The 53500-nt window shown below is 56.5% G+C and carries 57 protein-coding genes and 1 tRNA gene; 30 read left to right on the top strand and 28 right to left on the bottom strand.

Features of this window, described 5'->3' with window-relative positions; genetic code table 11:
• On the bottom strand, nt 1-1658 hold a 1658-nt coding region (locus tag LN415_03165), incomplete at its 3' end, for a PKD domain-containing protein (protein MCJ2556091.1).
• Nucleotides 1659-1872: 214 nt separating this feature from the next.
• On the bottom strand, nt 1873-2313 hold the full coding sequence (locus tag LN415_03160; protein MCJ2556090.1) for a GNAT family N-acetyltransferase: 441 nt from the start codon (nt 2311-2313) through the stop codon (nt 1873-1875).
• A gap of 169 nt (nt 2314-2482) precedes the next feature.
• On the opposite strand from LN415_03160, the gene LN415_03155 reads away from it, so the two are divergent.
• The 3 genes from LN415_03155 to LN415_03145 are packed head-to-tail and all read left to right on the top strand — an operon-like array spanning nt 2483 to nt 7364.
• Nucleotides 2483-4936 carry a tetratricopeptide repeat protein gene (locus LN415_03155; GenBank protein ID MCJ2556089.1) on the top strand — a complete coding sequence of 818 codons (2454 nt, stop codon included), beginning with the start codon at nt 2483-2485 and terminating at the stop codon, nt 4934-4936.
• On the top strand, nt 4933-6252 hold the full coding sequence (locus tag LN415_03150) for a tetratricopeptide repeat protein (GenBank protein ID MCJ2556088.1): 1320 nt from the start codon (nt 4933-4935) through the stop codon (nt 6250-6252). The genes LN415_03155 and LN415_03150 overlap by 4 nt, the downstream gene beginning before the upstream one ends.
• Complete coding sequence (locus LN415_03145) at nt 6249-7364, top strand: tetratricopeptide repeat protein (GenBank protein ID MCJ2556087.1); 1116 nt, start codon at nt 6249-6251, stop codon at nt 7362-7364. The genes LN415_03150 and LN415_03145 overlap by 4 nt, the downstream gene beginning before the upstream one ends.
• Here the strand turns inward: LN415_03145 and LN415_03140 are convergent.
• From LN415_03140 to LN415_03130, 3 genes are read right to left on the bottom strand one after another with little or no spacing between them, the layout of a single operon-like run.
• Complete coding sequence (locus tag LN415_03140; protein MCJ2556086.1) at nt 7361-7594, bottom strand: hypothetical protein; 234 nt, start codon at nt 7592-7594, stop codon at nt 7361-7363. The two genes, LN415_03145 and LN415_03140, sit on opposite strands and share 4 nt — an antisense overlap.
• 13 nt (nt 7595-7607) lie before the next feature.
• Complete coding sequence (locus LN415_03135; protein MCJ2556085.1) at nt 7608-7961, bottom strand: hypothetical protein; 354 nt, start codon at nt 7959-7961, stop codon at nt 7608-7610.
• Nucleotides 7962-7967: 6 nt separating this feature from the next.
• Nucleotides 7968-8405 carry an ArsR family transcriptional regulator gene (locus LN415_03130; protein MCJ2556084.1) on the bottom strand — a complete coding sequence of 146 codons (438 nt, stop codon included), beginning with the start codon at nt 8403-8405 and terminating at the stop codon, nt 7968-7970.
• A 242-nt stretch (nt 8406-8647) separates the two neighbouring features.
• Here LN415_03130 and LN415_03125 point away from each other — a divergent pair, with 242 nt between their 5' ends.
• From LN415_03125 to LN415_03115, 3 genes are all read left to right on the top strand, one after another.
• The gene (locus LN415_03125) at nt 8648-9310 is read left to right on the top strand and encodes a fibrillarin-like rRNA/tRNA 2'-O-methyltransferase (GenBank protein ID MCJ2556083.1); all 663 of its coding nucleotides are present in this window, start codon (nt 8648-8650) and stop codon (nt 9308-9310) included.
• 67 nt (nt 9311-9377) lie between these two features.
• Nucleotides 9378-9833 carry a 30S ribosomal protein S15 gene (locus tag LN415_03120; protein MCJ2556082.1) on the top strand — a complete coding sequence of 152 codons (456 nt, stop codon included), beginning with the start codon at nt 9378-9380 and terminating at the stop codon, nt 9831-9833.
• A gap of 4 nt (nt 9834-9837) precedes the next feature.
• The gene (locus tag LN415_03115) at nt 9838-11175 is read left to right on the top strand and encodes a DHH family phosphoesterase (GenBank protein ID MCJ2556081.1); all 1338 of its coding nucleotides are present in this window, start codon (nt 9838-9840) and stop codon (nt 11173-11175) included.
• Here the strand turns inward: LN415_03115 and LN415_03110 are convergent.
• The 4 genes from LN415_03110 to LN415_03095 all read right to left on the bottom strand — a co-directional run bounded on the left by LN415_03110 (nt 11172) and on the right by LN415_03095 (nt 14630).
• Nucleotides 11172-11834 carry an OB-fold nucleic acid binding domain-containing protein gene (locus tag LN415_03110; protein MCJ2556080.1) on the bottom strand — a complete coding sequence of 221 codons (663 nt, stop codon included), beginning with the start codon at nt 11832-11834 and terminating at the stop codon, nt 11172-11174. The genes LN415_03115 and LN415_03110 overlap by 4 nt on opposite strands.
• A gap of 60 nt (nt 11835-11894) precedes the next feature.
• On the bottom strand, nt 11895-12422 hold the full coding sequence (locus tag LN415_03105; GenBank protein MCJ2556079.1) for a DUF835 domain-containing protein: 528 nt from the start codon (nt 12420-12422) through the stop codon (nt 11895-11897).
• A gap of 1 nt (nt 12423) precedes the next feature.
• Complete coding sequence (locus tag LN415_03100; protein MCJ2556078.1) at nt 12424-13563, bottom strand: AAA family ATPase; 1140 nt, start codon at nt 13561-13563, stop codon at nt 12424-12426.
• Between the two features lie 113 nt (nt 13564-13676).
• Complete coding sequence (locus tag LN415_03095; GenBank protein ID MCJ2556077.1) at nt 13677-14630, bottom strand: NGG1p interacting factor NIF3; 954 nt, start codon at nt 14628-14630, stop codon at nt 13677-13679.
• Between the two features lie 73 nt (nt 14631-14703).
• Here LN415_03095 and LN415_03090 point away from each other — a divergent pair, with 73 nt between their 5' ends.
• Nucleotides 14704-15051 carry a hypothetical protein gene (locus tag LN415_03090; GenBank protein MCJ2556076.1) on the top strand — a complete coding sequence of 116 codons (348 nt, stop codon included), beginning with the start codon at nt 14704-14706 and terminating at the stop codon, nt 15049-15051.
• 93 nt (nt 15052-15144) lie between these two features.
• Complete coding sequence (locus LN415_03085; GenBank protein ID MCJ2556075.1) at nt 15145-16581, top strand: hypothetical protein; 1437 nt, start codon at nt 15145-15147, stop codon at nt 16579-16581.
• Here the strand turns inward: LN415_03085 and LN415_03080 are convergent, their stop codons facing one another.
• The gene (locus LN415_03080) at nt 16582-17055 is read right to left on the bottom strand and encodes a CBS domain-containing protein (GenBank protein MCJ2556074.1); all 474 of its coding nucleotides are present in this window, start codon (nt 17053-17055) and stop codon (nt 16582-16584) included.
• A gap of 76 nt (nt 17056-17131) precedes the next feature.
• Here LN415_03080 and LN415_03075 point away from each other — a divergent pair, with 76 nt between their 5' ends.
• The 4 genes from LN415_03075 (at nt 17132) to LN415_03060 (ending at nt 19587) form a co-directional block, all read left to right on the top strand.
• The gene (locus LN415_03075; protein ID MCJ2556073.1) at nt 17132-18088 is read left to right on the top strand and encodes a deoxyhypusine synthase; all 957 of its coding nucleotides are present in this window, start codon (nt 17132-17134) and stop codon (nt 18086-18088) included.
• An 89-nt stretch (nt 18089-18177) separates the two neighbouring features.
• Nucleotides 18178-18564, top strand: coding sequence for a hypothetical protein (locus LN415_03070; protein MCJ2556072.1), 387 nt, complete (start codon nt 18178-18180; stop codon nt 18562-18564).
• Between the two features lie 107 nt (nt 18565-18671).
• Nucleotides 18672-19289, top strand: coding sequence for a GTP-binding protein (locus tag LN415_03065; protein MCJ2556071.1), 618 nt, complete (start codon nt 18672-18674; stop codon nt 19287-19289).
• A 34-nt stretch (nt 19290-19323) separates the two neighbouring features.
• Nucleotides 19324-19587, top strand: coding sequence for a hypothetical protein (locus LN415_03060; GenBank protein ID MCJ2556070.1), 264 nt, complete (start codon nt 19324-19326; stop codon nt 19585-19587).
• Between the two features lie 54 nt (nt 19588-19641).
• Here the strand turns inward: LN415_03060 and LN415_03055 are convergent, their stop codons facing one another.
• On the bottom strand, nt 19642-20715 hold the full coding sequence (locus LN415_03055; protein ID MCJ2556069.1) for a reductive dehalogenase: 1074 nt from the start codon (nt 20713-20715) through the stop codon (nt 19642-19644).
• A gap of 228 nt (nt 20716-20943) precedes the next feature.
• On the opposite strand from LN415_03055, the gene LN415_03050 reads away from it, so the two are divergent.
• Both LN415_03050 and ftsZ read left to right on the top strand, forming a co-directional pair.
• Nucleotides 20944-21213: a ribbon-helix-helix domain-containing protein gene (locus LN415_03050; protein ID MCJ2556068.1), complete on the top strand. Its 270-nt coding sequence runs from the start codon at nt 20944-20946 to the stop codon at nt 21211-21213.
• 82 nt (nt 21214-21295) lie between these two features.
• Nucleotides 21296-22351 (top strand): cell division protein FtsZ, encoded by a 1056-nt coding sequence (ftsZ, locus tag LN415_03045; GenBank protein MCJ2556067.1) that lies wholly within the window; start codon nt 21296-21298, stop codon nt 22349-22351.
• Between the two features lie 62 nt (nt 22352-22413).
• Here the strand turns inward: ftsZ and LN415_03040 are convergent, their stop codons facing one another.
• Complete coding sequence (locus tag LN415_03040; protein ID MCJ2556066.1) at nt 22414-24255, bottom strand: threonine--tRNA ligase; 1842 nt, start codon at nt 24253-24255, stop codon at nt 22414-22416.
• 68 nt (nt 24256-24323) lie between these two features.
• Between LN415_03040 and folP the strand changes: the two genes are divergently transcribed.
• Complete coding sequence (gene folP, locus LN415_03035; protein ID MCJ2556065.1) at nt 24324-25523, top strand: dihydropteroate synthase; 1200 nt, start codon at nt 24324-24326, stop codon at nt 25521-25523.
• 21 nt (nt 25524-25544) lie between these two features.
• Here the strand turns inward: folP and LN415_03030 are convergent, their stop codons facing one another.
• Entirely contained in the window at nt 25545-26546 is a 1002-nt protein-coding gene (locus LN415_03030) for a class I SAM-dependent methyltransferase family protein (GenBank protein MCJ2556064.1), read from the bottom strand.
• Between the two features lie 75 nt (nt 26547-26621).
• Nucleotides 26622-26909 carry a hypothetical protein gene (locus LN415_03025; GenBank protein ID MCJ2556063.1) on the bottom strand — a complete coding sequence of 96 codons (288 nt, stop codon included), beginning with the start codon at nt 26907-26909 and terminating at the stop codon, nt 26622-26624.
• Nucleotides 26910-26947: 38 nt separating this feature from the next.
• On the opposite strand from LN415_03025, the gene dph5 reads away from it, so the two are divergent.
• On the top strand, nt 26948-27736 hold the full coding sequence (gene dph5 / locus LN415_03020; protein MCJ2556062.1) for a diphthine synthase: 789 nt from the start codon (nt 26948-26950) through the stop codon (nt 27734-27736).
• On the opposite strand, the gene LN415_03015 is transcribed toward dph5, so the two are convergent.
• Nucleotides 27733-28482, bottom strand: a complete 750-nt coding sequence (locus LN415_03015) for a class I SAM-dependent methyltransferase (protein MCJ2556061.1) — start codon at nt 28480-28482, stop codon at nt 27733-27735. The two genes, dph5 and LN415_03015, sit on opposite strands and share 4 nt — an antisense overlap.
• 145 nt (nt 28483-28627) lie before the next feature.
• Here LN415_03015 and radA point away from each other — a divergent pair, with 145 nt between their 5' ends.
• Genes radA through LN415_02990 form a run of 5 tightly spaced genes read left to right on the top strand, consistent with a single transcriptional unit; the run spans nt 28628 to nt 32124 of the window.
• The gene (gene radA, locus LN415_03010; protein ID MCJ2556060.1) at nt 28628-29569 is read left to right on the top strand and encodes a DNA repair and recombination protein RadA; all 942 of its coding nucleotides are present in this window, start codon (nt 28628-28630) and stop codon (nt 29567-29569) included.
• Between the two features lie 40 nt (nt 29570-29609).
• Nucleotides 29610-30263: an MBL fold metallo-hydrolase gene (locus LN415_03005; protein MCJ2556059.1), complete on the top strand. Its 654-nt coding sequence runs from the start codon at nt 29610-29612 to the stop codon at nt 30261-30263.
• 9 nt (nt 30264-30272) lie between these two features.
• Entirely contained in the window at nt 30273-30899 is a 627-nt protein-coding gene (locus tag LN415_03000) for a threonylcarbamoyl-AMP synthase (protein ID MCJ2556058.1), read from the top strand.
• Nucleotides 30892-31794, top strand: coding sequence for a type II methionyl aminopeptidase (map, locus tag LN415_02995; GenBank protein ID MCJ2556057.1), 903 nt, complete (start codon nt 30892-30894; stop codon nt 31792-31794). Before LN415_03000 ends, map begins: the two co-directional genes overlap by 8 nt.
• Nucleotides 31795-31833: 39 nt before the next feature.
• Entirely contained in the window at nt 31834-32124 is a 291-nt protein-coding gene (locus tag LN415_02990; GenBank protein ID MCJ2556056.1) for a DUF211 domain-containing protein, read from the top strand.
• Here the strand turns inward: LN415_02990 and LN415_02985 are convergent.
• The 6 genes from LN415_02985 to pyrG all read right to left on the bottom strand — a co-directional run bounded on the left by LN415_02985 (nt 32112) and on the right by pyrG (nt 36754).
• On the bottom strand, nt 32112-32399 hold the full coding sequence (locus LN415_02985; protein ID MCJ2556055.1) for a signal recognition particle protein Srp19: 288 nt from the start codon (nt 32397-32399) through the stop codon (nt 32112-32114). The two genes, LN415_02990 and LN415_02985, sit on opposite strands and share 13 nt — an antisense overlap.
• A 41-nt stretch (nt 32400-32440) precedes the next feature.
• Complete coding sequence (locus LN415_02980; GenBank protein ID MCJ2556054.1) at nt 32441-32821, bottom strand: 30S ribosomal protein S8e; 381 nt, start codon at nt 32819-32821, stop codon at nt 32441-32443.
• Between the two features lie 81 nt (nt 32822-32902).
• Nucleotides 32903-33526 (bottom strand): metallophosphoesterase family protein, encoded by a 624-nt coding sequence (locus LN415_02975; GenBank protein MCJ2556053.1) that lies wholly within the window; start codon nt 33524-33526, stop codon nt 32903-32905.
• Nucleotides 33527-33539: 13 nt separating this feature from the next.
• Complete coding sequence (locus LN415_02970) at nt 33540-34481, bottom strand: hypothetical protein (GenBank protein MCJ2556052.1); 942 nt, start codon at nt 34479-34481, stop codon at nt 33540-33542.
• A gap of 1 nt (nt 34482) precedes the next feature.
• The gene (locus LN415_02965; protein MCJ2556051.1) at nt 34483-35103 is read right to left on the bottom strand and encodes a translation initiation factor IF-2 subunit beta; all 621 of its coding nucleotides are present in this window, start codon (nt 35101-35103) and stop codon (nt 34483-34485) included.
• A gap of 49 nt (nt 35104-35152) precedes the next feature.
• Entirely contained in the window at nt 35153-36754 is a 1602-nt protein-coding gene (pyrG, locus tag LN415_02960) for a CTP synthase (glutamine hydrolyzing) (GenBank protein ID MCJ2556050.1), read from the bottom strand.
• A 169-nt stretch (nt 36755-36923) separates the two neighbouring features.
• On the opposite strand from pyrG, the gene LN415_02955 reads away from it, so the two are divergent.
• Nucleotides 36924-37130 carry a hypothetical protein gene (locus tag LN415_02955; protein ID MCJ2556049.1) on the top strand — a complete coding sequence of 69 codons (207 nt, stop codon included), beginning with the start codon at nt 36924-36926 and terminating at the stop codon, nt 37128-37130.
• On the opposite strand, the gene LN415_02950 is transcribed toward LN415_02955, so the two are convergent.
• Nucleotides 37113-37874 (bottom strand): phosphopantothenate/pantothenate synthetase, encoded by a 762-nt coding sequence (locus LN415_02950; GenBank protein ID MCJ2556048.1) that lies wholly within the window; start codon nt 37872-37874, stop codon nt 37113-37115. The two genes, LN415_02955 and LN415_02950, sit on opposite strands and share 18 nt — an antisense overlap.
• Nucleotides 37871-38926 carry a DUF1611 domain-containing protein gene (locus tag LN415_02945; GenBank protein MCJ2556047.1) on the bottom strand — a complete coding sequence of 352 codons (1056 nt, stop codon included), beginning with the start codon at nt 38924-38926 and terminating at the stop codon, nt 37871-37873. Before LN415_02945 ends, LN415_02950 begins: the two co-directional genes overlap by 4 nt.
• A gap of 103 nt (nt 38927-39029) precedes the next feature.
• On the opposite strand from LN415_02945, the gene LN415_02940 reads away from it, so the two are divergent.
• The 5 genes from LN415_02940 to LN415_02920 all read left to right on the top strand — a co-directional run bounded on the left by LN415_02940 (nt 39030) and on the right by LN415_02920 (nt 48124).
• Complete coding sequence (locus LN415_02940; GenBank protein MCJ2556046.1) at nt 39030-39728, top strand: tetratricopeptide repeat protein; 699 nt, start codon at nt 39030-39032, stop codon at nt 39726-39728.
• 5 nt (nt 39729-39733) lie between these two features.
• Nucleotides 39734-43801 carry a hypothetical protein gene (locus LN415_02935; protein MCJ2556045.1) on the top strand — a complete coding sequence of 1356 codons (4068 nt, stop codon included), beginning with the start codon at nt 39734-39736 and terminating at the stop codon, nt 43799-43801.
• A gap of 11 nt (nt 43802-43812) precedes the next feature.
• A complete protein-coding gene (locus tag LN415_02930; protein MCJ2556044.1) occupies nt 43813-45003 on the top strand; it encodes a redox-regulated ATPase YchF in 1191 nt (396 codons plus the stop codon).
• Between the two features lies 1 nt (nt 45004).
• Nucleotides 45005-47374 carry a DNA polymerase II gene (locus LN415_02925; GenBank protein MCJ2556043.1) on the top strand — a complete coding sequence of 790 codons (2370 nt, stop codon included), beginning with the start codon at nt 45005-45007 and terminating at the stop codon, nt 47372-47374.
• 171 nt (nt 47375-47545) lie between these two features.
• Nucleotides 47546-48124, top strand: coding sequence for a 50S ribosomal protein L15e (locus LN415_02920; protein ID MCJ2556042.1), 579 nt, complete (start codon nt 47546-47548; stop codon nt 48122-48124).
• 1 nt (nt 48125) lies between these two features.
• On the opposite strand, the gene LN415_02915 is transcribed toward LN415_02920, so the two are convergent.
• Nucleotides 48126-48977 (bottom strand): THUMP domain-containing protein, encoded by an 852-nt coding sequence (locus LN415_02915; protein ID MCJ2556041.1) that lies wholly within the window; start codon nt 48975-48977, stop codon nt 48126-48128.
• Between the two features lie 73 nt (nt 48978-49050).
• Here LN415_02915 and LN415_02910 point away from each other — a divergent pair, with 73 nt between their 5' ends.
• Complete coding sequence (locus tag LN415_02910) at nt 49051-49848, top strand: sulfite exporter TauE/SafE family protein (protein MCJ2556040.1); 798 nt, start codon at nt 49051-49053, stop codon at nt 49846-49848.
• A gap of 58 nt (nt 49849-49906) precedes the next feature.
• Nucleotides 49907-50476, top strand: coding sequence for a nitroreductase family protein (locus LN415_02905; protein ID MCJ2556039.1), 570 nt, complete (start codon nt 49907-49909; stop codon nt 50474-50476).
• A 2-nt stretch (nt 50477-50478) separates the two neighbouring features.
• Here LN415_02905 and LN415_02900 read toward each other — a convergent pair whose 3' ends face one another.
• The 4 genes from LN415_02900 to LN415_02885 form a co-directional block, all read right to left on the bottom strand.
• Entirely contained in the window at nt 50479-51255 is a 777-nt protein-coding gene (locus LN415_02900; protein MCJ2556038.1) for a tetratricopeptide repeat protein, read from the bottom strand.
• Nucleotides 51256-51312: 57 nt separating this feature from the next.
• The gene (locus LN415_02895; GenBank protein MCJ2556037.1) at nt 51313-51975 is read right to left on the bottom strand and encodes a hypothetical protein; all 663 of its coding nucleotides are present in this window, start codon (nt 51973-51975) and stop codon (nt 51313-51315) included.
• A 91-nt stretch (nt 51976-52066) separates the two neighbouring features.
• Nucleotides 52067-52151: transfer RNA gene (locus LN415_02890), tRNA-Leu, on the bottom strand.
• Nucleotides 52152-52213: 62 nt separating this feature from the next.
• Nucleotides 52214-52438 carry a hypothetical protein gene (locus tag LN415_02885; GenBank protein MCJ2556036.1) on the bottom strand — a complete coding sequence of 75 codons (225 nt, stop codon included), beginning with the start codon at nt 52436-52438 and terminating at the stop codon, nt 52214-52216.
• A 155-nt stretch (nt 52439-52593) separates the two neighbouring features.
• Between LN415_02885 and LN415_02880 the strand changes: the two genes are divergently transcribed.
• Nucleotides 52594-53500: phosphoglucosamine mutase (locus LN415_02880; protein ID MCJ2556035.1), on the top strand; the 907-nt coding region annotated here is incomplete at its 3' end.

Genomic DNA, 53500 nt, shown 5'->3' with positions numbered 1-53500 from the left:
TGGTTGTAGCTGCCCGTCAGGGATTGCAGGACGGTCTCGAGCGTCTCGTCGTCCTGCACCAGCGGTACGGATGCGATACGCTTCCCCGCTTCCATGAACCTCACGAACTTGCCCGCCTGTCCTTCCCAGTTGGTGTATCCGTCCGTGTCGTTCGCCTGCACGTAGAAGAAGTAGTCGGACCAGTCACCGTCTCCCCAGCCCGCCAGAGTCAGGGAAGTCGTTCCTGGCGGGAGCTCCGTGAGGAACTGATACTCCGCCCCGCCAGAATCATATGAGTCGCTCCAGTAGACAGCGTAGTTGATGACGTCGTCGAAGCCCGAGCCGTCGTCTGAGGACAGCGCCCACTCTATGAGCACGTCCTCGAGATCGGTTCCCGCCAAGATCGCTCTCATCAGGTCTGGCGGGTCCGGACGCGGGTCCAGGACCACAACGATTATCGTGTCCGTGCCCGTGAGATTGTCATCGTCCATGACCGTGAGCGTGGCGTAGAACTCTCCCGCTTCGAGGTACGTGTGGTTCACTATCACTCCGCCAGCGCTATCACCGTCACCGAAATCCCAGGAGTAGTCGACGATGAATCCGTCGGGGTCATACGAGTCGCTCCCGTCGAAGGTGACGACCTCCCACATGAATACGACCTTGTTGTCCCCAGCGTCGGCCACCGGCGGCAGCTTCATTGCTCTGCCCGTCTCCATGTCCATCGTGAAGTCGTACATGCAGTCGTTCGTGTCCGAGCCTGGGAGCGGGTATCGGTGAATCTCGTACCCCCCGGCAGGCGCGTACGCGTCGGGCATTATCGTGTTGTCCGGCTCGCCGTAGTGGGTCCCGTTCCAGCTGCCATTGAACTCGACCCTGTCCACGACAACGTCCCTTCCATCGAAGGGTGGGCCCGTTGCGTTGGAATTGTCCCAGACGAGCTTGACTTCATCGCCGTCTGGATCGAGATAATCCGCGGAGCCCAGATCAACGTACAGGTAGCCCGCAAGCGACGTCTCCCCTGTTAGGTCAATCCGTGTTCCCCCGTGGATCTGCCCGTCGTTCTTCTCCAGATAGAAGTCTCTCAGCGGCGTTCCGGGAGGCGCGTAGATGTACAGGTATTGACTCCCTTGGTCCGCCGGCATCGTGGTGATGTTGTTTATCTTCGGCAGTGCTGGCGGCTGGATCGGTGCGACGGTCAGGTCCATGTACTCGGCGACGAACGTCCGCCAGGTGGCGTTCTGTTCGAATATCCAGCTTGAGGCGTTCGATCCCGGCGAAGTGCCGAAGTCGGTCATATCCCCCCAGACGTACATGATGTCGTCAACGCCGTGATCACCGCCCTCTTTGATCCAAGGCGTGTCGGGATCGGCTGGAATCGTAATCTGGTTGCCGTTGGTGTCAATATCATACTTCCCGGACTGATTCCCGGGGTCCGGATCCATTGCGTCGAAGAAGGTCATGTTCCATCCGTACATGACGCCGTCGATCCACGCGGTCACCAGCTGACCGGAATCCAACAGCATGCCCTGCATGTCGTGCGCATGGCCGTACGTGTTGTGAGGAACGGGAATCGCCGCCCTCGAGTTCATCACCAGCGGATTCACTGACACGACTAGAAATGCGAAAACCACAAGCCCACATATCAGGATTCTGCCCACATACCTTCGGTTCTCCAGCATTAGGTTCCCTCCGGTGAATTCTCGATGAGGTTTCGACTACTTAGTTTTTTCCCGTCTGGATGGGGAACCGGGCCCGAGGTTAACCTTGTTCAAGGTTAACGGAGTCGCGGCCAGGTCCCGACGATTGCGACGCCGCTCGAGTTAACCATGGGCATGGTTAACTTTCCGTGGAGCTTCCTGGAATGTGCGGGAACCCCTCCTCGACTCTGACCGCTCACGGTTCGATTCTCTTTCCCAGGAAGCGCCTCTCCGATGTGAACCCCGCTTGCTCGTACAACTTCATGGCGATCGGATTATCGTCCGCAACCTCCAGTTTGATCGCCTCGAGACCTCTCAAGATGCAGAAGTCCTCCGCCGCTTTCAGAAGCATACTCGCCACTCCCGATCTTCGGAACTGCTCCTCCACGAAGACGTCATAGATGAAGCCGTGGCCCGCGGGGGAGAATATGTTCTTGGTCTCTCCGACGACGATGTATCCCGCAAAACCATCATTCTCATCCTCCGCCACGTAGATCTTGTTCGCCCTGTCCTTCAGCACAGGCTCGATGACCTGGACGGCGGTCTTTCTCCATTTGGTGTAGTCAACTCCCCTCCTCTCACCCTCGGGTATGTCCCGCCAGACCGTCTCAACGCTCCTCTCGAGAATATGCCTCATGTCGTCCGAAATGGCCTCACGAATTCTCAGGGAATCCCCGCAAGGAAATGGAAGCCGCCAATAAAAACTCCTGCCCCGCATGATTTCGCCATCCCCGAGACTCAAAAGTGATAATCACGGCACTACGTTGATATCCACCCCTCTCGTTGATAATGCACGGTGTCGAATAGTGATTTGCATATTCTGCGGTAGCGAAGGCCAAGACGCGGTATGCGCTACGTGCGGGGAATCCATTCATGAATCCTCCCCGGTCACATTCCTTCCCGCTCTTCCCACGAAGACGGGTATATCTGATCACTCCTGGAGGAGCGGAAGCCTTCTCGTTGTGCTGTCATCTCCCAAGAGCATGAGGACAGAGGCCTTTCCCCCGGCTGTTCTGGACGGGTCCTCGGGCGAAAAAAGAGCACACGACTCCCTGCTCAGAATCGTGGGGATGCCAGAAGCCTGCGGCCTTGGAACGTATCCTCTGCTGAGCAGCGAGGAACGGGAGAACCTCTCCCAGATCCTGCGCCTCAAACCCACGAGGGAGAAAGGCGATGAAACCCTCATGAGGATCGGCAGCCTTCACTATCTCCTTGCCATGGGCCTCGATGGACTCGGGGAATGGGCAGGCCCCAAGAAGGATGAGCATCTGAAGATTGCGAAGAGAGCCTTCTCACGCGCGAAGTCGAACATCCTGGCAAGGAGGAATCTCGCCCTCGTATACCTCGAATCCGGAGACGACAAGAAGGCCATGAAACATGTCGATGAAGCTCTCAAGGAACTGAGGAAGGATGCCGAGCTCTGGACGGCCAAAGGGGTCCTGCTCCACAGAACGGACCAGCTAGAGGAATCCTTGAAGTGCCTTGACCGGGCCTTGAATCTCAATGAGGACGATCCGCGAATCTGGACCGCCCGAGGAGCGCTTCTCGTAGACATGTCCGAGCTCGAACGGGCGGTGGAGTGCTTCGACGAAGCGATTGTGCGGGACAGGATGTTCATACGGGCATGGAGAGAGAAGATCGACGTCCTCCTCAGACTCGGAAGGGAGGGAGAGGCACTGGAGGTCTCAGAGGTCCTTCATGACATGGTCAGTACGGGAGAGTCCATCGAGCAACCGAGCGAAGCGCCCGAGCCGGTCGACCTCCCAGAGGACGAGTCCGCCCTGATTAATCCCCTTGAGGTTGCCGTGGCCCGCGAGGAGATCCTGGACATACTCCTCCAGGTTGACGGGATCGGGGAGAGCAAGGCAGAGACGCTCTTCGCTCACGGTATAGACTCGATCAACGGGCTCAGAAAAGCTTCGCTGGAAGACCTCGCGCAAGTGAAGGGAATAAGCCAGAAGATCGCTGAGAACATCAAGGAGATGATTAAGAGCGAGCCCACAGAAGGGCCACAGGGCCGTGATGAACGCACCGAGAAGACCATGGAAAGCGCGAGGGATTACCTGGAACAGGGAGACTACGAAAAAGCCCTCGCCGAATACGATTCCGTCCTCGAGTCGGATCCTCGGAACGAAGATGGGTGGTTCAACAAGGCAGAACTGTTGCAGGCCTTGGGGAAGAGCCGTGAAGCGGTGGAGGCCTTTGACACGGTCATATCGATCAACGAAAAGAACACGGGAGCGTGGATGGAGAAGGCGAACACCCTGCTGGAGATGGGAAAGCCACTCGATGCGGTGGAGTGCTACCGGAACATCCTTGAGATGGAATCCGATAACACAAGCTATCTCGTTGCCAGGGCGAAGATCCTCGCAGAGGATGGCAATCACGAAGCTGCGATTCTATGTTACGACATCGTCCTGGACAGGAGCCCGAAGAACACCGATGCCAATCTGGGGGTGATCTTCTCGCTCTTCGAACTGGGCGACCTGGACAGGGCCGAGCAAATCCTGGATCGTCTGGCAAGGCTGACGTCTCTCAACGAGAAGGTCTGGTGGGCGAGGGGATACCTCATGGATAAGAGGGGAAGGTGGGGAGCTGCGATTCAGTTCTATGACCGGGCGATATCATTGAAGTGGAACTACCCCGATCCTTGGACAGGAAAGGGCGACATCCTCCTGCGCCAGGGGAAGTACGAAGAGGCGAAGAGGTGCTTCGAGAAGGTTCTTGAGATGGACGGCGAGAACATCGACGCCTGGCTGGGAAAGGCAGAGGCTCTCGATTGGATGGGCCAAAGGATCCAGGCAATGGAGTGGCTGGACGACCTATTGGAGGTACATCCGGATCATGAGAAGGCTCTCGAGATGATGTCCAAGCTTCGATCCATCGAGCCAGGGGACCGCGAATCATACCTTCGAACGGCGAGAGCTCAGAGGCAGACGTCCGACTACGAGAACGCGGCGGACACCATCGTTAAGGCTATCAAGGAGAATCCCAATGAGGAGGATGTCTGGACGCTGCTCGGTGACATATTGCTCGACGTCGCGGATCCGATCAAGCTGCTGAACAAACTCGAAAGAGAGACATCCCGGATGCCGAACGATCCAGACATGCTCGTGAACAAGGGAGCCCTGCTACTGAGGCTGGGCATGTATGCGAATGCGCTCAAGTGCTTTGATAAGGCTCTCTCCATTGACGAGAACCATGAGAGGGCAGGAAGGTTGAGGGAGAGATGTATGGAGGAGACGGAGAAGGTAATATGATGGGTGAAGAGGGAAAAGTGGCGAAGGGGATCCTGAAGGCCATAGGCGAGATGGAGGACGAGGAGTTCCAGAGTCTCTGCCGCGAGCTGGCCGATCACATGGATGTCCAGATCGAGGAGATCGAGTCCTCTGGAGGGGAAACGAGGATAAGGGGCGAGATGAAGCGCGCGGGGAAGGATCCAGTCGCCCTCGTGTTGGCATTCAAGAAGGACACCGCGAAACCTGAGGATCTGCAGAGGATAGTCTCGCTGAACAAGGACGCGGTAGGTATATTCATCACTCCCTCGGGGTTCAGCTCGGACGCCAAGGCCTACGGAGACGAGTTCGAGATCAAGATGTTCGACGCCGACGGGTTCATCTCACTTCTCAGGCAGTATGACCTTGCGGACTCCCTGGAGAACAGGCTGCGAAAGAAGTTCATCGAGAAGGAGGGCGCGAGATTCCTGCCTAGCATCGACAGGTTGGAGGGATTCATGAAGCTGGCGAACGACCACTTCTCCATTAACAGTCACAAGAAGGCCCTTCAGTATGTGGAGCAGGCTCTCGAGCTGAAGCCCAATTACGATCGCGCCTGGTCGCTCAAGTCCAGAATATGCGAGGCCCTCGGGGAAATGGATATGGCGCTCGAGTGCGCCAAGAAGGCGGCGGAGTACAACATCGGCGACCCAGAGCTGTGGCTCGCTCTCGGCAATGTTCTGTCAAGGATGGGAACGACGAAGGAAGAGATAGCATGCTATGACAGGGCGATAGGCCTCAACAAGAAGTTCATTCAGGCATGGACCAACAAGGGAGTGGCCCTGCATTCGCTGGGCAGATACAAAGAGGCCGTGGAGTGCTACGACCGCGTGCTCGAGCTCGACGCCTCCAACACCCAGGCCCTGAACAACAGGGGAGCCGCGTTGAGGAAGCTGGGAGAGGAGAAGGAGGCTCTGAAGATGTACGAGAGGACGCTCGAGATTGATCCCGATTTCGTCGATGCGTGGATAAACAAAGCCGTCCTCCTCCAGCTCATAGGGGACGACGCGGAGGCCGTCAAAGCCTTCGACAAGATCCTCCAGGAAGTCAAGGACAATCCTAAGATCTGGTTCCAGAAGGGCATCTCGCACATGAACCTGCGGGAGGATGCGAACGCCAAGAAGTGCTTCGAGGAGGCCCTGGCACTCGACCCGAGCCTCATCGAGGCGAAGACGGCGAAGGAGAAGATGAAGTCCGGGGTCAGGAAGAAGGGATACCCCTGCTATGGAGACTACGATTCAAAGGATGAGGGATGCGCGGAATGCAAGGTCTCTGACGAATGTAAGGAGAAGAGCAAATGACACTGCCAACTGTTGATGAAGTGATTGATGCCGACAGACCGACCCTGAAGCACTACTGCAAGCTCTACGGTCTGCCCGAGAAGGGGAAGAACAGGTACCTGAGGGCGCGGCTGTTCGAGCTCATTCGACTGGGGAAGGAGAAAGCAAGTTCAGAGATCGAGATTGCGCCCCCGAGCGGCGGCCTGTCCCGCTTCAGGAGGGCTCTGCTGTTGGCCTCCAAGGGGGAGACCAAGCGGGCGATGGATGAGCTCGACAAGTGCCTGGAGGTCTGCCCGGAATCCGGTCTCTCACTGATTGCGAAGTCCCTTCTGCTTGATGTGGTGAACGAGGAGGGCTCGGTCGGCTACTCCGACGAGGCTGTTGCCGTTGACAATCGCGTGGAGGTGCTCCTGGGAAGGGCGCTGGTCCTTCTCAGTGCCGGGAGATGGAGCGATGCTGAGGACGTCGCCGACTCCCTTGTCGGCAGGCTGGACGGTCCCATTCCAATGCTGTTGCAGGCCCTCGCCACGATACCGGCGGGTCGATCCGGTCTTGCCGTTCAGTTCCTAGACGAGGCACTGGAGATTGACGATCAGATCCCTGAGCTCTGGAACATGAAGGGAGAGATCGTACTGCGCCTGGGCAACTACGGCAATTCGCTGCCTTGTTTCGACGAGGCGATAGGTCTGCGGCAGGACTACACAGGGGCGCACAACAACAAGGGCGTGGCGCTTCTTCATCTGGGTCACTACGACGACGCGCTCGAGTGTTTTGAAAGAGCGCTGGGCTCAAAGCCGGAACACCCAGAGGCTCTTGCGAACAAGGCAGTCGCGCTGCACATGCTCGGTAAGGGGGGCGACTCCCTGAAGTGGATCGACAAGGCGACCGAGATCCGCCCCACTGCTGAGCTGTGGAACAACAGAGGACAGATTCTTCTTTCGATGGACCGCTTTGCAGAGGCTCTGTCATCCTTCGGCAGGGCACTCGAGATGAACGAGGACTCCCTCGAAGCCCGGCAGGGAAGGGAGGTCGCCCTTGAGAGAATGGAGCAGAAGAGGAGGGAAGATGAACACCTCGCCCAACCTACGGACATGCGTGGGTTTCTGGAGGCGGGCGAGACCGGTCCCACTTAGCCCAGTCTCGCGAGATCCAGGATGGAGCCGCCCTTTCCGATGTTGCTGACGAGACTCCTCACGCTGCCCGCCGATTGGTAGCTCATCGTGAGGAGGTTCACGTGATCCTTCCCCATGTTCTGGGCGCGAAGCTCCTTCTTGAAGGCTCGGACGCCCCTCTTCCTACGCATCTCGTACCGCAGGAAGGCAAGGCCGAACTTGACCAGTAGCACGGGGATGTAGACCGCCACATCGAGTACGGGCTCACTCGTCCTCGAATTCCTTCTTGACCTTCTTCTTGATTTCTGCTTCGATCTCGCTTCCGATGTCATTCTCGTCGCCAACCTTGAACTTCATTTTCTTCTTCCCGCCCATGGCGTCGCCAATCATCCCAGCCAAGTTCAGATTCGACATATAGGTCTCCGTCAGCGCAAAGGCCTGGTCGTCCGTCATCCCGCTTTCCTTCAGCGCCTTGTAGAACCCCGCTACCGCCTGGGCGTATTTCATCGCCTGGTCCTTTCCGTAGAGGACATCGGTCAGGCTGTTCAGTAGTGCCGGGATCTTCTCTGAGACGACCTCGAGAATCTCCGCCACTTCTTCTGCATCTGTTTCCGGCATTTCGTATCACCTCTTGTCTTCATATGAATGACCTTCATATTTAGGCAAAGCGAGCACTTGTGACCACTTGTCGAGCAGCCTCTGAGAGATGCTGTACTTCTTGCTCTTCTGCGAACTCGTGCTCTTCACCGCTCCCTTCTCCTCCAGGATCTGAAGCCTCTCTCGGACTATCCTCCTAGATGCGGTCCCTCTCCTAGTCTTCAGCTCTCTCGTTATCTCGGATATGTTCCTCTCCTTTGCGTCGAAGAGTATCTTGATGATCTCGATTGAGATCGGGTCCTTGAGGCCTGGTAGGAGGACCTCTGGGGAAATGGCTCCGTATCTCTCGTAGAGCTCCAAGAGCCTGAAGTAGCCCTTTGATATGTCCTGGAACTTCTCGATATAGCTGAGGGCCTGGGAATAGGGCGCGGACATCTCCTTTATGGTGTTTTCCAACCTCTCCATCTTATCTGAGAGTTCCCTGATTTCCTTCCTCAAGTCCTTATCCGACATTCAATGACTGCAACTGAATTCCAATCTTTAATGTTATTGATGGCTGAATGAAACGGATCGCTCGCGGACGAATCTTGGCGTCTCCGAGGTTCGGCGGTTAACCTCGTTTGAGCGTGACTTTCCCAAGCGTGTGCGGTTCTCCCCGCCCCTCCACCCTAGAAAGAGTTTTCTACTCCTCGGCGGATGAGAGCGTCGTGCCAAGGATCCGATCGGCGGGAATGGAACATGTGTACACGGACGGGCCGGGCCTGTTCACTCGAAACCTCGTTCCGGGGGAAGCCGTCTACGGTGAGCGGCTGAAGACCCAGGACGAGACCGAGTACAGGTTCTGGAATCCCAGGAGGAGCAAGTTGGCGGCTCTCATCCTCAAAGGATGCGATGTCTTCCCCTTCGCAGCGGACTCGACCGTCCTGTACCTCGGCGCGGCAAGCGGGACGACCGCGAGCCACCTGTCGGACATCTGCTCCCGTGGCGTCATATATTGCGTTGAGTTATCACCTCGCCCGTTCAGGAAGCTTGTCTCGTTGAGCGAGTCCAGGAAGAACATGATGCCTATCCTCGCCGACGCGAACAAGCCCGAGAGCTACCAAGCGGCGATCGGAAGGGCCGACATAGTCTACCAGGACGTCGCCCAGAGGAACCAGGCTGGAATCCTGCTGAAGAATCTCGGATTGGTACGGGAGGGAGGGTACGCGTTCCTCATGATCAAGGCCAGGAGCGTGGATGTGACGAAGAGGCCCACGCGGGTCTACGATGCCGTGGAGGACGAGCTCTCGCGCTCGGGCGTCAATGTCCTGCAGAGGGTCAACCTGGACCCGTACGAGAAGGATCATGCCGCCCTCATAGCCCAGAAATGAGGCGACTGGCTGCCTGCACCAATCTTAAATAGTAGATGCATCATCTGTGGAATCTCCGAGGTTTCCAATGGCCAGAATGCATGCAAAGAAGAAGGGAAAGGCGTCCTCGACGAGGCCCTACCTGACAGAGAATCCGAAGTGGGTCAAGCCCAAACCGAGGGAGATCGAGGACCTCGTGGTAACGTACTCCAAGGAGGGCATGTCCAGCGCTCTGATAGGCCTTCGTTTGAGAGACCAGCACGGCGTACCCAACGTCCGCCTGGCCACTGGAAAGAGCATCACTCAGATACTTGGGGAGAACGAGATGACCCCCTCCCTACCGGAGGACCTGTCGAATCTCATGAGAAAGGCGGTGCAGCTGAACGCGCACCTCAAGACCAACCCCAAGGACCTGCACAACAAGAGAGGGCTCCATCTGATCGAAGCCAAGATCAGGAGGATCACCAAGTACTACATCCGGACCGGAGTGATGCCGAAGGACTGGAAGTATTCTATTCAAACGGCTGAGCTTCAAGTGAAGTGAAGCCATGTCTCTGGAACTGCCTGAGGATTTCTCACGGAAGCTCGAAGAAGCCGTGGACGTGCTCTCCTCGGCAACGAGAGTGAAGGTGGTCTCTCATTACGACGGGGACGGACTGTGCGCCGCGGGCATCTTGGCGAAGGCGCTCCATCGTGAAGGACTGAGCTTCCAGGTGAGGACCACCCGGTCGCTCGACGAGGCCTTCATCGAGACCCTTGAGGGGGACGAAGATGTGATACTCATGGCGGACATGGGCAGCAATAGCCTCCCAGCCCTCGAGAAGCTGTCCGCGGAAGTGATCGTCCTCGACCATCACGAACCCAGAGGGGACAGCGAGAAGATTGTGCACATAAACTCTCACCTTCACGGAATAGACGGGACGAAGGGGGCCTGTGCGGCCACCCTGTCCTTCACCCTCGCCACCGTTATGGACGAGGCGAATTGGGACCTGGCCGGCATTGCCTTGGCGGGAGCCGTGGCAGACAGACAGCACCCAGGCGGTCTCGAAGGCCTCAACCGCTCCATCGTCAAGGAGGCCTCAGAGAAGGCGGGAATGAGGATAGACAGAACGCACACATTCCTCGGTGACACCCTCGCGGAGGCCCTGTCCCTTTCCATCAATCCCTATGTGCTCGGCATATCCGGCAACGTGGGTGGTGCCGGTTCCTTCCTCACCGACCTAGGCATATCCCCCGACATGCGCGTCGAGGAGCTGGAGGGCGAGTCCAAGACCAAGCTCATCTCGGCCGTGTCACTAAAACTCCTCGAGCAGGGCGTCACAGCGGAGGACGTGAAGGAAGTGATCGAGGAAGGTTACTGGGACGTGTCCCGCGGAACCTATGCCAACTGGACCGCGGCCTACGTGAACGCCTGCGGAAGGCTCGGGAAGGACGGAATCGGGGTCGCGATATGTCTTGGCGACCTGTCCGCTCTGGAGGAGGGAAAGAGGCTCAGGAAGGAGTTCTTGGATCAGGTCCTCGTGGGACTCAAGAAGGTGGAGGACGAGGGAGCGTTCGAGAAGAACCATACGCAGTTCTTCTACGTCGAGAACCCCTCCTTTGCGGGAACCATCGGCGGGGTCGCCATGAGATACATGCTCAATCCAGACCTCGCGACCGTGGCTCTTTCCGTCCTGACCGAGAAAACACGGATCTCAGGAAGGGCGACGAAGGACTTAGTGGGAAAGGGAGTGAACCTGGCAGAGGCGTTCAAGGAATCGGCGGAAGTCCTGGGCGGGGCCGGTGGTGGCCACTCGATCGCCGCAGGCGCGTCCATACCAAAGGGGAAGGAGGAGAAGTTCCTCGAGCACGTGGACAACACAATCGAGGTCCAATTGGAGGACTAGACTCCGAAGCTTGGCTCGTCCGAGACGAGCTGCCACATCGCTTCCCTTGCGTAGTACTCCCAGGTCGCCTCGAAGACCGTGGTGCCTCCCTCAGTGATGCCCATTGGGTCAACCTCCCAGTCCCACCCGAAGACCATGCAGGAGATCTCATATCCATCCGCGCTGATGTCGAATACGGAGCCTATTGCCTGAAGGTTCTCATCTCTCAGAACGTGGATGTTCCGGACCGATCCATGAACGCGCAAGGTCTCTCCTGCGAAGACATCGGGCATCTCTGCGAGGACGCCTGGTGGTATGGAACCACTGGTCGACTCCTTCACTATCCTTATGCTCGTGGAGGAGGTCACGAATATCTCAAGCTCTCCTGCGTAGATCTGGACCTCGCCGCTCACCGACACAACCGTGCCTGGAATGAGACGTTCGTCCCCAGGCACGCTCTTCTCAGGGATGTACACATGGATGCAGTCCACCCCATCCGTCAGGATGATACTGAGGTCCCCTCTTGACGTCTTCCAGGCCGTCGCGACCACGCCATTCACGGACACGAGAGAGCCCACATCCTCCGTACCGATCTCCCCGATGCCCTTGTCAACTGGCTCCAGTGAGAGCGAATAGGCGAAGAGCCCCACGACTCCGACGAGTGACATTGTGACGAGCAACCGCAGTAGTCTGTTCCCCTCCACGATCGGAATAACTCATGCCCGCCAGATAAAGCTTGCTCAGTAGTTGTCGAGCAGTTTTATCAACTTGGTGGCTTCCAGTCCCCTCTCAACGGTCGGAGTCTCGATGACCTGCAGGTCTCTCTCAAGAAGCGCGAGCTCCTTCTCATCCAAGGTGTCTGGACAGACGGGCAAAATCACAATTGCCTTGTTCTGCATCACGAACTCATTCAGGTTCTCAACGAACAGGAGCGTCTGGAGGAAACCGTTGTTCATCATAAGATACTCGAATCCATCGAAAAGAACGACACACTCACCTTGGTCTTGGATGAACTTGCTTATCACCTTGAGGAGCGTCCCCAGCGCCGTCGGGTCGTGGTAGTCCTCCCCAGGGGTGTGGCACAACCATATTATCCTGACATCCCCGAGTCCGAAATCCTTTCTCGCTCTCTCCGGATGCAGGCGGGTGACGCAAAGCCCAGGAGCGCCATCCTCCATGATCATCTTGAATATCCTGAAGCTGATTTCCGGTTTCTTCTCCTTGACCAGATAGCACAGGCCGCCAGTCATGTTGTAGGGTCTTTTCATCTCAAAGCCTCAGCCCGCTCTCCAATCTCTCCTCCAGGACCTTCGCGGGAATCTCTGGAAGGGATATCATGGTAGTCTTCCCTACCATCCCCTCTCTGGACACCCTCGTGTCTATGAGGCCCAGAGCATCCAGTTCTTTGAGGTACTTCCAGAACTGTGTGTGTCCTCGCTTTCTCTCTCCGAACTCCTCGCATGCGATTGCGTATCCATCCTCGGCCTCTCCAGTGGTTATGTACGCCTCCCGCTTCATCCTCCTCGCTATCCCCAGCAGGACGAGCTTCTTATGCGGGTCCAGCTCGCCGATCTTGGTCTCCGTGATAGTTGAATACGTCTCGGCCTTGGCGGCCCGCACGTTCTCCGGGGTCACCTCCTTGGAGCTCTCCTCGTCCGCCAGCATCCCCGCCTTCTCGAGGAGCTCGATCGCATACCTGGCGTCCCCCCACTCCGATGCTATGTCAGCTATTAGGCTCACCGACTGATCCTCAACCATCCCGGGATGAAAGGCGAGCTCCACCCTGTCACCTACTATGTCTCTGAGCTCGTCCGTCGGATATTTCCCGAACTCGATGATGTTCGTCCTCTTGAACGTTGAAAGGGAGGGGACATCCATTATGTCCAGGACGTACTTTTGGGAGATCAGAATCATGGAGACCGACGATTTCTGTCCCACGGACTCCTCATCGAAACGCGAAAGACTGTAGATCAGGTCCGAACCGCTCTTCTTCAGGAGGACGTCCGCCTCGTCGAGGACCACAAGGAGATGGGCCTTTCTCTTCTGGATGTGCTTTCGCAGGATCTGAAGCATCTCGGTTATGCTGAACCCCCTGTCCGGGAACCGCTCATCGAAATGCGTCAGGATTCTCAGGAGAACGGCGGAGTCCGTGTTCCTCTGCCTGCAGTTCACTATCACGTATTCGAGGTTCTTCCCCTTCGAGTTGGCAAACCTCTGGAAATCTATACAGAACCTCTTGGTGAGGTGGGTCTTCCCTGTCCCGACGCTTCCCATGAGGAAGGCGTTCTGCGTCACGTTCGACTCGATGACCGGCCTGAAGAGGGTCGTCAGCCGCTTCGCCTGCTTCTCTCTATGAACGAGTCTTTCTGGCAGATACTCGAAGGAGAGCTTGCTCATGTCCTTGAACACGCTACCCCCTCTCTCTGGGAACATCATCAATAATAATGGCATTGCGATTTAATAAAGCCTTTTGCCAGAGACCACTTCTCCTCTTGTGTCATCACCGAGCGCGGCCCGACGGTCTACTTCCTCTTGTTCCTGATGAAGCCAGAGCAAGGTATCACCTCGATCCCCTTCTCCTCGAGCTTGTCGACCAGCAGGTTGAGCCCGATGGAGTCGGAGGCCATGTGCCCCGCGACCACGAATTTCATGTGGTGTTTCTTTACTTCCTCCAGATGGTCCTCGGGTATGTGCATCCCGACCATGGTTCCCACGCCTGCATGGGACATCTCCTTGTACACCACCTTGCCCGGCATCGTGCCTCCGGTGAACTTGACGATGACCTTGCCCGCCTTGTCATCCTTCGCGCCGATGATTATCTTGGGCCCTGCAGCGTTCTTGACAGCTTCCTTGTACTCTGGAACCTTCTTCAACTCCTTCATCACATCCCCCAGGGTCTCAGGCTTCTTCCTGTTCATCAGTCCCTGGACGAACTTGTATCCCATGTTGTCGCAGGGCGTGTGAACGGTCATGAACGGGATGTCGAATATCCGGCTGGCATCCACCGGCTGAGAGTGATTCGCAGGCATGACCCGCCTCTGCACCTCCATTATCCTCTCCCGCATGACCCCCTCCGCCACGTTTATGGGAACGCCCAGGCTCCTCATCCACTCCTCCTGAAGGTGCATTACATCGTGGAGCTCTGCCAGAGCGCGGCCCCTAGGGTGGTGTCCTAGGATGAGATCGATCTTCTTCCCCTTGTCCTCGAGACGATCGGCCATGACGACCTCACCTGAGGTCATGTCGATACCCACCAGCATTCTCTTGACCTTCCTGTCGCCATCACCGTAGAGCATCCTGGTGTCGGAATAGGGGTTCTTCAGCTTCTCCAGATCGAAATCCTCTTTCTTCTCATCGTTCATCTTCTCGAACTTCTTCTTGGTCTTCCTCAGCTCACCCTGAACGAACTTCTTGCCCCTGGGATCCGCTTCCATACCCATCCTGATCGCCAGGCCGTAGATCTCCTTCATCTTCATGTTTCTGGCCAAGCGAGGAGGGTATTTAACTTGTACGGAAAGGATTTTAGCGTAAGAGGAGATAGGGAGCAGCATGGTAGAGGAGAGCATCGTGGAACCTTTCATCAAAGCCTCCGGGGGCGTGCTTAGATCAGAGGACATCCTCATCGAGGCCGTCAGGGACCTCATAAAGGACGAGATAAAGCTGTACATGAGGGCAAAGCTCGAGTCGAATCCAGAGCTTAAGCAAGAGGTGAAGGAGGCCGTCACCGATTTCATAGAGGCGAAGGTGAAGGAAGGATACGCTCTCTTGAAGATTGCGAAGTGCGGGGCGAAACTGGGTATGGAGCTCGTTCCCGAGAAACTGAAGGACGAGTTGGCCAAAGAACTCGTCTCCATGTTCGAGAAGGAGATCGGTGCCGTCATAGACAGGACGGGATGATCCATCTGTCTCTCCAGCATCCAAGCGGCGAGAGACGTCGAAACTTTTATTACCGCACGATTTGATTAGCGCATAGCTTCCTGGGGAGCATTCATGCCGCTTGCAGTAGAGGACACACTGTCCAAGATGAAGGTCAAGGAGCTCAGAGAGTTCGCTAGGGAGCATTCGATTTCTTTGAAGGGTCTGAAGAAGAAGGTCGACATCGTGTCGGCGATCGCCGCGGTCGAGGACATCGATAATCTCCTCCTGGAGGATGAGGTCGAGGAGCTCAAGAAGGACGAAGAGGAAACGGCCGAGATTGGCGAGGACGTGCAGGAGATTGTGGAAGAGGCCGAGAAACTCCCGCCGCTAGAGGACGAGGAGGCGGACCCCGTCATCATAGAGGGCAAGAACGTCGACGTGGATTTTCGAAGAGTCGAGGAGCTGGTCGACCGCGCCCGCATGAGATATGAGGAGGGCAGCTACGCGAAGGCCCTGTCCCTGACTCAGGAAGCGCTGGCAGACATAGATGACCTGCTCAGGAACTTCCACAGGTACACGTACAGCTACGCGCTGCTCTCGGCGGAGGGTCTTGTAAGGGAAAGCGGGAAGACAGATGCGAAAGTCGACAAGGCAATCTCCGTGATCATGAGGGCGAAGAAGGCCTATGCGGACGGCTCGATATTCGAGGACAAGAAAGTCATCAAGAGCATCGACAAGGCCACGAAGAAGCTGTATGCGGCGGACGTCCAGAAGTCAAAGGAGACCTTCCTCTCGACCCGACGTTTCGTCTTCGACGTCGCTGACCTGGGTGCCGACATCTCCAAGGCGAGGGACATCATCCGGCGGGCCGAGGAGGCCATGGAGAGCGGTAACTACACCGCCAGTCTCAAGCATCTGGCGAGAGCCGAGAAGCTTGCCAAGAAGGCGAAGGAGACCCGGATTGAGGAGATAAAGCAGGCCATACCGGCCACGTCGGTCATAGTCGAAGAAGCAGAGCACGTAGGAGCCGACATCGTGGAAGCCGAGAAGTTCCTCAAACAGGCGAAGATCGCACTGAGAAACAAGGACTACATCCTCTGCAACGAGCTGACCAAGAGAGCGGAGCACGCTGCAATGCAGTCCCAGCACAAGCAGATTCAGAAGGCGATGGAGCTGAGGCGGAGGCAGGTGGAGAACGCCCAGAGGATAATCATGAAGGTCGAACCGCTTATCTTCGAGGCCGAGGAGTATCGGATTGACGTCACCGAGGTCAAGACAGTTCTCGAGAAGGCGAAGGAGATCCTGTCCCAGGGCGACTACGTGAACGGCACGTATTTCGCAAAGGAAGCCGAAGAGCTTGCGAGACGCCTGGCCCCGAGGCTGGAGGACGAGAGGAAAAGGCGGGGAATCGCCAAGCCGACGGAGGGCATATGCGGCGCCTGCAAGTCAAGGAACCTGGAGTTCTACGACAACGGATGGGGGAAGTGCATGGACTGCAATAGAGTGTTCGAGTGGAGCGCGAAAAGGGAAGGCATCAAGGACAAGCTAAAGGGGATCTTCAAGCCTTGATCAGGTGAGCATGCCCTGCACAGCTCTCAGGATATCGCCGCGCGTCACTATTCCCACGAGCACACCCTTGTCAACGACCGGGATTCTGTTCACGTCGTTCCTGACCATCATCTGGATCACATCCTCGACCTCATCATCCGGCGCAGCCGTGACGACCTTTCTTGTCATGGCATCCCTCACAGGCGTGTTCGCTATCCGCTCAAAAGCCTCCACGGCCTCCCTCTTCTTGGCGATCTCCACGAAGCTGATTCCGATTATCGTCTCAGGAGGAACCCTCATCTTGAGCTCTTTGTAGTGCGTTTTCAGGGATTCCAGTATGTTCGTTTCCGTCATGATTCCCAGGACGCATCCTTTGTCATCCACGACAGGGCAACCACCGATCCTATGCTTCGCGAACTTCTCGACCGCATCCGCAATAGTATCCTCAGGGGAGAGAACGATGGTATCCTTGACCATCACATCCTTGGCCCTCATCTCCGCGTCATCTGCGCGACCGATTAATAATCTTTCCCATGAGAGCTTTTATGCATGTCCCGCTTACCCGTCTACGATGAACCGTGAGGACGTCCTGTCCGACGTGGTCGAGGACATCTCCATTCGCAAGGGCATGAGCGTGAGCGATCTCGTGAGCGCGATGAGAGCCTCCGGAGGGTTCACAGCCAAGAAGCTGGCGGATGGGACAGAGATACTTCAGAGGATGATCGAGGATGAGGATTGTCTGAGGTTCCTCTCGTTCCCCGCGTGCATAATCGCCACCGGGGCCAGGGGGATTATCAAGGACATGCTGAAGCTTGGATGGTTCGACGTAGTCATCACCACATGCGGAACCGTTGACCACGATCTGGCGAGGAGTTGGGCCGAGTACTATCACGGGAGCTTTGACATGGACGACGCGCTTCTTCACCGCGAGGGCGTGAACAGGCTTGGGAACGTCCTTGTTCCGAACGAGAGCTATGGCAAGATCCTCGAGGAGCGGATCCAGCCTGTTCTCGAACAGATGTGGGAAGAGGGGACCCGGAGGATCTCGACCAAGGACCTCTTGTGGCGATTCGGCTCGAGCATGGATGACGAGAGCTCCATTCTCTACTGGGCGGTGAAGAACAAGATCCCAGTATACGTTCCCGGCATCACGGACGGCGCGTTCGGCTATCAGGTCTGGAGCTTCTGGCAGGAGCACAAGGACCTCACGATTGACGTCTTCCAGGACGAGAAGGAGCTGAGCGACATGGTCTTCGAAGCGGAGAAGACCGGGGCCCTGATGGTCGGTGGCGGGATATCGAAGCACCATACGATGTGGTGGAACCAGTTCAAAGGGGGTCTGGACTACGCCGTCTATGTAACGACGGCCCTCGAGTATGACGGAAGCCTCTCTGGAGCTCGAGTGAGGGAAGGGATATCCTGGGGAAAGGTGGCGGAGGAGGCCAGTGAAGTCACGATCGAGGGTGATGCCACAGCGTTCCTCCCAATTATGATGGCGTGCCTGCTCGAAAGGACAAAAAGCATGTGATTTTGACTGGCTGTTGGGCCAGCTCGTTATCATCTTTGAAAATCTAAAGGAAAACGATATACTCTGATATGCCTCTCTAATCCTGGCATATGGAGCCCGATTTTGAGAACTTCCCGGAGTTCCGTTTCGTGGAGCAGGACATCGATGACAGCCTGAAGCTGCAGATGCTGTTCGCCGAGCTGAACCGACTGGAGAGGACGATCGAGATCCATGGGAATCCATTCATCTTTGTGGACGACGAGGAGATCCGGTTCTCCCCGGAAGTCGGGAAAGAGAGGTTCGAGGAGCACAGGGGCTGGCTGAAGCACCTCGTCTGTCGGAACTCCCTGACCGATCAGGATTCGGAGGGCAAGCTGGACAATCTCCGCGCGGTTCTAAGTCGCATCTCACAGAAAGGAATCCATCCTTACATTCTGCTGATCCTTGCCCAGATTGTGGTCATCAGTGGCATCGATACGTTCTGCAACGGCCTTTAGAAGGATGGACAGGCTCCTCAGGCGAATGCGGACTCACTATTAATCCTGATAAACACGAAAGAAGGCATTTAAGCCGCAATCAAGTCCACATCCTCAGAGGTCCTACCGTGGACTATGACAAGATGAAGATCAAACTCTGCCTAATCGGTGACAGAGCAGTGGGAAAGACCTGTCTTGTCGAGAGATACATGATGGACCATTTTAGCGGGGAGTACCGCCAGACAATGGGCGCGAAGGTGTACAAGAAGGTCGTCAAGCTCCAGCTGGAGCTTCGGGAGAAGATGATTGAGATCGACATGACGCTGTGGGACATCATGGGGGACCTTCCCCTGTCAGACCTCACGGACGAGGCGTACTTCCGCGGAGTTCAGGGACTGCTGGCTGTCTGTGACGTGACGCGGAGAAGCACGGCTGAGAGTCTTGACCACTGGATTGCGGCAACCCCAGAGTCGGTGAGGAACCTGCCCATGTGCATCATCGTGAACAAGGACGACCTCGTCGATCAGGTCGAGGTCCACGAGGACGATGTGTTCAGACTCGGCGATGTATTCTCCTCCTCTGTCGTGATGACGAGCGCAAAGACGGGAAACAACGTCCAGCAAGCCTTCGAGTTCCTGGCCAAGAGCATCGTGGAGAGACAGCTTGGCCCCGACACCGACTTCCTCGCAGAGCAGAGATTCGGCATCCTGGAACGCCCCGCTGGAATCTCTGCGAAAGCCTTTTAGCACACGAATCCCCATATCCAGCGTGGAGAACGATATGGCGGTAGCGGACAGGACGACGCTGCGGGACCTGGGAAACGGCCTCATCATCCTCGGGTCCATACTCCTCGTGATATACATCGCTCTCCTGCTTCTGTCGTTCCTTGTCTATGCTGAAGAGGGCTGGAAGGTGTGGACCTACCCTTCCATGGCCGGCCCTGTGACAGTTTTGGTCCTGCTTTTACTCGTCGCGGGGACAATCATGAGATACCTCCCCTCGTCCGCCTCTGAAGCTGAGGACGTCGACATCGGGGAAGAATAGGGCCCCCATACTGACGTTCCCATGAGAAGGGGAACTGCGAGCTTGGGGCGCTTTTCATTGATAGAGACGATCGAGTCGCAGGAACAGTCCGTTCAGCAAACCTGTCCTTCTGATGATCGATCGGGCCAGCCTGTGAGGCCACGTATCCGGTTTGGTGAAAGGGCACGACACAATGCAATTGGAGCAGTCGGTTCCGTTGTTGCACCAGAACTCGTAGCAACGGTCGACGTTCACGTACCACTTCACGATTCCTGGGTTGTTGGAGATGGAGAACGTCTTCCCGCTAGGTTCATCATCAAAGGATATGACCTTGGGCGGGCACTTTTCCGCGCACCGCTTGCATCTCCTGCAGAAATCCCTCACACCCAGATCCGCGGGCGGGTGTTGTTGCAGCGGCATGTCCGTCAGAACCTTGCCAATCCTTACCGCCATCCCATGCACGTCCGAGACGAGCAACCCGTTCCTAGCAAACTCTCCGAGCCCGGCATCTATTGCCAGTGGCACGGAGAGGGCCAGTTCGTTCACGGCTGGATGAGCATTGTACCCAAGCTGGGCCACGCAACGCGCGATGCTCTCCGAAATCGTTCTGCATTTGGAATACGCCAGACCGACCGCGGTGGAGGCGGGCACTCCGGGCGAACGAGCGAGCATCTTCTGGTCCATCGGAACAAGGAAGACGATCGCATGACTGACGGACTCCTCGAGGTCCAGCGGCTTTCCCTCCGCATCATGAGAGTATACCCAGTCCAAGTTCAGGCTCGTGGTCCCGACCTCCGCGGCCCCTAGGTCCTTCGCGAACCGGCTGATGAACTCCGAGTTCCTCTTTGGGTCCGCGTGAGTCTCTGCGGGCTTGGACGCCGGGGCATAGGCCGACAGGCTCCCGCCCATCCGCAGACCTCTTGAGCGGGGCAAGGTGTCGTGCACGGACCACGCAGCCGACATGGCAGCGTAATCCTCTCTCGCGTACCCCTCCTGTCCCCTTTCCATCTTCGATTCCGCTCTGTCGTATATCCCTCTGCCGTATGCGGTGAAATCCTTGTCCCACCCTGCCCGACTGAAGCAGATGTTCCTCTGGGGAAACCTCTTGAAGACGCCTCGATCCACGAAGTACGGGTCTGCGGTTCTCATCCGGGTCTCTGTTGTGTATGCTTCACAAGATAAAAAATGTTCAGACTCGTTGCGGTGATGGAATCCCCACCTCCTTGCGTCAGCGGGAGCATAAGAAACTATTTATATAGAATACGCTATTACCGACAAATGTCGGACAAATACGAAAGTGGTGTCCGACGCGAACTACAGGGAATCAACATGGCGTCGGAATCAGAAAGAGTGACTGTCAGGGTGCCAAGTGTACAGGTGAGTGCTCTCCATGCGCTAGTGGAGAGCGGACAATTCGCAACAATATCCGACGCCGTCAGAGCCGCAATCAACAACTTCATCGACGAGAAGTTCGCCCCCGACTACATCCGCAAGATGACGATCGAGCTTCCGAAGGGAAACGTCGTGAACCTAGAGGAGCTCGTGAAGAGCGGCGACTCGGTCTCCGTTGAGGATGCCGTTAGGAACGCCGTGCGGGAGTATATCCGGAGACGCTTGTCGGAAGTAGTCGAAAGAAAAAGGGCCTAGCCCGGAAGGGAACGACACAACGGGATGCACATCGGAAGGAATGCGCAAGCATTCCCTCCACACTCTAACGAACGGTGAGATAATGGGTATGGATCATCTAGTCAAGGAAGCAAGGAGCTTCGACATGAGCGTAGACTTCGGAAAACCAAAGATACTGGTCGTCGGCTGCGGTGGCGCAGGGAACAACAGCGTGGACAGACTAATGCGGATTGGCGTTCACGGTGCCCAGACAGTCGCGATCAACACGGACAAGATGCACATAGACCGCATCGAAGCCGAGAAGAAGGCCCTCATCGGCAGATCCATTACCCGAGGAATGGGAGCCGGTGGCTGCCCCGAGGTCGGGGAGCGCTGCGCGTTGCTCGCCGAGGACGACATCAGGAGGCTCATCAGCGGGGCGGACATGACCTTCATCACCGTGGGAATGGGAGGCGGCACGGGCACAGGCGTCGCACCGGTCGTTGCAAGGCTCGCCGAGAGCATGGGATCCGTAGTCGTTGCCATCGCGACGACTCCCTTCGACGCAGAGAAGAGAAGGTGCAGGGCCGCGAAGGAGGGCCTCGAGAAGCTCCGCCGCTACTGCGACAGCGTCATCGTTCTCGACAATAACAGGCTCGTGAAGATGGTTCCCAGCCTCCCCATCGAGCAGGCGTTCTGCGTGATGGACCAGCTGATATCGGAGGTCATCAGGGGAATAACAGAGACGATCACTCTACCCTCGCTCATTAACCTGGACTTCGCCGACGTCAAGACGATGATGTCGACGGGTCAGACCGCGACCATCCTCTACGGAGAGGAATGCGCCGACGACCCAGAGCAGGTCATCGTGGAGACGCTCAACAACCCTCTCCTCGACATCGACTACTCTGATGCGAGCGGGGCCCTAATCCACCTCACATCGGGACCGGACCTCTCGATCGGGACCGCGTACTCGGTCGTGAACGGGATATCCTCCCAGCTCAGCCCGGACGCTAACGTAATCTTCGGGGCGAGAGTGGACGAAAACTTCGCGGGCGTAATCAGGGTATTGAGCATAATCACGGGCGTGCACTCGCCAAACCTCCTCAGCCCCTCAGCGGGACAAGTGATCTATGACGATGAACCCCTCCTCACTCACGGAATCTCAATAGTCAGATAACGATAAACCTCCTCCTCTTTTTTTGGGGGACTCACGATTACCTCCTCCCCCCTTCTATTTTTTCAGAACTGAGGCCTCTTGCTGATCTCTGAAGGAACGTACATCTGGCGGAAGGGCCTTCCCTCCATCTTCTTCTCGATCTCACCGAGGAGGCCACCCAGGGTCATCTCCCTGTTCTCGTCCCGCTCGCGGTCGTATACGACGAGCCGGTCTCCCTTCATCTCCTTCTCGCCGATCACTATCACGTAGGAAATCCAGTTCGTCTTTGCGTCCCTGACCCGCTTCGAGACAGACCCGCCGGTATCGTCGACACCCACTCTGACGGAGCCCTTCCTCAGTTCCTTGGCGAGGTCCGAAGCCCTCTGGAGATGATCGTCCGAGACAGGAACGAACCTCACCTGCTCGGGGTTCAACCACAACGGAAGATGTCCTACTCTTCCCTCTTCCTCCATCTTCACAGCCGTGTCCAGGACCATGTAGATGTACCTCTCGATGGTCCCCAACATGGCGGAGTGCAGTATGATCGGAAAGCGCTTCTTCCCGTCCTTGTCAGCGAAGCTCATGCCGAACCTCTCCGCGTTTCCCACGTCGATCTGGACCGTGCCTATCTCCCTCTCCCGCTTGATCGCGTCCATGATCACGTACTCGATGTTCACGGTCCAGTAGTAGTTCTTCCCGCTGAGGTAGAAGTGGATGAGGCCCTCCTTCTCCTCTCTCTTCAAGATCTCGAGGATGAGCTCCTTCTCCTTCTCGTAGGCCTCTCTGGATGAGACGTTTATGAGGACCTCATAATCCCTTCCGAGGTCCTTCGCCTCCCGCATGATCCTGTCGTGCAGGTTCAGAAGCCACTCCCTTGCCTCCTCGTCGTCCCTGCAGAAGACGTGAAGGTCCGGCATGTTCATCCTTCTGACCCTGAATGCGAGCATCGTCTCACCAGACTGTTCGAGGCGATAGGAATCCGCGACCTCGAACGCGCCGAAAGGGAGTTGCTTGTAGCTGAAGTTCCAGTCCTTGATCATTGCGAACTGCTGGTGACAAGCGGCATACCTCATCACGAAGGATCGCCTCTTGGTCTCGATCGTGTATAGTCTGTCACCGAAGAGCTCCGCGTGTTCCGATACCGCGGGCTCCGAGAGATCGAACATGTTCGTTCCTTTGACCTGCATGACTGGCAGACCCAGCGAATTGACCACCGCGGTCGCATAGTCCGCGCACAGGTCGAATATGATGGCGCCCCTCGGGTTATACCTCATGTGGCCCACATCGCTCATGGGCTCCCATTCCATCCCGAACTTCTTGCACAGGCGCAGATAGGCGGGCTTCTCGGCGGCCTTGTGCTCCTCCTTGAGGGCCTCCTTCCTCATCAATACCTGGAACGCTTCGGATCCTTCCGTGTACGATTCGGGCTCGAACTCCTTCCCTTCTGGCGTGAGAACAAGGAAATCCTCTTCCGCCGTCTCTTCCACCTTTTCCGCCTTCTCGCCCGCCTCTATCTCCCGGAACGACTCCGCCAGGGGATGCCCTTTGCATGAGAGGACGAACGCCTTGTACCAGCCGAAGGGCGGTGCCGTCACATCGTAGCCCCGGTCCCGCAGACTGGCGGTCATCAGTTCCAGGGCCTTCTTCGCCATGCTCGGCCCCGCGAGTGAAGAGCTGAGATGAGCGTAGGGGTAGATCATTACTGTGCGGACGGATACCTTCTCGGCGGTGGTCACTATCTCCTCTACCGCAGCCGCCGAAGTTTCCTCGATTTGTCCCTCATCACCTTTCTCGACGGTCAGGAAGGCCACGAGAGCCTCCTTGACCTCTCCCTTTTCCTCTCCAGGGGAGATCTCTTCGGCGAACCGCGTCTTGTCCTTCACCTCGTACCTCATGAAATCGGAGTGGATGAACAGTACCTTCATTCACAAGTAGAAAGAAATCTCTCTATAAAAACACAACTCAGAAATAGAGGCATCGAGATGGCAACACGATGTTCAATGCCAGGGTGGTCGAGCTCTCGACCGAGGAGCAGGTGAGGAAGCGATTCAGGGACATAGGCGTCTACCCCGAGGGCGTGAGCATCATGACCCCCAAGGCTCTCCATGCCCTGATCAGGCTCGAAGGAGTGGGCGTCAAGGAAGCGCACATCCTCAAGCAGGAGATGCTCTCCGCGGGCGGTGAAGCTGCGGTCGCAAAGGGCGCGGTTGCCCTCACCCGCAAGGAGACCGACGTGCTCCTCATGGGCACCGTCAAGCAGCTCGAGCGGGCAACCAGGAAGCTCTCGATGCAACCGTTCGAGTGTCCGAGGATTGCCGAAGAGATTGAAGAGACTCTTGAGAATTACTCCAAGGGGGCGTTCACGCTGAAGGCGGGGGGAAGGCAACTGAGGATTGACCGCCCGCTGGTCATGGGCGTGATCAACGTCACACCCGACTCGTTCTCGGACGGCGGCGAGTTCTTGGACGCGGAGGTGGCGATAGCCCATGCGAAGAAGCTGGTCAAGGAGGGAGCGGACATCCTCGACATCGGCGGGGAGTCGTCGCGCCCTGGTTCTGACACCCTTTCCGCCAAGGAGGAACTCGAGAGGATAGTTCCCGTTCTTGAGGGGATAATCGACGATGCGAATGTCCTCATATCTGTCGACACGTGCAAGCCGCGGGTCGCGAGCAAGGTCCTGGACATGGGGGCACACATCATAAACGACATAACTGGCCTCACGAGGGCGGAACTGGCCGGAGTCGTGGCCAGGCATGAGGCGGGCATCGTGATCATGCACATGCAGGGAACTCCCAAGACGATGCAGAAAAGCCCCCGCTATGACGACGTCGTCGCAGACATCCTGCGCTTTCTCAGGGAGAGGATCAAGCGGGCCGAGAAGAAAGGCATCCGCAGGGAATCCATCATCATCGACCCTGGCATCGGCTTCGGAAAGACCGCCGAACACAATTTGGAGATAATCTCGCGGTTGAAGGAGTTCAAGAGCCTCGGTCTGCCGGTCCTTGTCGGCGCGTCCCGCAAGAGCTTCATCGGCAAGGTCCTGGACAAGGACGTCGACGGCAGGCTCAGCGGAGGTCTCGCCATGCTCTCGATGAGCATCCAGAACGGAGCGAGCATCGTTCGCGCCCACGACGTGAGGGAGAGCGCGGATGCGGCTAGGATGACATGGGCGGCCTTGAACTCGACCCGCTAGACCGTTCTTGAGGTACAACCCCTACTGGACTTCCAGGTCGAAGACGAAGTGCGCCTCGGACGGGGAGAACGTCCTCACTCTTCTGGTCCCCGCCAGGCGAATGGACTTGCCCTCGTCTCTGGCCGTCGTGCCGAGGTCCTCGATCCTGTCCTTGACATCCGTCTCCTCGAGAATCTCGTAGTAGTGCACGAACCCCTTCTCCACCGCCCTGATTGCCGGTGCGAAGTAATCCATCGAGGAGTGTGGCAGGTCGATAATCACCCTGCTCGCGCCCTCTATCCTCTCCACGGCGGCCCGCGAGTCGTCAAGGATCGCCCTTACGTTCAGGACCTTGTTGCGGGCGATGTTCTTCTCCAGATAGCGGACCGCGTGCGGGTTCGAGTCGATCGCGTACACTTGGGCGGGCCTCGCGTGCTTCGCTATCGTCAGGGCAAATGGTCCAACGCCGCTGAACATGTCCACGACGACCTCGTTTTCCTCCACCTGCTGGGCGATCCTCCACGTCTCCGTCGATATCCTTGGGGAGAAGTAGCACTTCGAGAGATCCACCTCCAGGCTCACTCCGTGCGCTCTGTGGACCGTCCTGAGCGACTCATCCCCGTAGATGACCCGCAACTTCCTGATCCTGAACTCCCCCTTGACGCCCTCGTCGAGCGCCACGGTTCTGACACCTTTGTATGCCGCCGTCATGGCCCGCCCGATTTCGTCCGAGAACGGGACGAGCTCCTCAGCTAGCTTGATGACGATCACGCCACCAATCACGTCAAATGACGCTGGAAGAAGACGTTCCAACTCCTCAGGCACATCAACGAGCTCTCTGTAGGACCTCGGTCTCCTCTCGATTGCCCTGCCCTCCCGTTCGATAAGCTCGAAGCCGAGGTCAATCTCTCTCGTTACCGGGATAAGGACATTCTCCACGTCGGACTCAATCTTGAAGTCCTTATCCAGAGCGTCCATGTCCAGAAGGCTCTTGCGAATGGCCTCACCTTTGGCCTTGGGGACGACCAAGAACAGAGATTTCATCTGGCGATATCATGGGAGAGATTCTATTTATTATCTATCCAATGGAATGCCAACGTGAATTCCCAAAGAAGAGAGCTAACCGCTCTTCCCTCCACTACGGGATGATATCGCTGCCAGAATGACTATCACGATGCTGCACAAGAACGAGAACAACAAGCACATTGCATTTCCACCATCTCCGCTCCACACCACATATATCAGCGCGATCAAGAAAACGATGAAGAACATCAACACAAGCAACCCAACCAGAATGCCCTCACGAAAAGCAAAGCTCATCAACACTCTCTTACTCTTCCTCAACGAGACATCCTCCAATCCATAATTGTTCCATCCTCCCTTATAAATTCCCCTCACCCTTCTCAACCCTCAATTTTATCATCCAGACAGACCATTAACCCAACGTGATAATATTCATAGGCTTGGGACTCTTCGATGAGAAGGACATGACGGTGAACGGGATGGAGGAGGCCCGCTCGTGCGATGCCCTCTTCGCAGAGTTCTACACGTCCAAGCTCGTAGGCGCAACTCGGGAAAGCATCGAATCCCTTATCGGCAAGGAGATCCGAGTCCTCCGCCGGGAGGATGTCGAGAAGGGCGACATCATTCTCGAGGCCGCCAAATCCAAGCGCGTGGGACTCCTCATCGGAGGCGATCCGATGACCGCGACGACCCATGTCGACCTGAGGCTCAGGGCCAAGAAGATGGGGATACCCACGAGAATAGTGTACGGCGTCTCGATCCTGACGGCCGCAGCTGGTCTGGTCGGTCTTCAGTCGTACAAGTTCGGCAGGACGACGAGCCTCCCGTTCCCGCAGGAGAAGTTCTTCCCCACGAGCCCGTACGAGGTCATCCACGAGAACCGCATGATGGGGCTGCACACGCTGATTCTCCTGGACCTAGGCGAGGATGGCAGGGGGATGGGCGCGAAGGAGGCACTGGACCACCTCCTGAAAATGGAAGGGAAAGAGCAGAAGAAGGCGTTCATCGAGGACACGGTCGTGTGCGTCGTCTCGGAGGTGGGCTCTCCTGATGCGGTAGCCAGATGCGATAGGGTGGGCAAGCTCTTGGGCATGGACCTTGGGGAGCCCCTTCACTGCCTGATCATTCCCGCGGACCTTCACTTCATGGAGAAAGAGGCCCTCATTGCCTTCGCGGGTGCGCCCGAAGACGTGGACGAGAGGATGCACTAGCGCGCTTCAGTGACTAACTCATCCAGTTGCCCCACATCCCATGCGTAGACGAGGACATCGTAGCTGTTTTCGAATTCCTCTCCGGACCACCTCTCCCTCATCTCCGTAATCACGGCTCTGTGCAACTCCCCTGGGACTTCCCATTGACTCGAAAAGCACCTTTCATCCAGTCTGTCTATGACGCGATCGGCTGCTCGATGGTGCGTCACACTTGCCACCTCCTTCACTAGTCTGGGTTTCACCCTTTCGGCGAGACCCTTCTCCCCTACGCCTGGATGGTCCTTGTCGTACCCGTGCTCTCTGAGCAAATCATGATACGTCTCACCAAACCATTTCGTTTCGTTCTCGATTACGACAGACATAAGAGAATCTCTCAGGACCCTCCTGATTTCCGCGACCGTGCGGGTCCAGTCCTCAAGGAGATGGAAGACATGGACCGCCAAGGCGAAGTCGAATGCTGCGTCTCTGAATGGTAAGGATGACGAGTCCGCTCTTGCCAGGCGATCGAACCCTTTGCATCTGGAGATCCCGAGCATCTCCTCAGATATGTCGATGCCCACAACCGAAAAACCCCTCGTTGACAGTGGAATTGCGAATCTGGCGGTTCCGGATCCAACGTCGAGTATGCCCGAACTCTCAGGCATTTCCTCGCACAGGGCGTCAAGGACGCTGTTCATCGCGTCTTCTGGCAACTCCCTGGTCTTATCATATTCATTGGCGATCCTGTCGAAGCTTACTCTCTTCACAGGTGAGCGATTGTATTGAGTCTTAAGCAGTTGTCGTTTCACCGCCAAATTCGACGTATTTCGAGGGGTTCAGACTTCAGTTTTACTCATCTCCGAAAAATAGCCTTATAAGGCGCGGCGGGATTTACTCCATGGTGGTGAAGGAATGAACGCAACAGATATCGAGGAGTTGCCAGGAGTAGGACCTGCAACCGCCGACAAACTGAAGGACGCTGGATACAACGATCTCATGGCGATTGCTGTTACGGCACCTCAGGCGCTCGCAGATGCCGCTGAGATTGGCGCGAGCACGGCTCAGAAGATTATCTTGGCCGCCAGGGAGGCCGCGGACATCGGCGGATTCGAGACAGGAGAGGCACTGCTGGAGAAGCGTAAGTTTGTAGGAAAACTGACATCGGGGGCGAAGGCCCTGAACGAGCTTCTCGGTGGAGGATTCGAGACACAGGCCATAAGTGAGCTCTTTGGCGAATTCGGGAGCGGCAAGACACAGATCGCACATCAGCTCGCGGTGAACGTGACCCTCCCGGTCGACCAAGGAGGACTCGATGGCGGGACGATTTGGATTGATAGCGAGAACACGTTCAGGCCAGAGAGAATATCACAAATGGCGACCGCTCTGGAACTGGATCCGGACGAAACGCTCAAAAGCATACACGTTGCTCGGGCTTTCAATTCCCATCACCAGATGCTTCTCGCAGAGAAGGCAATGGAGGTTGCCAAGGAATACAACGCTAGGCTTCTCGTGGTCGATTCTATGACCGCGCATTTCAGGGCGGAGTACATAGGAAGGGGAGCTCTCGCCGAAAGGCAGCAGCTTCTCAACAAGCACATGCACGGTCTTCTGAGGTTTGGAGATGCCTTCAACGCTGTGGTTTGTGTGACGAACCAGGTCATGGCAAAGCCGGATGCATTCTTTGGGGATCCGACCCGTCCGATTGGCGGTCACATCGTCGGCCACACCGCCACATTCAGAATGTATCTCAGGAAGAGCAAAGGCGGAAAACGCATCGCGAGGCTCGTGGACTCTCCAAACCTTCCAGAGGGCGAAGCTGTCTTCCTCGTTGACGGGAATGGGGTATCTGACTGAGGAAATCCTAAATATCGAACCCGCCCTACTGCAACTCCTCATGGAAGTGCGACTCATTGCGGATCCAGGGTACGATGCGAATATGTACCTGGTGATGTCTCGGACATCAATTCTCATTGATACTGGCACAGGCCTCTCGTCGGAGGAGTGCGTCAACGCATTGTCGGAGTTCATCGATCCGAAGGACATCGACAGGATAATCCTCACGCACAGGCACATCGACCATGTGGGAGGGGCTAAAGCACTCTCAGAAGCCTGCGATGCAACTCTCTACGCCTCAAAGGATGAAGCACCCTCTCTCAGGTCAGCTGACCAAGTGACGACGGCAGCGCAGATGTTCGGAAAGGAACTGGACAAGCTCGATGTGGAGTCCATCGGATATGGCGACGTCATCGAGATCGGGACAGAAGGGCTGAGGGTCATACACACACCAGGCCATACAAAGGGGAGCATATGCCTCTATGAGGAGGGCACGAAATCTCTCTTGTGCGGAGACACCGTGTTCGCGTATGGAGGGGTCGGCAGATGGGATTTCCCGACTGGAAACCTCCAGGAGCTGGTGAAATCGGTTAAGAGCCTCACAGAGATTCCAATCGAAAACCTCTACCCCGGTCATGGTCCAGCAGTGCAAGGCAATGCCCACAAGCACATCCAAGCCAGCTACAGGAGCATCAAGGTTTACACACTCGTTTGAGGGACATAGATGAAGCTGCTTAGATGCAAGAAGCCCGAAGGGACGCTAGCGGATGAGGACTTCGAGCTAGTTCGACTCGCATTGGAAGAAGGAAAACTGGTCGTTTTTCCGACAGAAACCCTCTACGGTCTGGGCGGGGATCCCGAGAACGGAAATGCCGTCGAGAGGATTTATGATCTGAAAGGTAGGCCAAGGAATGACCCGCTCCCTCTCGCTGTGAGCACGTGGGAGGATGTGGAGAAGATAGCAGAAGTCGGTGAACTTGCCCGAACACTTTTCGATGAGTTCCTGCCCGGTCCGCTGACCCTCGTCCTCAAGAAGAGGAGAGCCATGTCCTTCAAGTTGATTTCCGGAGGCGATACGATTGGTATCAGGATTCCATTCCAGCCCCTTGTCGTGGAACTCGCAGAGGAGTTTGGCCCCATAACAGCCACAAGCGCAAACCTCCACGGCGGTGAGAATCCCACGTCGGTTGAGGGGGCAATCGACCAGCTCGGAAGCAAGGTCGACTACTACGTAGACGGGGGCAAGGCTCCGCTCGGAGTTCCATCCACGATAGTGGACCTCTCGCAGAATGAGATAAGGATATTAAGAGTGGGCGCGATTCCGAGGGAGAGGATAGAGTCCTATGGATGATGAGGTTCTGGAGGCCTATCACACCGCAGGAAGGATTGCGGGTGAGGCCAGGACTTACGGAGCTAGTCTCGTCAGGGAAGGGTCGACCTACCTCGAGGTGGCCGAGAAAACGGAAGACCTCATCAAGAAGAAGGGAGGCGTCCCCGCGTTCCCTGTCAACGTCGCCGTCAATGACGTGGCCGCACACTTCACACCACATCACAACTCCAAGGACGTATTCGTCAGAGGGGACATCGTCAAGGTTGATGTGGGCGTCCACGTTAACGGGTACATCGGCGATACGGCCATGACAGTGGAGGTCGGCACGCGGAACTGGACGGACCTGATACGAGCCTCCGAACACGCTCTCCAGACGGCAATCGAGCTGCTCAAGCCCAACGTCCAGATGAGGATGATTGGGGGAGCCATCGAGAGGGCAGTCGACTCGGTCGGGTACAAGTCCATCTCGAACCTCACCGGTCATAGTATGCAGCAATTCTCTCTGCACGCTGGAAAGAGCGTCCCGAACGTACTGGACACCAACAGTGCCACAGCGAAAGAAGGGGACGTTCTGGCGATCGAGCCCTTTGCCACCAACGGGGCGGGAAAGGTCACGGGCAAGAAGGGAGGGAACATCTACAGGCTTCTCCGCGCCAGGGATCTGAAGAAGAGAGCGCTGACAACCCTACTCCGCTCGATTGAGGAAACCTTCCTGACATTGCCCTTCGCCGAGCGCTGGTGTCTGCAATTCGATAACAAATCCTCGCACAGGATCGGCAAGCTCGTCAGACTCGGAGCCCTGTATACCTATCCCATTCTCAGGGACGGGGGCGGTGGAATGGTGTCCCAAGCCGAACACACGGTCATCGTAACAGAGTCTGGGTGTGAGATCATAACCAGCCCAAAAAGCTTATAATCCCTCATCCGTGTTATGGCTATAGGCAGGGAACACATAGTGAGCGAAATAAAACGATTGGTTCTCGACGTTCTGAAGCCTCATACCCCTTCTATTGTGGAGCTTTCCAGGAAGCTTGGGAAGCTCGTGGGAGTTCTTGGAGTGAACTGCTCGGTCAACGAGGTCGACAAAGACACCGAGAGCATCAAGATAACCATCGAGGGACACTCCATAAACTTCGACAAGGTGACTGGCACCATCGAGGCGATGGGGGCGGTCATACACTCCGTTGACAGTGTTTCAGCGGGAAAGAAGATGGTGGAAGAGGTGGAGACGCCTCAGGACCGCTGATCCTTCAGTCGGGAAGCTATCTGCATAACGATGTCCGGTTTGGAAGTCGTCTTGGCCACGATCACACGGCCGTTGCCTCTCCAGGGCTCAGAAGGATGACTCTTCTCCGGCTCGATCTCGACATAGTAGCCCAGGTCCTTCGCCGCGTTTGCGATTGCCTCCACAGTCGGTTCGTGTATGGCGAACTTCTTCGGGACCCTTCTGCCCTCCTTTCTGGTCTTGGCCTTGTCGAAGTAGCAGGGCCAAAGAATAATCAGGTCCTTTTTCCGAGGCATCGTCGCACGTATCCCTTGCAGGACAAAAAAGCCTTTCCGTTCTATTCAGTGAGAACGGCGTTGACCACGCCGTGCTGACCGGGGCGGGAAGTCACTCTCGCCGTGCCCAGCTCCGTCTCTATCGTCGCACCCTTCGTGATGATGTTCCTCTGCACGAAGTGGGGATTGGCGGGATTGGTCTTCACGGTGAGGATCTTTGTCTTCTTCGTAGTCTTCTTTTTCGGGTCCAGAACGTTGGCCCACTCGGCCTTCAACAGCCTGACCTTCTGATTGTGTCCTCTGGTCTTGTACAGCTTGACTCTATGTTCCCCGGTGGAAGCATACTGCTGCTCCCTGCCTATCTCGAACTTCCTCTTCTTGCGGGATCGGCGCAGTCTTCCGCCTGAGGACTTCCTCCTGGATTTTCCTTGCCAAAGAGCCATGGTTTCACTGGGGCCTGCACCATTGACGGTGCTCTATAAAAACGTTGCGAAGGTCCAGTTGCTGGTCTGATGACAGCACGGTCACTCCTTCAGAAGGACTTCCCTGGTCTCAGTGTCGACCATCGCGTACCTACCGAACATCCCGCTGCCCGGATTGATGTAGATAGTCTCCTCTCTGTGGATTCCAAAACTCTCGTGCAGATGACCGAAGATTGAGAAGATGGGCGAGAACTCCTCCACGATCTCCTTGATGGCCATGCTTCCAACGGAACCCCGTCCTGGCACGACATCCAGCCGTCCCCTGGGCGCGTCGTGCGTCACGAGAATAACGCCTGGCCTCATCAATGGAGTGAGCGCTGACCTAATCTCGTCCTCCGAGACCTCGAACGGGGTGTGGAAAGGCGTCGGGCTCGAACCGCCCAGTCCAACGAAGGTGCAGTCATCCACCTCGATTCTCCTTGCGTGAAGCGAGACGCCCATGTCCTCCAATAGGGACTTCGTTTCCAGGGGGTCGCAGTTTCCTGGGATGGCGAGGACTCTGCCTGGAAGCCCCTCCAGAAAGGACCTCGCCCAAGCCAAGGGCCCGAAGTGAGTGATATCTCCACACACGAGAGTCAGGTCTGGCTCTTGGGAGAGAACAGCCTCGCGAAGCGCCCTTGCCCCTTCGTTCGAGGAATGGATGTCAGAAGTTGCCAGTATCCTCATGTCCCCACGCCCTTCAGGCTATTCCAAAGCTCAGATCGCCATAGAAGAAGATGTAGGAGACTAGGAACCCGAGGATGGCTCCTGCATTCAGTAGTGGAAGGCCTGCCTGCGGATTCCCCTTCAGCACGAACCTCATCAGAATCGAGAAGCCGATGACGACGCCGATTATCGTGAATATGGCGACCAGGATCTGAGCGGGGAAACCGATGAAGAGCTGGTCGGGTAGCCAGCGAAAGGCAGACACGACGAGGGCCCCGGGGATTATTATGTCCCCGAGCCCCATGAACATCGCCTCCCGCTTTTTCTTCTTCTTTAGCTGTTCCTTGAGACCTGCCTCGGTCTTGTAGGAATATGATTTCGATTTCGGTATGACAAGAAGAATCGGGAGATGCTGTTCCGTGACAGCATCGGCCAAGGTCACCATGTGTTTTGTCTTGTAGACGGAGATCGCATCGTACACCGCAAGCGCGACAAGCAGAATGATTGCCGGGAGTATCGCGAAGGATATTCCGATTATGGCCGTCACACCCGCCGCAACAGTGATTCCCACACCGTCGACGACGTACCACTCAGGATGCTTGTAGGAGACGAAAGTTACGACTGTGGCGATCGCAACCGATACTATCATGGAGATTAGATCGGCAGTCGCAGGATCAAAGGCCACAAGCAAGACGTAGTACAGAGGAACGGATAGGACGAAGATCATGGTGAGGAAGATCGCTAGGAGCACGAAAAGGGTGATTAACCCCTTCCTACCCATCCTAATCGCAAGAAGGATGACACCCGTGAAGGCCAGGATGAGGAACACATAGAGAATGGGGTTGACCGGGTCCTCGGGATTGGGGAACGCCTCGTATCCGCTCGCCGCGAAAGGTATCGCAAGGAGGACCGCGAGCGATTGCGTGATGACTAATAGACAACCCATTGCGACGACGGCGGGGACTTCCTCTTTCATCTCATTCCCTTGAGAGAGTGGCGAAGGCGATGTTCCCCGTGATCTTGTCAATCCTGATCTTGACGATCGAGCCCTTAGCGGTTCCTGGCACATAGATGATGTACTTGTCCTTCTTTGCGATACCGTCTCCCTTCTTCCCTATGTCCTGAATCATGACCTCGTAGATCTTGCCCTCCACAAGAGGCGCCTCCTCCTCCTTTGGGAGAATCCTTCCGAACTTAACAGGTCTATGAGCACCGCAAGCATCGCATTCCAGCAGCGTTACTCGCCCCTCCTTGACGAGTTTCGTGTCCGGGCGCTGGCATTCCGAGCACAGGACGAAGGTCTCGATGTAGCCCTTCAGGCGTTTCTCGACTTGGATCGCCGGAACCCTCCCCTTGAAAACGACCCTCTTCCCGTCGATCGTGCCAGCCGTGCCGAGTTCCCTGAGAAGGTAGACGAGTATCTGCGACGGCTCTCGGTTCACGGCATCGGCTATCTCCTCGAAGTTCCTGAAGACAGTAGTCTTCCCCTCGATGAACACCTGGACCTCGGGCACTCTGAACCTCTCGCGTGTGATCACTCTCTCGGGCAGGCTCTTTCTTGCCCTCTCCAATAGTGCATCGTAGTCTTGCTCTGCCATTCACCGACAGAAGAGTCAGGTCATCTAAAAAGCTTTGCCATCAGGCCATCTATTCCCTTTTCCGCTCGAGAGATGCCCGGACCAGTCCGTAATGGAGCGGGGACGGCCTGAGCGGCCTCGATTTGAACTCCGGATGGAACTGCGACGCGACGAAATAGGGATGGCCTGCCAACTCCGCAATCTCCATCCTCCTGTCATCCATCGACCGTCCGGTGTATTCCAGACCTTCCTTCTCGATTCTGTCTATGAAGTCAGGATTTATCTCAAACCTGTGCCTGTGTCTCTCCTTTATCCTGGTGTTCTCGTAGAGTCTCTCGGCGGTTGAGCTCTCTCTGACAGCTATTTCGTGAACACCGAGCCTCATCGTTGCGCCCATGTCCACGACCTCCTTCTGCTCTGGGAGCAGGTCCACGACCGGATAGGGCGTGTCATGGTCAAACTCCGAGCTGTTTGCACCATCCATGCCAGCTACATGCCTCGAGAACTCCACCGTTGCCAGCTGGAAGCCAAGGCATACGCCCAGGAAGGGAACGCCGTTCTCCCTCGCAAACCGGATCGCGATGATCTTTCCCTGTGTTCCCCTGTCGCCGAAACCACCGGGGACCAGTATGCCATCTGCTTTGGTGAGCAGATCCTTTGACCGGCCTGCTTCCAGGTCCTCGCTTTCCACCCACACGATGTTCACTCTGGCCTTGGCCTTGGCTCCAGCATGGTTCAGGGCCTCAACGTGACTGATGTACGAGTCCATCAGGTGAGTGTACTTCCCGACCAGGGCGATGTTCACGGCATCCTTTGGATTCAGCAGCCTGTCAAGATAGCCCTTCCATTCCGTGAGGTTCTCCTCTGTCCTGTCAAACCCGAATCTCTTCAGCACGAAGTCCGTAAGACCCTGTTCTTCCAGCAGGAGCGGGACCTCGTAGATGGACCCAACGTCATGCGCGCTGATTACCGCGTCACTAGGAACATCGCAGAAGAGCGATATCTTGTTCTTGATGGACGGCTCAAGCGGTCTCTCGGACCTCGTAACAATTATGTCTGGCTTGATGCCTATCGCTCTCAGCTCTCTCACCGAGTGCTGGGTCGGCTTCGTCTTCTGCTCCTTCACGGCTCCAAGTATAGGGACCAGAGTCGTGTGGATGAAAACGATGTTCTCTCTCCCCGCATCTCTTGAGAGTTGCCTGACCGCCTCGAGGAAGGGCATGGATTCTATGTCACCGACGGTTCCACCGAGCTCCACGAGCGTCACATCGACACCGCTGTCCTCCCCCACCCGCACGATCTCGTTCTTTATCTCGTCCGTGATGTGCGGAATGATCTGCACAGTGTTACCGAGGTAGTCCCCTCTTCTCTCCTTCTCGATGACCTCTCTGTAGACCTTCCCGGTCGTTATGTTGTGATCGGTCGTGAGACTGACATCTATGAACCTCTCGTAGTTCCCGAAGTCCATGTCGACTTCGCTACCATCATCCAGGACGAAGACCTCACCGTGCTGGAAGGGATTCATCGTTCCAGCATCGCAGTTCAGGTAAGGGTCGATCTTGATCGCTGTCACGTGAAGCTCCCGCGCTCTGAGTAGCATACCGAGCGAGGAGGTCGTGATGCCCTTTCCAAGGCCCGACAAAACACCGCCCGTGACTATCACATATTTCATGATTCCACGGGGGAAGCACATGGTTTGGACGTAAATTAATCTTTGTCTTGGGTGCCGACTCGGGTGGGAGCTCACAGGAGCATACGCGACCCTGCATTGGCCCAATCAGCAGACTTGCCAGCGAAAAGGAATAATAAGTGAAACAAGATGGACTCGGTGGAGGCACAAGATGGCGTCGAAGAGAAGGAAGGATCTCATAGAACTCGCGAGGAAGATTCTCGAAGACATGGAGGATCATCAGTTGTTCGGTTTCATACTCTCGCACGTGGGAAAGAAGGCGGTCCCGGAGATTGTGAAATTATGGGGAGAACCCGCTACGCCAGAGACCGCTGTGAAGCCGGAAGAGAACATGATTGAGCTAGTCAAGAGAGTATGATTCCAGCTCTCCGAGCCTTCGTGCGATGTGTCTGAGAACATCAGAGAGGTTCTTCCTGTTGTCGAACTCGGAAAGGATCCTGTCCACTCTCTCATCATCATCCCTGAGCTCAGTGGCGAATATCGCGAGTTTGGGCATGCAGCGCGTGATGTTGTCGACGATCGTAACGTCGGAGACTCGCGACGTCCTCGATAGCGGATTGAGATCTATCGTCAACACGACCTTCCCCATGTCCTTCAACGCTTGCGCCCTGTCACCGTCCTCGAGCGGGACAAGGACCACGTCTGCCGAATAAATCCCCGCCTTGGCACACAAACCTCTGGGATGGTCCAATCCCTCGATTCCCGCGTCGGGATCAAGTCCAAGAACGACCTCAGCACCAGCGCTCTTCAGTCTCCCCACGATCCTTTTCACGCGATCCTCTGTTCTATGAAAGATGTTGACCTCGATTGTCGCACCCACTGCCTTGGCGACCCCTACCGTCTCCTTGGCTGACAGAGCGGCGACATTACCGTTCACCGAGATGACTGGATGCTTTGCCCTGAGAAGATGCCCAGCCGCTGCATACCCCGCCTCGACTGCCGGTTCGATACTCACTTCGCCAATCAGGTAGTCAAACGCTTCGCCCCTGCCGTGGGCTATGAGTCCTTGCCTCACGACGATGCCCTCCTTGACGCCTTCCACGAGCGCTTCCCTCGCCATCAGGGACTCGTAGCGCGGATGGCTCTTGGGGATTCTCATCACAGCATCTCCTTGATTCTCTCAACGATATCCTCACAGCCTTGTGTCAGAGGCTCGCACGCAGGAATGTGAAAGCGAGACTGGTATCCATCGATGACCGCATTCAACTCCTCTTCGGTCAGCCCCTCTTTGTTCACAGTGAGAGCGATTACCTTGGATTTGGAGAAGGACTCCAGAAGCAGGATCTCTTCCTCAACGGATGGCATCGGTATGCGGAGCTCCTCCTTGTGATAGTTCCTGAACTTGCGACCGGGCGCGCACTGAAGGACTATGCCACTCGGTCTGCTTGCCGTGATGATGGCCCGGGTGCCGCAAACGTAGGCTGGGTGGGATATGCTTCCCTGCCCTTCGATGAGTATGACCTGGGGTTCTCTCTCCTCGTTTGCCAAGCTGATCTGGTGCTCCAGCTCGCCCACAATGAAGTCCCCGCCGACTGCATCCAGGGGAAGACCGTATTCCGCTCCCTGAAGAAGGCCAGTCTGACCCGTGACGACGAACACAGACTCCACATCCGCCCGCTCAAGGGCCTCACTGAGGATCCATCCAGTTGTCCTCTTCCCTATCGAACCATCCATCCCGAGTATGGGAATCCTCAACGCATCCACGTCTCCCGCAAGATTGGCGAAGTGGTGGAGCTCCCTGAACGGGGGCTGCTTCCTGATATCCCTGATTTCCACTCCTCTCTCTCGAGCGATGTCCGAGAACTCTGGATCCAAAGCCAGCTCCTCATGGAGACCCGATATCACACCGATCCCGGTCTGAAGCGCATGTCGTATGGCAGGCCTAAACTCAGCCGGGAGGAAACCTCCGATTGTCGCGACCCCGATTATGAGCCAATCGGGCCTCTCTCCGAGACGGAGAGCTTCCTCAATCGACGGATATATGTGTATCCCCTTCGGCTTCCCCTCCAGCACGGCACCAGCATCCTGGCCAGCACAACTGCTGTCTATCACTCCAACAATCCCATACTTCTTCGAGAGCCTCACCAGGCCGTTGGCGGTTTTGCCCACGCTCCGACCAAACCCTTCCTCACAGAGTACTATCGCCTTCTTCATCGTCACCATCGCTCGTTGGCCCAATAACCAGAACGGTAGATATTTAAGAAGCTATTTATAAGCCCATCGTGATTGAATCCAAGAAAGGGGGAGAGTCAACAGCGTGTCGGCCAGTGGTAAGTCGAAGGTTGAGAGCAATCGCGCGGTCTCTTCGGGCAACGAGCTCTTCAAGAAGGGTAAGTTCGGGGACGCGATGAAGGAGTTCAACAGGGCCCTGAAGACGAATCCCAAGAACGCTATCGCGTGGAACAATCGGGGAATCATTCTCCTGAAAGCCGGTAAGTCTCTTGAGTCGATTAAGTGTTTCAACGAGGCGATCAAGGTCCACGCCAACTACTCCGATGCCTGGATGAACAAAGGTCTAGCGCTTGCCAAGCTGGGCAAGTACCGGAGAGCGATGAAATGCTACGACAGGGCAGTTGAGATCGATCCCGACAACGAGATTGCGTGGAACAACAAGGGGAACCTGTGGTCCAGGAGAGGGAAGTATGACGAGGCGTTGGAATGCTTCGACAAGGCGCTCGACATAGATAGTGACTACGTCGCGGCCTGGAACAACAGAGGCGCCACGCTGCTCAAGACTGGCAAGTATCACGAGGCTCTGAGATGCTTCAATAGGGTTCTTAGGAGGCGGACAGGCTTTGCCGAGGTCTGGCTCCAGAAGGGCAGGGCCCTCATGCAGCTCGGCCGTCCAAGGCATGCCATAATCTGTTTCGAGAAGGCTCTCTACTACCGGGACATGTACCCTGCCGCAGAGGCGGCTATGAAGGAGGCAGTAGAGGCGAAGGAGGCAGTCGAATAGTCGAGATGGAACGGGACAGGTGCTCCCTCTGCGGGGGCATGATCCGCCCCTACGTCCGATGCACTCGGTGCGGGTTCACGGTCAGGAAGAACATCGAAGATCTCGCCGGACCCTCCGAAAGATGCCAGAGATGCGAGGGAAGCGCCCGCATTCAATTCACATGCTCCTCCTGCGGTTCGAGATTCGGCTACGAAAGGATTGTCAGGGAGGAGTTTCAGGCCTGTCCTCTCTGCGGCACCGAGGCTGAGAAGGACGCAAGACAGTGCTCCTCGTGCGGGGCGACTCTTCTCGTCGAGGAAGAGAAACCCAAGGAGATAATCATCGAGAAGACGAGGGAGACGAGGAAGATTCTCGGCAAGATGCATGAGGATGACATCGAGGCGCTCAAGAAGACGCTGGATATCGATGGAGACACCGCTGAACTCCTCTGCGGGAACGGATACAACTCGGTTTGGAAGCTGAAGCGGGCGACGATCAAGGAGCTGATGAAGACTGGGCTGAAGAGAGACGAAGCAAGAAAGATAAAGGCAGCCGCAAAGGAAGCCCCGACCAAGGCGAAAGAACTGAAGAAGCGGATGCAGGAGATAGCTGAGAGGGAGTACGAGTGTCCCGTGTGCTCCCTGGTCGTCAGCGGGTTCGACGACTCCTGCTACAGCTGTGGAACCCTTTACATCACCGAGGTGGACGATCGCGTCATCCCCTATGACACTAGCAGGAAGAGGGAGGGCATATCCACCCTGGCCTTCTTCGATGACAAGCTCCTGGAATATCCCGAGGACTCGATGCTCTGGTTCTCGAGAGGCGTGCTTCTACGGTCCATGAGGAAGTACGAGAAGGCTCTCGACTCCATCGACAGAGCGCTTGAGCTCAACCCGTTCCTGAGGAATGCGTGGATCCTCAAGGCGGACATCCTTACAAAGACAAGAAGGTTCGATGAAGCAGCCTTCTGCTACAAGAAGGGCGTGGAGGAAGAGGTCGGGGTCACGGATGAGGAGATCCAGACAAGAAGGGAAGAGCTGAGATGGTTCCTGAGCAGGCTCAGCGAGGAAAGATGCACGAACTGCGGAGCCACGGTCTTCGTGGGCACCGAAATGTGTCCCCTGTGCGGGCAATCACTCGTCGAGCCCGAGGAGCCAGAGATCCCGGAAGAGGAAGAGGAGGAAGCGCCCGGACTCGTGCCGCTCGAATATCGGAGGGATTTCCCGAGACTCAGGCCTCTCGGCCTGATCAACGGGCGAGGCCTGGTCAATGGAAGGGGAAAGGTCAACGGGCTCATCAACGGGAATGGCCTGATCAACGGCAGCGGGCTCACGAACCTGAGGGTGCTGAAGCCCAAGCCGGTGGTGTCCAGGGTCTCCGCGATCGGCATAGCCCTCATAATGCTCATCTCAGTCATGGTGATGATGTACCCAGTCGAAGAGGCGGAGGCCGGCATAGTCATAGATGGCAGCTTCGACGACTGGTCCGGAGTGAGCATGTTCTCCGATCCGTTCCAGTCAGTGACGAATCCCGCCATAAACATGTCTGGGTATGCTATTGACCTCAGAAACGGACAACTGTCCTACTTCATAGGGGTCGAGGGTCTGCCCTTCGAAGCCCCCTCACCAGAATCGTTCTACATGCTCATTGATAGCGACTCACAGTCCGAGACCGGCTATGCTCTCCCGCAACTCGGGGCGGACTATATGGTGGAGCTTTCAGGTCAAAACGGCACGATCGTAGCTCACCGCGTTCTCGAGTTCGACACTTCCCGCAACACCGATGACTGGGCAGGCTGGACAGGAACAGGCGGGGCATCAGCGGCCTTCAAGGACAACCGGATGGAAGTCCAGCTCAGCACGTCGTTGATCGGGGACCTCTCCGAAGGGTTCCGCACGATAATCTACTCGGACGACAACCTCGGGAACACGACGCACTCATCCATCGCCTTCGGGACGAGGGACAATCCGTCCGTTGTGGTCGTTCAGCAAGGGACAACCGATGAGGTCATCGAGCTGGGCCAGGATGCAATAGTCCTCAGAGCAGAGCTGAGGGGAATCAGGGAAACGCGCATTGAATCGATATCTCTGGTAGACTCCTTCTCGAACGTCTACGAGTATGCGGTCTCAGGCGGACCTCTGCGTCAGGGGGAAAGGAGGATTGCGGACATCACAGTGAGCATGTCAGACCTAGTGTCCCACTCGGGGGAGCTCGTCACATTCTCCGTTGTCCAGCTCAAGGACGGCGGCGGCGGTGCAATCGCGTTCCACTGCGAGGGCCAGCCCTCTGCGTCCTACATATCTTCGCCACCCGCCAAGGAGGTCATCGATGGCTGGTTCGGAGGGTGGAAGAACCGGAGTCTCAGGACGGACAGCGATCCGGTCCCGCCCACGAACGGGAACATGGACATCCAGGACTACTTCGCATATCACGATCGAGATGACAACTTCGCGTACTTCTACTTCAACGTCGAGGGAGACATCCTCGCGGGTCACACGATCCCGAAGGCCATCAAGAAAATCCCATCTGCGCCGACGATTCCAGGACCTCCGGGTATCCCTCCACCGAGGAAGGGAGAGGACATCGCTCGAATCTATATGGACTCCAATTCCTCCGTCCCGTCCACGTGCTTCGTACACGAGATATTCGCGGATGCGCTGATCGAGATACGCGGCAAACACGGCGAGATAAGGAGTCACGCACTGTACACGTGTCAGGGTGGAAGCTGGACCGCTGTCAGCGACCCAGCGTCGGATTCTGCAAACGACAGGACGCAAGTTGAGATTTCCATGAGTCTGGCTTACACACCTGATGTGAGCAACACCAGAATCGTGTTCACCATGACGGACTGGAAGAGGGATGCCGACAATGCCACCCTGGAGACATCATGGGGAACCCGGAGCAGGACGAGAGCGATCTACACGGTCGAGGGGACTACTAGCTCGTTCACCACAACGGCGTATCCCACGCAGAGGAAGCTGTTCCATGACGGGACGAACTTCTGGGCGTTCTACTATGATGGGGCCATCGGGAACACGCGGTATGAGTACAGTGACGACGGCGAAGACTGGAGCAACATTGCAGATGATGCCTTCTCCACCTCAGGAGTGGTCGTCTCATCGCTCTGGTACGACTCATCGAACCTGATTGTCTACGTCGTTGGGGACGACACGACAGCCGACAACTCTGCCTTCGTCAGAAGGGGGACAGTATCACCGAGCGCGAAGACGATTACGTGGGGAAGCCAGCAGACAGTAGTCATCTCGAATCTGGGACTGGGGGCAAAGGCGGTGTTCATATGCAAAGCTGCCGACGGGAGACTCTGGATAATCTCCGGCACGAATGAAGCGGGGACACCCTCGTATAACATCGCGGCGAGGAGATCCACGAGTTCCGACGACATCACGAACTGGGATGCGAGGACTGTTCTCAGGGGCACGGCTGTGGCCAACGATTCAGTCTATCCGATGATATTGCCCCTTTCATCAGCGGCCGATGATGCTGATGTGTATTCCTTGTGGTACGCCGACGGGAACATCGAGGGAAAGAAATGGGAGAACAGCACAGGGAACTGGGGGTCGTTGGAGTCAATTGCATCGACAAGCCCCAACTTGGACTATAAGTCGCCATCTGCGGTCGTGGATGCCACTGATCTGGTTCACCTGATTTACAGTGACTCAACGGGATACATAGCCTACAGATTCCGGCAGACCGGAGGTAGTTGGCAGAACGGTCCGCAAGTCGAGCAGTCCCAGACCGATAACAGGTATCCAGCACTGACCATCCTCACGGATACGGACCCCGAACGCCTGTACTCCTTCTATATCAGGAACAATCAGATCTACTGCAAGGACAAGAATGTCGGCGCTGGGGGGTGGACCTCAATCACTCTCACGCCGGACACGAGCACGAAGACCAATCTGACTTCGATATACTCCGTCTCATCGACGAGCTATGTTTCCTGGGAATGGCTCAACACCACGGGCTCGAACTATGACATCGATTTCGAGAGAATCCCAGAGTTCCACGACATCCTCGCACCCATCGCTTTCACCCTCCTGGTACCCATAGCTTTAAGGCGGAGAAAGAAGTAGTCATTACTCCGATGGAAATTGGGATTGTAGGGAAGCCAAACGTCGGGAAATCGACCTTCTTTTCCGCAGCAACTCTAGCTCCCGCCGAAATCGCGGACTACCCCTTCACGACGATCGAAGCGAACAGAGGAGTCACTTATGTGAGGGCGAAGTGTCCCCACGAGGAGCTGGGAGTCGAGTGCAACCCGAACAACGCCCCTTGCGAAAACGGGACCCGGCTTGTGCCCGTCGAGATGCTGGACGTTGCAGGTCTCGTTCCGGACGCTCACAAAGGCCGGGGACTCGGCAACAAGTTCTTGGACGACCTCAGACAGGCGAAGGCCCTGATTCATATCGTTGATGCCAGTGGCGGCACGGACCACGAGGGGAACATAGTTCAGTCGGGTACCCACGACCCCCTGTCCGATGTGCAGTTCCTGGACACCGAGATCTCTCAGTGGATAAGGAGCATCCTGGAGAAAGGATGGAAGAAGGTCGTCAGGCAGGTCCAGCTGGACGGACTAAAGGTTGAGAAGGCGATCCAGGAGAGGATGACCGGTCTGGGATTCACCGATGCAATGGTCCTGGACTCGCTTAGACGGATGGAGACCGATGAGACGCCAATGAACTGGTCCGAGGACGACATTCTCAGACTCGCGGACAACCTTCGCACGGTCGGCAAACCCATGATAGTCGCCGCCAACAAGTGCGATGTCGCCCCGGATGGGAACATCAAGAGGCTGGAATCCCTGGATGACAAGATAGTTGTTCCGACATCCGCGGAAGCGGAGCTTGCCCTTCGGCGCGCGGCGAAATCAGACCTAATCTCGTACGGAGTGGGAGACGATCACTTCGAGATTCTGGATGAGAGCGGGCTGAACGCCGAGCAGCTCAAGGGTTTGGAATTCATGAGCAATGTCTTGAAGAAATTCGGCAGCACCGGGATCCAGAAATGCGTGGAGGAGGCCGTGTTCAATCTTCTGGACATGATAGTCGTCTACCCGGTCGAGGATGAGAACAAGTGGACCGACAAGGACGGTCGAGCGCTGCCCGATGCCTACCTTCTTCCCCGGGGCAGCAATGCAAAGGATTTAGCATACGAGGTGCATACAGACCTCGGAGACAACTTCATTCGTGCTATTGATGGCAGAACCAAGAGGGTTCTCGGTGCCGATCACGAGCTGAAGGATGGAGACATCATCACGATAGCGGCAAGGGCGTAAGATGGGAAGCTGGGATGTCAGACTGCTCAACGCCTCCTACAAAGAAGAGGGTGAGGGGGTCGTCGTCGAACTTTTCGGGAAGACTCGTGATGATATGTCCATATCCATAAGGGTCGAAGGGTTCCATCCCTACTTCTACATAGTCGAGCCGCCCAAGGTTCTCGTTGACGACTTCGAACGCGATCCCGAGGTCAGGAGAATGGAGGACGTGCAGCTCTGGACCGACGGCGAGACGAGGGACTGCAAGAAGGTCTTCCTGCGATTGCCCCGGAGAACGCCCGAATACAGGACGCGAGCGAAAAGCCATTGTCGCGTTCTGGCGGCTGACATACCATTCGCACTCCGCTTCATCTTCGATCAGGACCTGGGTTCATGCGTGAGGATTGAGGGAGAAGAGGTGGAGGGTCCTTACAGCACGGATATCGTTGTCAAGGCCGAGACGTTCGGGCAGATCGAACCGTTCAGTCCCCGCCTGACGATTCTGAGCTTCGACATCGAGAACAGCATCAAGGACGGGACGATATTCACGATATGCTGTGCCCTGAGGGAGAACGGCGAGCTCCATGAGAAGTGCTTCGAAGGCCCGGAGAAGGAGATGATCGAGGGCTTTGTGAACTACGTGAAAGAGAAGGACCCCGACGTGATCACCGGATACAACATCGATGGGTACGACATACCGGTTCTTCTCGAGAGAGCCAGGAAGAACGGCATCCCCGACCTTCACCTCTCAAGAAATGAGATCCGTATGCGGGAGGGCGGCGGACGGTTCTGGCGAATCTACGGCCGAATAGTCGCTGATGCGTGGTGGAACGCCAAAAGGGAGCTGCGGCCGAAGCAAGAGACGCTCGACCACGTGGCGAAGCTTGTTCTCGGGGAAGGGAAGAAGGACGTCGATCCAACCAAGATAGATGAGGAGTGGAAGAGGGACAAGGACCGGGTGATCCGGTACTGCAAGAAGGACGCCGAGCTCGCACTTCGCATCTTGGAGGACATAGCCATCCTGGAGAAATCGATGGACCTTGGGGCGGTCTCCAAGCTTCCGGTCGATTACGTCCTGAACGGGAGGACATCATCGCTGATAGACTCCTTGCTCATCAGGGCCGCCGATCGCGCGGGCGTGGGAGTACCGATGACCCGCCAGGGTCGCAAAGGGGAGTCCATAGAGGGCGGCTACGTTCACACAATCCCGTCCGGGCTGTACCACTGGGTCTGCGTCCTTGACTTCAAGGCGATGTATCCGAATCTGATCATCGCCAACAACATCTGCTTCACGACACTCTCCGAGGAGGGGACATTCTCAAGTCCCACAGGGGAGAGGTTCCTGAGCAAAGACCAGAAACCAGGCCTTCTGCCAAAAATCCTCAGCGACCTGATGGAGGAACGTGACGAAGCGAAGGCCCTCATGAAGGAAGCCAAAGGGGAGAAGAGGAAGTACTACAACGGATTGCAGAACGCCATCAAGATCCTGATGAACGCGTTCTACGGCGTCTTCGCATCGAGCTTCTACAGGTTCACCAATCCCAAGATCGGTGCTACCATAACCGCGATTGCCAGAGAGAACACCAAGGCCCTGATCTCCCAGCTCGAGGACGAGGACATCAGCGTGATCTACGGTGACACGGACAGCGTGTTCTTCCAGTCACCCGAGGAGAGTTTGGATGGCGCCGTGAAGATGGGGCAGGAAATCGCCAAGAGGTTCTCAAAGGGCGGGGCGATTCTTGAATTCGAGAAGGTCATGGACCCGTTCTTCTCTCACGGGAGGAAGAAGAGATATGTCGGCAAGGTCCTGTGGCCAGAGGAGGACCTTCTCGTTCGCGGTTACGAGCTCAGGAGGACGGATGCCTTCGATCTTCAGAGCGAGGGGCAGGCAATGCTCTTCGAGCGGATGATGGAGGATGACATAGACGGTGCGGTCCGCATCGCAAGGGACCTCGTTGCCGACACCAAGGAGGGAAAGGTGTCCCATGAGAAACTGGTCATATCGAGATCCGTGAAGGCCGAGAAGGACTACGTCACTCCAGATGCGCTTCCGAACGTCCAAGCGGCGCGCAAGTTGAAGAAGTGGGGCTACGAGGTCGTTCCCGGAATGAAGGTCTCCTGGATAGTCACAGACGCGAAGAAATCGCCGCAGCGGATCCACCCGTACGTCAGCGGCAGGGAGTTCGATGGATCGCCTGATTGGAACTACTACGCTCGCAGGCTGGCGCACACGCTCGCCTACGTCACGGAAGTCTTCGGATGGGACGATAAGAGCCTTTTGGCGGGAAGTCAGCAGGTCACCCTGTTCCGCGACGAATTCGACTCGAAGAGGAGGGACGAGACAAGGGTGAAGAAGACAGAGAAGAAACTCACCCTGAAGGACTTCATGTGAACCGGCTCGGCAAAGCCATTTATACGAGGTGAATCCTTACAGCGCCCAAGTCGCGAGAGAAGATCTCGCCGGAGATGTGCCGAAAGGTGAATCCACAAACGCCCAGGAGGGCAGTGAATGAACGAGAAAACCGAAGAAGGGGAAGCGGAAGAATCCGCTGAGACCCGGAGCATGTATCATTTTGTAAGAGATGCTTGGAAGGACCCTGACGCCAGCTACGTCAAGGAATTGCAGTGGCGCAGGATGATCGAGTGGAGGAAAGGTCCCTCCTTCCAGAGGGTCGAGAGGCCCACGAGGATTGACCGCGCCCGGGCCCTCGGGTACAAGGCGAAGCAGGGCTACGTCATCGTGCGGGCGAGAGTTAGGAGAGGAGGCTTGCGAAAGCACACCATCAAGGGCGGTCGAAGGCCCAAGAGGAAAGGCTTGAAGAAAATCACGATGGCAAAGAGCATCCAGAGGATAGCCGAGGAAAGGACCGCCAAGAGGCACCCGAACCTGGAGGTTCTAAACTCCTACTGGGTGGGTGAGGACGGGATGAGCAAGTACTATGAAGTCATTCTGGTCGACCCGCATCATCCCGTGATAAAAAGCGACCCAAAGATCTCGTGGATAGGAAATCCTCCTCACAAGCGCAGGGTCTACCGGGGTCTGACATCGGCCGGAAAGAAGGGTCGCGGACTGAGGAAGAAGGGCAAGGGTGCGGAGAAGATCCGCCCGTCCTTGAAAGCTCACGACAACAAGGGGAAGTAGGCTAGCTTCCAATCCTCCGCAGAAGGTCATCCAACTCCTTTTGTGTCAACCCGATCGTCGGGTAGAAGACAGGGACGTTCTTGGTCGGCACGGAGCGCCTCCTCTCCCGCCAGACCGTCACGAAACCCTGGGAGCCGGTCTCCTTCACTATGGAATCCAGCTCGGACGCATCATTGAGGCGGTGGGTCATCAAACGGATATCCCACTTCTTGAGCGGTTCAACATTATCCTGCTGATCGGAGTGGGCGATGTGAACCTTGCACCCTCTCTTCATCATGAGCCACGCTCCGGCCACGCCCTCGTCGGAGAACACGGCTGCGAGAACGGTGCCCTGGGTGCCCATGGGCATCCCGCCCGGTCCCGGCGTCCTCCCGCCAAAAACGTAGGCCTCCTTCCCTCTGACCTCGATGAAGATCTCAAGATCCGGATTGCTCAAGTCCACCGCCAGGTCCTCGAACGCCGATTGCATTGCACCGCCCACATAGCCCGCCAATTCTGGACTCGTGTACTTATGGTTCCCAGATCTCCTGGCCCTCACCGCGAAACTGGTTCCCCGCTTGAGTTTGGTGCCGAACTGTTCAGCGGCGAGTTGCGCCACGTCCTTCATGTCGGAGCTCGTAGTCTCCACGGCGCTGAAGGAAGTGATCCCGAATATCCTGCTCAGTAAATCCGAGGCTCGCGGGATCTCGTCCGTGTCCAGAAAGATCCTTCCGCGCTCCGACCTCATCATGCACTGGATGCGCTCGTGAAGGAAGTAGTCCTGGATGTTGGCGACCAGCTTGTCCTGGAACTTCTTCCTAACCCAATCGCCTTTCAGGGCTATCTCGCCATACCTGATCAGGAACCTGGTCATTCATCCTCCTCATGCACGCCACCGCTAATATCCTTCTCGGTAGTTTAATAGGCGTCACACACATTCCCGCCCGATGGACTTCTGGACCATCGCTCTCCTGATAGTCATGGTCTTTGGCGTCGCCTTCGTCTACTCGAACCTCGGCCTGGGCGGCGGGCTCCTCTACGTCCCCATCCTTCTCTCCTTCACGCCATACGTGAAGGAGGTCGTCGTCCCGATATCTCTGACGTTCACGGTCGCCACAGCGCTCTCCGCCACGATCAACCATCGGAGAAAGGGGCTGGTCGATTTCAACCTCGCCCTCATGCTTCTCTCTGGAGCCCTGATTGGCGCGGTTCTTGGCGTTCTCTTCAATCTCAACGTGCCCAAGGAGATCTTCTACTCCGTCTTCATTGCGGTCATTCTGCTCATGTCCTCGAAAATGCTCAGGGACTGGATCCGGGAGACCAGGGACGAGGACGCCGACGACGACTCGAAACTCACCAGACCGCGAAGGATTGCCAGCTCTACCGGAACGCTCGCGTCAGGGTTCACATCGGGCAGTCTCGGAATCGGCGGGGGATTGATCAACGTCCCGCTGATGGAGTATGTCCTCGGGCGGGGGGCGAGAAGAGCAATCGGAACATCGAGCCTCATGATCATATTCACAGGCGCTTTTGGGTTCATGACATATCTCTTCCTTGGAACCCCGGAGCCGATAGACTTCAATCTCATATTCCTACTCTGGCCCTTCGTCTTCGTCGGCGCCTTCGTGGGGTCAAGGTGGGGGCTGGAGAAGCTCAAGAGCAGGATGGTCGCTCTCATTTTCATCATCGTGATATTCCTTGCGGCCGCCAAGATGAGCATCGATCTCTACTCCATTCTGACCTGATATGAGCAGGATGAAAGCTTTTCTACGGAGCCGGGCATACCGCCAATGAGGTGTTCAGATGGATGTTGCAGATGCCATACGCGCAAGGAGAGCCCTGAGGGTTCTCAGCGACCGTTCGATAGGAAATGAAGCAGTCAACTCCCTGGTCGAGGCCGCGCGACTCGCACCGTCCTGCTTCAACAATCAGCCCTGGCGATTCATCTTCGCGCAGGCTGAGCCTGCCCTGTCCGCGGTGAAGGATGCCCTGCCGGGCGGGAACAACTGGGCCACGAGGGCACCCTTGATAATCGCTGTTGCCGCCAGGCGGGATGATGACTGCAAGCTCTCCGACGGGCGCGACTACTTCCTCTTCGACTGCGGACTATCCGTCAGTCAACTGATCCTGCGAGCCGTGGAACTGAATCTCATCGCCCATCCCATCGCCGGCTATGACCCCGAGGCAGTCAAGAAGGCGCTCGGCATTCCTGAAGACTACGTTGTCATCACCCTGATCGTCTGCGCCCATCAGGGTGACGATGATAGCCTTCTCTCGGAGAAACAGAGGGAAATCGAGCCAGAAAGGCCAGAACGGGATCCCATCGACGATGACTTCTTCCTGGACTCCTGGGGGAATCCCTTCACGGAGTAGCGTCAGTCCAGGTCGGTCGCCACGCCCGTCGTGAAGTATCTGAGGTAGTTCAGCCCCCTCTTGGCTGTCAGGGAGTTCGGCTTCAGCTCCAGGGCCTTCTCCAGCAGGGGTCGCGCCTCATCGTACCTCTCGAGGCTGAGCAAGGCTGTTCCCTTCTTTGCCCATGCATCCGCGTCCTCTGGGTCTAGCTCGGTCGTCCTGTGATATGACTCGATAGCCTCGTCTACCTTGTCGAGGTTCATGTAGGCGACCGCCTGCCTGTACCAGGCCTTCTTGTCCTCGGGATTGGACCCGAGCGTCCTCTGAGCCCTCTCCAGCTCTCCAGATGCCTTGTCCACCGCCTTGGACGCCTTCTCGGCATCCGGTCCCGCCAACGGATGGTCCGGAGCGAGCTCCAGTGCCCTCGTGTAGTATCCGAGAGCCTTCTTGTTGTTACCGTAGAACCTGGACATCCGTCCAAGGAACTCCAAGTCGTTCGCCTCTATCGTTCTCATCATGATCTCGTAGCCCCTCGCCATCCCGGTGTCACCAACTGCGACAGCAAGGTCCGTCAGTCTCTTGTAGACCTCGGGAGAATCGAGCGGGCGCCAGAAGTACTCCTCGGCCTCCTTCACCTTCACATCGATTAACTGGAGCACGTTTCGACTGGTAGCGACATCCTGTACAGTCGGGTTTCCCGAAGGATCCATGCTAAGACCGGTGGATTCTATCGCCGCTTCTATCACTTCCACATTCCTGCTCATGTTGAGCGTCACATCGAGTTTCTCGAGTTCCATCATCCTATCAACCTCACCAAACGGCTTTCTCGCACTAAAAGGTTCCTGAGCGTAGGCACGTCATGCGAATATCTCCCTCGGCTTCGATGAGAAAGTCCACTCACCCTTGCTCGTGTAGAGGTCTCGGAGGATTTCCACGGCGACCTGTGGATCGATCGTCCCCAGAAGTCTGGCAACGTGCTTGCACATGAGCTTCTTCGACATCCAGGCTATCCAGTCTCCGCAGTCGTGGGCGAACACCCTCGATCCGATGTCGACCTTGACGAGGTACTCCTTCACCCTCGCAACGATGTACTCGTCAGTCACCTTCTCAATCTCAATCCTTTCGTGGGGAATGTCCCTTGAGCTCTCCATCCTCTTCTCTCCCACGAAATGCAGCAAGAGATCGTCCAGCGTGAGAGCGTCCGCGTCCACATCATCGGGGAAGACGACGTCAGGGACGCGCTCGGAGTCCTTGACGGAACCACCGTACTCCTCCGAGTCTATACCGAATCTCTCCAGAGCCGAGTCGATCCTGCTGTCGATGTAGGCCCGCTCCTCCTCCGAGTATCTCCGGCGGCTCCTTTCCATGCTGAAGAATCGGCGGGCGAGCTTTGCCCTTCTGGGCGTGTCTAGCGGGTATTTCCAGTTCTCTGGGTCACCGTAGAGTTCGGGGTCAGTTGGGAAATCTGGAGGCAGATTCCTCGGCGCCCCCGGTCTTCGAGCCGGTCTCTTCCCCCTCATCAGAAATCGAACTGACCACGACTATAGAAAACTTCCCGCTCGCCGAGTGAAGATGACGACATTTGCGCACAGGAATCTAGCATCAGGAGAATGCGGAGGCGAGGATTCGAACCCCGGAACTCCTGCGAGACTAGACCCTGAATCTAGCACCGTTGACCAGACTTGGTTACCTCCGCATAGAGCGTTCACTCTAACACGGCTGCGAACAAAAAGATTGTGCGCTGGGAATAGAAGAGGATTATCTCTTCTTCTTCATTATCTTCATCCAGCCGCCGGACTCGTAGACCTGGAGCTTCCTTTTGCTCAGCGTACTCTCGAACTCGTCCCAGGTTATGATCTCTAGGCGGGCGTTCCTTCCCTTCGTGAACTGGATGCCATCCGTTCCTTTTACTCTTCCCGGCTTCAGTCCCTTCTTCTTCGCTATGTTCTTTGCGCTATCGGGTGTTATTGCTTCCATCACCATTGTATGCCCTCCGAATCTTTCGGTCACATATCTGGCCTATGGCCAGGTGGTAATCATATAATCCATATAAAAGCTTTTTCGAGCCAGACAGTCTCTGGAGGCGTTCTGAAGGGCAAAACGAATAAGAATAACTACATGAAGTATGATAGGGACCCATGGGCTTGTTCGGGACCTCTGGGATTCGCGGGAGGGTCGGCGAGGAGATCACCATCGAGCTTTTTCGCGACATTGGGCGGGCCATCGGCGCGGAGTACGAGGATTGCGTCGTGGGCCACGATCCCAGGACCTCGAGCGAGATGCTGGAGTGTGCTCTCGTCTCTGGCCTCCTTTCTGCGGGACGCGACTGCTCTTTGGCGGGAATGGTCTCTACGCCAACGCTCGCTTGGGCGGGCAGGAACCACGCCTGCGGAGCGATGATAACCGCCTCGCACAACCCGCCAGAGTACAATGGGGTCAAGCTTTGGAACCCGAATGGGCTCTCCTTCGTTTCCGTTCAAAGGGCGGGAATCGAGAGTCGGATTGAGCAGGGAAGCTTTGTCAAGACGACTTGGGACAGAGTGGGAAGGATCGACGTGCTGGAGAACGCGATTGCTGATCACATCGATTCCATCCTGGATCATGTTCCTGAGTCGACGGTTCGCGTTGTTGTCGATTGCGGCGGGGGCGCGACTGCAGAGATCTCGCCACAAGTGCTCGAGAGAATGGGGTGCGAGGTCATCCCTCTTAACTGCAAACCCGACGGGCGATTTCGGAGCAGGGGCTCGGAGCCAGTTGAGAAGAATCTGGCAGCATTGAAAGAGGCGGTTCGCTCAAAGAACGCTGACCTGGGAATCGCACATGACGGCGACGGAGACAGAATGGTCGCCGTCGACGAAAAGGGCAACTACGCTGGCGGAGAAGCCTTACTCCCGGTATTCGCGAAGGAGGAAGTGAAGAACTCTCTCGTGGTCCCCATAAACGGGTCGATGGTACTCGATGACATACTCTCTGGAGCGAAGATATGGCGGACAAAGGTCGGGGACGTCTTTGTAGGAGAGGTGGTCGAGGAGCGCGGTGCCGACT

The organism is Candidatus Thermoplasmatota archaeon (assembly GCA_022848865.1).
In the GTDB taxonomy this organism is placed as follows: domain Archaea; phylum Thermoplasmatota; class Thermoplasmata; order RBG-16-68-12; family JAGMCJ01; genus JAGMCJ01.
This window is presented reverse-complemented; position numbering and strand designations above follow the sequence as displayed.

Coding starts and splice junctions, on each gene's coding strand:
- LN415_02905 (MCJ2556039.1), top strand. CDS start 49,907: ATGGATGTTGCAGATGCCATACGCGCAAGGAGAGCCCTGAGGGTTCTC.
- LN415_03150 (MCJ2556088.1), top strand. CDS start 4,933: ATGATGGGTGAAGAGGGAAAAGTGGCGAAGGGGATCCTGAAGGCCATA.
- LN415_02920 (MCJ2556042.1), top strand. CDS start 47,546: ATGTATCATTTTGTAAGAGATGCTTGGAAGGACCCTGACGCCAGCTAC.
- LN415_03030 (MCJ2556064.1), bottom strand. CDS start 26,546: ATGAAATCTCTGTTCTTGGTCGTCCCCAAGGCCAAAGGTGAGGCCATT.
- LN415_03060 (MCJ2556070.1), top strand. CDS start 19,324: ATGGCGGTAGCGGACAGGACGACGCTGCGGGACCTGGGAAACGGCCTC.
- LN415_02970 (MCJ2556052.1), bottom strand. CDS start 34,481: ATGAAAGAGGAAGTCCCCGCCGTCGTCGCAATGGGTTGTCTATTAGTC.
- LN415_03130 (MCJ2556084.1), bottom strand. CDS start 8,405: ATGGAGAGGTTGGAAAACACCATAAAGGAGATGTCCGCGCCCTATTCC.
- LN415_03070 (MCJ2556072.1), top strand. CDS start 18,178: ATGGAGCCCGATTTTGAGAACTTCCCGGAGTTCCGTTTCGTGGAGCAG.
- LN415_03005 (MCJ2556059.1), top strand. CDS start 29,610: ATGGAAGTGCGACTCATTGCGGATCCAGGGTACGATGCGAATATGTAC.
- LN415_02935 (MCJ2556045.1), top strand. CDS start 39,734: ATGGAACGGGACAGGTGCTCCCTCTGCGGGGGCATGATCCGCCCCTAC.
- LN415_03115 (MCJ2556081.1), top strand. CDS start 9,838: ATGTCTCTGGAACTGCCTGAGGATTTCTCACGGAAGCTCGAAGAAGCC.
- LN415_03085 (MCJ2556075.1), top strand. CDS start 15,145: ATGCCGCTTGCAGTAGAGGACACACTGTCCAAGATGAAGGTCAAGGAG.
- pyrG (MCJ2556050.1), bottom strand. CDS start 36,754: ATGAAATATGTGATAGTCACGGGCGGTGTTTTGTCGGGCCTTGGAAAG.
- LN415_02955 (MCJ2556049.1), top strand. CDS start 36,924: ATGGCGTCGAAGAGAAGGAAGGATCTCATAGAACTCGCGAGGAAGATT.
- LN415_03120 (MCJ2556082.1), top strand. CDS start 9,378: ATGGCCAGAATGCATGCAAAGAAGAAGGGAAAGGCGTCCTCGACGAGG.
- LN415_03090 (MCJ2556076.1), top strand. CDS start 14,704: ATGGTAGAGGAGAGCATCGTGGAACCTTTCATCAAAGCCTCCGGGGGC.
- LN415_02930 (MCJ2556044.1), top strand. CDS start 43,813: ATGGAAATTGGGATTGTAGGGAAGCCAAACGTCGGGAAATCGACCTTC.
- LN415_02965 (MCJ2556051.1), bottom strand. CDS start 35,103: ATGGCAGAGCAAGACTACGATGCACTATTGGAGAGGGCAAGAAAGAGC.
- LN415_03080 (MCJ2556074.1), bottom strand. CDS start 17,055: ATGAGGGCCAAGGATGTGATGGTCAAGGATACCATCGTTCTCTCCCCT.
- LN415_02900 (MCJ2556038.1), bottom strand. CDS start 51,255: ATGATGGAACTCGAGAAACTCGATGTGACGCTCAACATGAGCAGGAAT.
- LN415_03075 (MCJ2556073.1), top strand. CDS start 17,132: ATGAACCGTGAGGACGTCCTGTCCGACGTGGTCGAGGACATCTCCATT.
- map (MCJ2556057.1), top strand. CDS start 30,892: ATGGATGATGAGGTTCTGGAGGCCTATCACACCGCAGGAAGGATTGCG.
- LN415_02910 (MCJ2556040.1), top strand. CDS start 49,051: ATGGACTTCTGGACCATCGCTCTCCTGATAGTCATGGTCTTTGGCGTC.
- LN415_03095 (MCJ2556077.1), bottom strand. CDS start 14,630: ATGAAGATGAAGGAGATCTACGGCCTGGCGATCAGGATGGGTATGGAA.
- LN415_02975 (MCJ2556053.1), bottom strand. CDS start 33,526: ATGAGGATACTGGCAACTTCTGACATCCATTCCTCGAACGAAGGGGCA.
- LN415_03160 (MCJ2556090.1), bottom strand. CDS start 2,313: ATGAGGCATATTCTCGAGAGGAGCGTTGAGACGGTCTGGCGGGACATA.
- LN415_03145 (MCJ2556087.1), top strand. CDS start 6,249: ATGACACTGCCAACTGTTGATGAAGTGATTGATGCCGACAGACCGACC.
- LN415_03000 (MCJ2556058.1), top strand. CDS start 30,273: ATGAAGCTGCTTAGATGCAAGAAGCCCGAAGGGACGCTAGCGGATGAG.
- LN415_02945 (MCJ2556047.1), bottom strand. CDS start 38,926: ATGAAGAAGGCGATAGTACTCTGTGAGGAAGGGTTTGGTCGGAGCGTG.
- LN415_02985 (MCJ2556055.1), bottom strand. CDS start 32,399: ATGCCTCGGAAAAAGGACCTGATTATTCTTTGGCCCTGCTACTTCGAC.
- ftsZ (MCJ2556067.1), top strand. CDS start 21,296: ATGGGTATGGATCATCTAGTCAAGGAAGCAAGGAGCTTCGACATGAGC.
- LN415_02895 (MCJ2556037.1), bottom strand. CDS start 51,975: ATGAGGGGGAAGAGACCGGCTCGAAGACCGGGGGCGCCGAGGAATCTG.
- LN415_03105 (MCJ2556079.1), bottom strand. CDS start 12,422: ATGAAAAGACCCTACAACATGACTGGCGGCCTGTGCTATCTGGTCAAG.
- LN415_03040 (MCJ2556066.1), bottom strand. CDS start 24,255: ATGAAGGTACTGTTCATCCACTCCGATTTCATGAGGTACGAGGTGAAG.
- folP (MCJ2556065.1), top strand. CDS start 24,324: ATGTTCAATGCCAGGGTGGTCGAGCTCTCGACCGAGGAGCAGGTGAGG.
- LN415_02980 (MCJ2556054.1), bottom strand. CDS start 32,821: ATGGCTCTTTGGCAAGGAAAATCCAGGAGGAAGTCCTCAGGCGGAAGA.
- LN415_02925 (MCJ2556043.1), top strand. CDS start 45,005: ATGGGAAGCTGGGATGTCAGACTGCTCAACGCCTCCTACAAAGAAGAG.
- LN415_03055 (MCJ2556069.1), bottom strand. CDS start 20,715: ATGAGAACCGCAGACCCGTACTTCGTGGATCGAGGCGTCTTCAAGAGG.
- LN415_02885 (MCJ2556036.1), bottom strand. CDS start 52,438: ATGGTGATGGAAGCAATAACACCCGATAGCGCAAAGAACATAGCGAAG.
- LN415_03135 (MCJ2556085.1), bottom strand. CDS start 7,961: ATGCCGGAAACAGATGCAGAAGAAGTGGCGGAGATTCTCGAGGTCGTC.
- LN415_02915 (MCJ2556041.1), bottom strand. CDS start 48,977: ATGACCAGGTTCCTGATCAGGTATGGCGAGATAGCCCTGAAAGGCGAT.
- radA (MCJ2556060.1), top strand. CDS start 28,628: ATGAACGCAACAGATATCGAGGAGTTGCCAGGAGTAGGACCTGCAACC.